The sequence below is a fragment of the Promicromonospora sp. NPDC057488 genome (assembly GCF_042802395.1).
GTDB lineage: Bacteria > Actinomycetota > Actinomycetes > Actinomycetales > Cellulomonadaceae > Promicromonospora.
This window is the reverse complement of sequence record NZ_JBHVEG010000025.1, coordinates 1-55,397: the sequence shown is the minus strand read 5'-3', so window position 1 is coordinate 55,397 and position 55,397 is coordinate 1. Positions and strand designations below refer to the sequence as shown.

The window sequence follows — 55,397 nt, the reverse complement described above, 5'->3', positions numbered from 1 at the left end:
TCACCCGGGTGACCTGAGCGTCTGACACAGGCGGGGCCTCCCGGCGCGGTCCCGGTCCGGGTGCGCCCGCGCCGTCGGTCGCGGGGTAGCGTTGGACCACCCCCAGATCACGACCGAGAGGACGCCTCCCGTGGCAACTGCACCACCCGAAGACCAGCGCAGGCTGCTGGAGGTCCAGGCGCTCGACACCCGCGCGCAGCAGCTCGCCCACCAGCGCAAGAGCCTGCCGGCGCTCACGCAGCTGACCGAGCTCGACGGCCGCATCGCCGACCTGCGCGCCTCGCTCGTCGAGTCGCGCACCCGGGTGGCAGACCTGAAGCGTGAGCTCACCAAGGCCGAGGGCGACGTCGAGCAGGTGCGCAACCGCGCCGCGCGCGACCAGCAGCGGCTCGACACCGGCAGCGTGAGCGCCAAGGACGCCGTCGCCCTGACCGACGAGCTCCGCTCCCTCGCCGCGCGCCAGGCCGCGCTCGAAGAGGTCGAGCTCGACGTCATGGAGCGCCTCGACGCGCACGAGGACGCGCTGGCCAAGGTCGAGTCCGCGAACGACGAGCTCGTCGCGGAGAAGACCAAGGTCGAGGGGGAGCGCGACAAGGGCTGGGCCGACCTCGACGCGCAGGGCGCGGCGCTCGCGGCCAGCCGCGTCACCGCGGTGGAGGGCCTCGACGCGGACCTGGTCGCCCTCTACGAGAAGCTCCGCGCGCAGCTCGGCGGCACGGGCGCCGCGGTGCTGAACGGCAACCGCTGCGACGGCTGCCGCATGGACCTGCCGCCCGTCGACCTGGCGAAGATCCGCAGCGCCGCGCCCGACGCCGTGGTGCGCTGCGAGGAGTGCGGCCGCATCCTGGTGCGCGTCGCCTCCCCGACGGGCGCTGCCGCCGGATGAGCTCCGCGGGAGCATCCCCGCGCCTGGACGAGGCCCTGCCGCTCACCGTCGTCCTCGTGCGGCACGGCGTGACCCCGCTGACCGAGGCCGGCGTCGGCTCCGGGTCGGACGTCCCGGGCCCGGCGCTGAGCCCCCGCGGCCGGATCCAGGCGGCCCAGGCCGCAGACGCCGTGTTCCGCGTCGGGCGCGAGCCCAGGGCGGGCGCGGCGTCGTCGGGCGGGATGCGCGGCGGCGGCCTCTGGCCGGACCTGCCCCGCCCGACGGCGCTCGTCGCGTCCCCGGCGGTGCGCGCCCAGGAGACGGCAGCCGCCGTCGGACGACGCCTCGGGCTGCACGTCAGCACGGACGACCGGTTCGCCGAGTTCCGGTTCGGGCAGTGGGAGGGGCGCACCGTCCCGGAGATCGAGCAGGAGTGGCCCGGTGCGATGACGCTGTGGCGTTCGACCGGCACGTTCGCGCCGCCGGACGGCGAGTCGTACGCGCAGCTCGGCGCCCGCGTGTGGGACGGGCTGGTCGAGCTGCTGGCCGGCGGCGTGGACCGCACCGTCGTCGTGGTGGGGCACGCCGGGCAGATCCGCACCGCCGTCGGGCAGGCGCTGGGGGCGCCCGCCTCGACCTGGTCCCGGCTGCGCATCCCGCCGGCGTCGCTGTCGGTGCTGCGCCTCTGGGCGGACGGCAGCACCGAGGTGACCGCCGTCGGCGTCCCTACCGACGGCTGAGTGGCCGCCGGCTAAGTGACCAACGGCTGAGCTACCGACGGTTGAGTTACCGCCGACTGAGCTACCGCCGGCTGAGCGCGCCCCGCGCGAAGGCCGGCGCGAGCGGCACCAGGGCCAGCACGAGGACGGCGGGCAGGGCGAACCCGAGCCGCAGGTTGTCGGCGCCGACGAAGCCCGTGAGCACCGCGCCGAGCAGCGCGCCCACGTAGTTGAACTGGTTGAAGCGCGCGATGACGGCGTCGGTGCGGGCGCGGTCGGGCTCGGCCGGCGTCGTGCTGTCTGCCCCGGTGCCCTCTGCCCTGGTGCCCTCTGCTGCGGTGCCCTCCGCCGTCGGCCCCGCGGCGATGCGGCCCGCGGCCGAGAAGCTGAGCGGAGCGACCAGGGCGACCGCTGCGCCGAGCACCGTGAACCCGGCCACCGCGACCTGCCAGGTCGGCGCCAGGGCCACCAGCGCGAGGGCCCCGCTGGCGACGACCGCCCCGATCCGGAGCAGCGGCGTCACACCGAAGCGGGTCACGAGCGCCCCGCCGGCCAGCCGCACCACGATCGACGTCACGAGGTAGGGGAAGGTCGCGAGGGCAACGAGGTTGCCGGGTGCGTCGAACGACCGTGCCAGGTAGACGGGTCCCCAGGTCGAGGCCGTGGTGTCGACCATGTAGAACACGACCAGCCCGGCGCCCACGAGCCAGATCGGCTTCCACGGGATCGGCGCGGGAACGGGTGCGGCGTCCGACGGCGCGGCGTGGTTCGGCGTCTCGCTCGCGCCCCCGGGCGTCAGGCCAGGAGCGACGTCCACGCCCGGCACGACGTCGGTCCGGGCCGCGGCTCGCGGGACGAACCGCGCGAACGCGACCGCCAGCGGCACGACGGCGACGAACGCGCCGACCTCGGGGGAGAGGTGCCCCGTGGCCAGGGCGATGGCGGCGGCGATGATGCCGCCGGTGGTCCAGTACCCGTGCGACGACGGGAGGATGGGGCGGCCGTACCGGTGCTCCAGGTCGACGGCCTGCATGTTGGAGGTCGCGTCGACCAGGCCGAGCGCGACGCCGTAGAGCGCGACCCCGCCGACGAAAAAGCCGACCGCGGGGGCCAGCGTGATCGCCGGGACCGCGACGACCATGAGCGCGAGCCCGAGCCGGAGCATCGGCGCGCTGCCGACCCGGTGCGCGGCGCGCTCGGCGACCAGCGACCCGACGCCGGCGAGCAGCACCATCATGAGCAGCAGGAGCGACAGCGCCACCTCGTCCATGCCCCACTGCTCCAGGAACCGTGGCAGCCGGGTGGTGAGGCTGATGAAGACGAAGCCCTGCGCGAAGAACGCCGCGGCCACTGCGATTCGGGCGCCCGTCAGGCTGCTGATCCTCATGACCGCACATCCAACCGGTCGGTTGGCTCTGGCGCCAGGGTTCTGGCCCAGCTCATCCCTTTCGAGGCGCGACTTTTCTTCGCTTTCACCCGCCCGAAAGCGAAGAAACTTAGGCCTCGAAGGAGAGTCCCGAGGGCGAGCGTCGAACAGACGGGCTCGAGGGGAGCCTCGAACAGGCCGGCCGCCCAGCCGCCGCCCTACGCCAGGACGAGCTCCAGCGTCCGTGGCCCGCGGGGCTTCCCGTCGAGCAGGTTCGCCTCGATCAGCGTCTGGTCCTTGCCGGAGCCGATCTCGGTGAGCACCACCGACCCGACCAGCTCCTGGGCGGCCTTGAGCACGTCCTCGCTGGTCCGGGCCTCGGACTCGCGCCGCAGCAGGTGTCCGGCGAGCACACCCCGCGTGTGCTTGGCGTTGTGCGAGACCACGCTCCGCTTCCCGTCCGTCTCGCGCAGCACGCGCACCTCCACCCACTCGGCGGCCGCCGACCCGTCGGCGCCCACTCCGACGGTGCGCGGCTTCCACGCCGCGACATAGGTTGCGGACCGGCAGTCGACGACGACGTCGCCCGCGGCCCGCGCGTCCAGCACCTCGGTCAGGGCGGGCTTCCAGAACGTGGCGAGCCGGCCGGCGTCGGGCAGGCCGACGCCCATGCCGAGCCGGTAGGCGGGGATGCGGTCGCCGGGCGCGACCACGCCCCACAGCCCCGAGAAGGTGAGGACGCTCTCCTGGGCGCGTCGCGCGGCGGCGTCGGGCAGGCCGGCGAGGCCGGCCGCCGCGTACAGGACGCCGGTGTAGACCTGGGCGGCAGGCGCCGCGGGGGCCTCGTGCAGCGCGGTGTTGCGCGCCACCTCCTCGGCGAGCCCGTCGCTGACCCCGAGGGCCGCCGTCGCACCGGGCTGCGCGCTGACCTGCGCCAGCTCGGCCAGTACCTGCCGGCGTCGGGCCGTGAGCTCCGGGTGGGCGAGGGCGGTCAGGTCGAGGGGAGCGGCGCCGTCGGGCGCGGGTGTCTTGCCCTCGGAGGGCGGAAGGAGCAGGAGCACCCGCTCAGCCTAGGTCGCGGACCCAGGTGTGCGCGCATGAGGCCGGTCACGCTGCCCGCGGCCGGTGACCGTGGAACGCGCAGCCGGCGAACGTAGGGTTCGTCGCGTTCTGGCCGCTCAGACGGCGACGAACCCTACGTTCGGCTCGCCGGTCGATGGGGGATGAGGCGGTTAGCGGCCTCAGCGGGAGTGTCGGTCCCTGAACTGTGTTGCACTCGGTAGGCGTTGTCGACACACAGCGACACTGCTCCGGCACGTCAGCGTTCCGGGGCCGCCCCCTAGGGTGGCGCGCATGGCGTAGATCAAGGTGTACGGGAACCGGTCGGTGTGGGGCGGGCGGCGCGCGGAGGTCTCCGACGCGCTCCACCAGGCGCTCGTGCGGACCTGGCAGCTCCCGCCGGAGAAGCGGTTCCACCGCTTCCTCCTGCTGGACGACGGCGACCTGCTCGCCCCGCGCTCCGACGCCTACCTGGTCGTCGAGATCGTCTGCTTCACCGGCCGCAGCCGCGAGGCGAAGCGCGCGCTGATCGCCGCGCTGTACGACGACGTCGCGCCGCAACTCGGTCTGTCCGCGGACGACCTGGAGGTGGTGATCCTGGAGAGCCCGCGCGAGAACTGGGGGATCCGCGGGATGCCGGGGGACGAGCTGGCACTGAGCTATCGCGTGGACGTCTGACGGCTCTGTGCAACCGGCCGCCGTGGCGAGCGGAGTGGAGGGTTGACGGTACTCTTCTACCTGCGGACGAGTCGGTCGGGCGGTCGCGTCGGGCACCCTCGGGTGCCCGCCGAGGAACGTCCGGGCTCCACAGGGCAAGGTGGTGGTTAACAGCCACCCGGGGTGACCCGCGGGACAGTGCCACAGAAAACAGACCGCCCTCGGTCCTCGGACCGGGGGTAAGGGTGAAACGGTGGTGTAAGAGACCACCAGCGCCACCGGTGACGGCGGCGGCTAGGTAAACCCCACCTGGAGCAAGGTCAGACAGACTGTGTTTGAGGGCTGCTCGCCCGATTCTCTTACGAGAAGCACAGTCGGGTAGACCGCTCGAGCCCTGCGGCAACGTAGGGCCTAGATGGATGACCGTCGCCCGCGCGGGGGTAACCGCGCGCGGGAACAGAACCCGGCGTACAGACCGGCTCGTCCGCTTTTAAGGCCCTGACCTGCATCGGAGCATCAGTCGGAGGCTTCCAGGGGCGAGATCACGTTCGCAGTTGCGCCATGGTCGCCTGGCCTGAAGGCCGTGGTGATACCAGTAGGTTTCCAGGGTCTCACTCGCGTCCTTGTGGCCAGTCGTGCCTGAACCGGTCCAGTACCGCGCTCGGGCCGACCGGAATGCTGACGATCGTCTCGGGCGCGCTTCCCGGGGCCAGCATTGTCGCTGGCCCCGCCGGCCTTTCGTCGACGAGGAGTCGCTACCTCGCGTCGGCAAGGGTGATCCGGCGCCGCAGGGCCTGGGCTAGTGGTGCTTCCCACACGTCGGCGCCCTCCGTCGGATCGGGACCGTCGTGCGGAAGCCGGGCCATCGTCTGCTTGGTGACGCGGATAGCCTCCCGGTCGCGCCGGGCGATGCGTCGGGCCAGGCGCTTGGCCTCGGCCCACACGTTCTCGGTCGGGACGACGGATTGCACGAGCCCGCCCTCCAGCGCCTCCTGGGCGTTGATGGCATCGCCGAGCAGCAGCATCGCGCGGGTCCGGCCGGAACCGATCTCGGCGACCAGGCGGTCCAGCACCTCGCTCGGACCCACCGGGATGCTGACGACCGTCTCGGGCGCGCGGAACCGTGCGTCCTCGGCGGCCACGCGCAGGTCGCTCGCGACCGCCAGCCCGAGCCCTGTTCCGGCGACGTTGCCGTGCAGCGCCGCGACTGTCACCGCCGGGCAGGTGCGCCAGGCGCGCAGCACCTCGTCGCTGAGCTCGACGAGGTTCCGGTAGCCGTCGGGGTCGTTGGTGGCGAGCTGGCCGAGCTCGTCCAGGTCGCCGCCTATGCAGAAGTGGCGCCCTTCGGCGCGCAGCACGACGGCGGCGACGTCGTCGGGCAGCGTCGTGAGCACGTCGCCCAGGGCGGTCAGCGTCGCTCGGTCGAGCCGGTTGTCGCCGTTGGGTCGCGTGAGGGTCACCACCAGCACGGCGTCCTCGCGGTTGACCACGACGGGTCCGGTGGCGGACGCGCTCTCACCAGCGGCCACCGCCGCACCAGCACGCGCGGTCGCGGCTGGACGGGGTCGCCGCCGTACCGGTACCGAACGTGTTCCGCGGAAGGCGAGGGTCTCGTCGTAGCCCACTGGCCCGGCGAACTCGAGATCGAACCGCTGCAGCACCTCGGGGAACAGTGTCGTCGCTTCCAGACGGGCCAGCGGCGCGCCTAGGCAGTAGTGCATGCCCACGCCGAAGGCGAGGTTGCGGCGGGGTGGGCGCGAGAGGTTCAGGTCGTGCGGCGAGTCGTAGGCGTCGGGGTCGTGGTTGGCCGCGGCGACCACTGCGTGCACGATCTGCCCGGCTGTCACCGGGATGCCGCCCGGCAGCTCCGTGTCCTGCGCCGCGTACCGGGTCATGAGCTGTACGGGCGATACGAAGCGAACCAGCTCCTCGACGGCGCCGTGCACGGCTTCCGGGTGCTCGAGCATCCACGTGGCCTGGTCGGGCCGGCGCAGGAGCTGCACCACGCCGTCGGACAGCAGGGACGTCGTCGTCTCGAGGCCCGCCTCGATCATGACGTTGAGCTGGGAGCCGGCCACCGCGCGCACCGCGGGGTCGGTCTCTGTGTCGAGCCACATTCCCAGCGGGGAGTCCTCCGGGAGCCGGGGTCTGGGCTGGGCGACGAGCTGTTCCCAGTACGCGTTCCACAGCTTGCCCGCGCGGTCGGCCTGCGCCATCCGCGCCTTGCTCGGCGCGAGGTCGTGCACGTTCGAGAGCTTGCGGCTCATCTCGCACAGCAGCGGGATGTCCTCGCGCGGCAGCCCGAGAACGATGCAGAGCACCGCCATGGGCAGCCGGTCGCCGACCAGGGCCCCGAAGTCCGCCTCGCCGTCGGCGCGCAGCACCGCATCGAACCGGTCGAGGTACTCGTGGACGGTCTGGACGATCTGCGGTGTGAGGTCAGCGACCGACTGCGGCGAGACGAACGAGCCAAGGCTGCGGCGCAGCCCGGCGTGCCCGGGCGGGTTGGTGCCGAGCGCGGAGTCGTGCAGGAACTTCAGGCCCGGGTGCCGCACCCACGTCGGCTGGCGCGCGGTGCGCCAGGCGGCGTCCACGGTGCGCCAGCCGGATCCGCTGAGCACCTCGTGGCTCGCGCCGTGCGAGGTGACCATCCAGGCTCCCCACGGCATGCGTACCGCCGGGCCCATGGCCCGCAGCTCGTCGTAGACGGCGTGGGGGTCGGCGCGCCCTTCGGGCGCGCTCAGGTGCCGGATCAGCTTGGTCACGCGGCGGCGGGACTCGCGGTCCGAACTGGCTGCGACGGCGTCTGTCGTCTTCCGGGATCTACCGCTGTGGTCAGGCACTGGGGGCTCCTTCTTCAGCCAAGACACCATCTCGTCTGCCGACGGACAACGTTAAACATAACGTACATACCGGGCAGAAAGCTGGGCCCTTGCGGGTCGCCGTGTGACCATTGCGTAAAAGAGTGACTATGAGGCAGTCATGTGACGGTGTGGGTAGTCTTGTGCGCCGTTGGCGCAACCTGGCAGCCTCGGCAACCGCCCGCCACGCCGACCCCGGTGTCGAAGACCCCCTGTCGGTTCGTCACGAACGACACCGTCATTGCCGGGTCGGTCGGCGGAGAGGCGCGACGCCTCGGGGAGGCTGCGGTGGACGAGGTCGAGTCCTGGGTGCGCACCGGGACGTCCCGTACGCCGGTGCACCCGGAGACCCGACGGCGAACCCCGCGCGGGCATGGCGCACGAAGACCTGCGTGAACGGCAAGGCGCACCTCGATGCCGTCTGACGCTCCAGGGGCAGGTCAGACGCGGGCAGGCGTGCGGGCCGCCTGGCGCTCGGGAGTGAACGTCACCGGTAGCGTGGACGGGTAGCGCGACCACGGCGATGGCGCCCACTTCACCACCGGGTCGGTGAGCCTCAGGTCGAGCCGCTCCATGAGGCTCTCCACCGCGATCTTGACCACGAGCCGCCCGGGGCGCTTGGCGGGGCACGCGTGCGGCCCGACGCCGAAGGACAGGTGCGACCGGTTGCCCGCCTCGAAGAGGTCGTCGCTGGTGCGTACCCGCGGGTCGTTGTTCGCGGCGGCCACGCCCATCACTATCGCGTCACCGGCGCGGATCTGGGCGGTGCCGAGGGTGCAGTCGGTCACGGCGTACCGGGCGGGCAGGTTCGCCACGGGCGGCTCGCTCCACAGCGTCTCGTCCATCGCGTCGTCCAGGCCGCGGCGCACGCCCGTGACGCGACCCGTGTACCGCGGGTCGGTGAGCATCCGGCGAAGTGTGGCCGCGATCCAGGTCACGAGCATCTCGTTGGCCGCGCAGATCGCGATCACCATGGAGTGCACGATCTCGGTGTCGTCCTCGAAACTCGGGTGCTTGATGAAGCTGGAGGTCAGGTTCGGGCCTGGCTCCGCCCGGGTCGCGATGACGTGGTCCAGCACGATCTGGTCCATCCGGACCAGGGCTGACACGGGATCGCCGCCGTGCCCGAAGATCTCGCTCGCGCAGCGCAACAGGTCGACCCCCTGCCGCTCGTCGAACCCGAACATGGCCGACACCGCCAGGAACGACACCGCCGCCGCATACTCGCCCATCAGGTCCGCACTGCCCTTGGCGGCGAACGAGTCGATGAGCCGGGCGCAGACGACGCGCACGAGCGCTGCCGTCCGGACCTCGTCCATGTCGGCGAACGCCTCGTCCACCGGGAGCCGCAGCCGCCGGTGCTCCGCGCCGTCCGCGAAGTACAGGTTCCGCCGTCCGGTCGGGGACAGGATGGCGTGCAGGGTCGACTGCGGTGGTAGCTGCTCTCTCCAGTGCCGTGGGTTCCGGGCGAAGACGCTCTCGGTGCGCATCACCTCCATGACCTCGGCGTGCCCCAGCACGAGCCAGCCCGGTACGCCTGGCTCCAGGTCCACGGGGGCCACGGGGCCCCACTTCTCCTGCAGTTTGCGCAGCTCCGCAGTCATGTCCTCTGCACCGGTCAGGTCCACCAGCGCGACCCGGCCCCCGCTCGGCTGCGGTTCCAGGTCAGGCATGCCTCTCCACCCGTCGACATCCATCCAAATTATCCATCGAAATATGGGGCGACCTGCGTAGACGCCCGATGAGGCGTTTCTATCACGGGCAGCAGAGAACACGAAACACGCTGCTTTCTTCCCCACGGCGGCCAGGTCCGGGTCCGCTCCGGTAGAACGATCGCTATGAGCTCGGTGGCGAACGTCATGATCTCGGTCGATGTGGACGACACCGAGAACGCGGAGGCGCCGAGCGAGTGACTGCGGACGGAGGCTCCCCTCCGGTCGAGTCCTGCCTATGCCTTGAGTCGATCCGCTTCGGCCAGCAGCAGCTCGCCGAACGGCTGAAAGCCGATACTGCAGGCGTAGACGCCGCTGAAGACACGGTGGATGGTGCCCCACTCCCAGATGGCGGTGGCATCTACGCCCGTGCGAGATGCCAGTCGCTCGGTCCGCGCCCGGAGGTCGTCGCCGAGGTCCGGGTTGCAGCGCACGATGGTGCCGAGATCGCACGCCGGTTCGGCCCGCAGCCCGGCTGGATCGATGAGCTTGTAGCTGCCGTCGCTCGCCTGCAGGGCGTTCAGCTCGTGGATGTCGCCGTGGACCAGAACCGCGGATCGGTCGTCGTGGGCAAGGCGGCGACGGTTCATGCACTCCAGCGCGTACGCCACGGTGGCCGGCGAACACGGACGCCCCGCCTGCTCCCAGAGTCCTGGTAGCCGGTGGGCGTACTGCTCAGCCAGGTTCGCACCGGTCGGAAGATCGATGTCGGGGCCGAGCGGACGCCACAGGCGGACCGCCACATCGCACAGCAAGCTGTGGCGGCTGACCGGGTCGGCCACGATGTCGTACATCGGAGCCCCGAGGCGCTCCAGCAGAAGGGCTTGCCGATCCGTGTCTTCGCCCAACAGCCTGGCGCATCCCTCGCCGTCCGCCAGGCGCAGCAGCGTGGCCTCCGGTCCGATGTCCCGACCCGGCACGCCGATCTTGAGGACCGCCGGAGTCCCGTCGACCTGCGTCGCCTCGACGACCAGGGCGACGTGACCGCCCGCGAGGCTGGACCCGATCGTCAGCGACCACTCCTCGGCCAGCGAGTCGACCATGCCCGGGAGCTCGTCCAGCCAGGACTCGTTCCCGCCGGCCATGACCGTGTTGCGGACCTGCTCGGGAACGTCGAGGATCACACCGCCAGGCTAGACCGTGCCGTCCCCCATGAGCCTCTGCAGGGCGTGTCGGTGGCTACTGGCAAGATGCCAGGCGTGCCAGTTCCTGACCTGATCCCGATCGCCCACGAGCCCGACTACCGGACTGCCACGATCGGCCGGTACGACGACGGGCAGTTCTTCGCGTCCCTCACCTATGCCTTCCGCGACGGGTACAACGCGACCTGGGGCGACTGGCTGGATCACAAGCTCGCCTTCGCTGCGCTGCACCGGTTCGACCACGACGGGCACCATGTCGGGTCCGAGTTCCTCACCGGCGGCACCGTCCGCGAGGAGCGGGACGGCGTCACCGTCGCACCAGGGCTGGAGGAGTGGCTTGCCGAGCGGCTCGACGCCCTTCCAGGGCGCGAGTTCGGCAGCATCGCGATCCGTCCGTTTCAGACCACGTACGACGGGGTCCTGTTCGGTCTGGTCCTCGAGCGGCACGGCGAGGGCGCGGGCGCTGACGACTGGGCCGAGCTCTACCCGGATGGGCTGGGCTTTTATGAGCCCTGGGACGGTATCTACGACACCTGAGCCTGCCAGGAGCGCTGACCCGTCGACGGGATGTCGACACGACGTCGATCAGGTGTCGACGCGGACTCGTGAGGATCGGGGCGTTGAACCCCACCGAACGGAGCACTTCTCGATGTCCTCGAACGAACTCGACGTACACACGCTGCGCGCGCAGCTCGACGGCGGCCTCGTGCTGCCCGGCGATCCTGACTGGGACGGCGCGCGCCAGGCGTGGCAGCTGACCGTCGACCAGCACCCGGAGGCCGTGGTCCTCGCGGCGAGCGCCAACGACGTCGTGACCGCGGTGAACGCCGCTCGTGCGACGGGCCTGCGCGTGGCGGCGCAAGGTACCGGGCACAACGCGAACCCGCTGGGCCCGCTGGCCGGCACCGTCCTGATCAAGACCTCGGCGATGCGGGGTGTCGTGATCGATGCCGAGGCGCGCACGGCCCGCGTCGAGGCGGGTGCGCTCTGGGGTGACGTCACGGCCGCCGCGGCACCGTACGGGCTCGCCGGTCTGGCGGGCACCGCGGCGGACGTCGGCGTGGTGGGCTACACCCTCGGCGGCGGCCTGTCGTGGCTGGGCCGGAAGTACGGTCTGGCCGCGAACCAGGTCGTGGCGGCCGAGGTCGTGACCGCGGACGGCGTGCTGCGGCGCATCGACGCGCAGACCGAGCCGGACCTGTTCTGGGCGATCCGCGGGGGTGGTGGCAGCTTCGCGGTCGTCACGGCGCTCGAGTTCGGCCTCGTCGAGGTCGGCGAGCTGCACGGCGGCACGCTGTTCTGGCCGATCGAGCGCGCCGCCGAGGTGCTGCACGCGTGGCGGGAGTGGACGGCGTCGGTCCCGGACGAGATCACGTCCGTCGGCCGGCTGCTGCGCTTCCCGCCGATGGAGGAGATCCCCGAGCCGGTGCGCGGCCAGTCGTTCGTGGTGGTCGAGCTGGTCTCGCTCCTGGACGGGAGCGAGACCGAGGCCGCGCTCGCGTCGCTGCGCGCCCTGGGACCGGTCATGGACACCGTGCAGCCCTGCACGCCCCAGGCGCTGGCCGAGATCCACATGGACCCGCCGGGCCCCGTGCCCGGGACGGGCGACGGTGTCCTGCTGAACGAGCTGCCGGCCGAGGCGTTGGACGCCTACCTCTCGGTGGCCGGTCCGGAGGCCGACTTCCCGGTGCTCAGCGCCGAGATCCGCCACCTCGGTGGCGGGTTCGCGCCGCGGCCGGCGCAGGGTGGCGCAGTGACCGGGTTCGACGCGGCCTATGCCGTGTTCTCCGTGGCGATCACCCCGGTCGAGGCAGCCGTGAAGGCGACGCACCGCGGCCTGGACGCCCTCGCCGAGGCCATGCGCCCCTGGACCGCCCCGACCGGCTACCTGAACTTCGCCGAGCGCGCCGGCGGAGTGCCCTTCGCCGACCCCGGCACGCTGGACCGGCTCGGCCGGGTCAAGGCGCAGTACGACGCCGCCGACGTCGTCCGCGGCAACCACCCGGTCGCGCCCGCGCGGGCCTGACCACCGCCGTCCTCGTGGCCGCCTCCTCGAGGGAGGACGGCGGCCGCGGGGACCGCCCGCCCACCAGGACCACCCACAGGCGGAGGTCAGCTCGCCGCGTACAGCTCGGCGCGATCACGCCGCACCGGCCACGCGTCGAGCTCGTCGGGCTCTTCCGGCCGCCGTCGGGCGAAAGCCCGCACGACCGCCGCCATCTGGTACGTCGTGCTGTGCGGCAGACCCGCCGGGCCGTTCTCGGTGAGCAGGCCCAGCTCCACGAGCGAGTCCAGGACGCTCCAGACGTCCTCGCACGTCATGCCCAACGCGTCGGCGGCCTCGTGGATGGCGAAGGTCCCGCTCTCCAGCCCCGCGGTCCGCCGCAGCGCTCGCGCCTGCGCGGGCCGCAGGCGCAGGTAGGCCCGCAGGACGGGAGCCTCGGCGAGCAGGCAGTCGTCGTGCACCGTCGCGGCCGGGTTGGCGAGCTCGTGGGCGAGCTGGTCGGCCATCGCGGCGACGCTCCAGCGGGGGTGGGTGTTCAGCCGCCCACCGATGAGGCGCAGCGACAGCGGCCAGCCGCAGGACAGCGCGACCAGGCGTGCGGCGGCGTCCGGGTCACCGGCGAGCCGGTCCCGGCCGGCGACGTGCGTCAGGAGCCGCAACCCGTCGTCGGCGGGCAACGGCCCGGCCTGGACCCACGTCGTGCTCACCGGCTCGGGGTGCCAGCGGCGCGCGACGAACAGCACCGCGCTGCCCGGCGGCAGCACGGCGGTCAGCGTGCCGAGCGTCGTGGTGTCCTCCACACCGTCCAGGACTGCCAGGACCCGCCGGTCCTTGGTCGCGTCCCGGAGCGTGACCGCCCGGGCGGTCGCCGAGCCGGGCACGTCGGCGGGCGGGACGCCGTAGGCGCCGAGCCAGGCCCCGAGGACCTCGGTGAGGCCCCCGGCCGTCCGGCCGAGGTCTCCGTAGAGACAGCCGCCGGGGTAGCGGCCGACGGCGCGGTGGGCCGCCTCGACGACGAGCGCCGACCTGCCCAGCCCGTCGAGCCCGTGGACGCCGACGGTCGTGACCGTCCCGTCGGCGGGTTCTTCGAGCGCGGCGGCGATGCGGGCAAGCTCCGCGTCCCGGCCGGTGAACTGGGGCAGGCGCGCCGGGAGCAGGGTGGGCGCCGGACCGTCCTGCCCTGGACCGTCCTGCCCTGAACCGTCCCGCCCTGTGCGGGAGCCGGAGCGGGGCCGGTCCGGCCGGCCGGCGTCCAGCGCGGGCGGTACATGCTCGGGCGTGGTCAGGAGGCCGGGGTCGGACACGAGGATGCGCTGGTGCGCGGCCCGGAGCGCGGGCCCGGGATCGATGCCGAGCTCGTCGCGGAGCAGGGCCTCACCCGCGTGGTAGACGGCCAGGGCGTCGGCCTGCCTGCCCTGCCGGTACAGCGCACGCATGAGCAGCTCCCGCAGCCGCTCCAGGAACGGGTGCTGCTCCACGAGCAGCGTCAGCTCCGCCGCGACGTCCTCCTGCCCGACGGCGTCGGTCCCGGCGTCGAGCATCGCCGCGAACCGGAGCTCGGTGGCGGCCAGGCGGGCGGCCTGCAGCCGGGCGCGCTGCCGCGCGAGGTACTCACCCGGCGCGCCGTCCAGACCGTCGCCCGTCCAGAGCGCGAGCGCCTGGGTGAGCGACGTCGCCGCCGCACCCGGGCTGCCGGCCGCGGCCTGGTCCCGCCCCCGCGTCACCAGATCCCGGAAGACCACGGCGTCGACGGATCCGGGCGGCGTGTGCACCGCGTATCCCGTGCCGGCCGTCTTGATCACGACGGCTGACCCCGAGAAGACCTGCCGCAGCCGGGAGACATAGGTGCGCAGCGTGCCCCAGGCACCCTTCGGCGGGGCCTCGCCCCACAGGGCGTCGACCAGCTCCTCGCCGGGTACCACGCGGCCTTCGTGCAGCAGGAGCACGGCGAGGACCGCACGTTGCTGCGGGGAGCCCAGCGGGATCTCCGTGCCGTCCCGCCACATACGGACAGGGCCGAGCAGGGCCAGGTGAAGATCGGACATGAGGGTTCGCTTCCCGGGGCGCTCGCGGACGTCGAGACGTGGCCGATCGACGCCCCAGGCTAGCGGAGCGCGGCCGGCAGTCGGAGTGTCTCGGTGTCTCGGTCGTCCCGTGGCGACGGGACGACCCGGGCCGCCAAGGGACTCCGTCCCGCTGTGTGCAGGTATCTGTGTGCAGAGAAACGAGGCGAGCCGGGCGGGCCTGATACACGCGGCCAGGGTGACGTGACCTGTGCGACGGGTTCAGCGCCTCGTCTCGTACCTGTTCAGCACCACTCCGCCGGCAAACGTGCGCGTCTCCACCAGGTTCAGGTTCACCCAGCTGTCCAGCGCGGTGAAGAACGGTATGCCCCCGCCCACCAGCACCGGATGGGTGACGACCGTGTACTCGTCGATCAGCCCGGCCCGCATGGCCGCCGCGGCGAGCTTCGCCCCACCGACCCGCATCGGCCCGCCGTCCTCGGCCTTGAGCCGGGCGATCTCCGCGACCGCGTCGCCGTCGAACAGCCGAGCGTCCCAGTCGACCTCGTCGATCGTCGACGAGAACACGACCTTCGGCGTGTCCCGCCAGTTCCGCGCGAACTCGATCTGCGCCGGCGTCGCGCCCGGCTGCTGGTCGCCCGTCGGCCAGTAGGAGCTCATGATCTCCCACAGCTTGCGCCCGTACAGGAACAGCTCGATGGCCCGCTCCTCGTCGAGCCACCACTCGAACAGCTCGTCGTTCGGCTCGCTCCAGCCGATGTCGTCACCGGGCGCGGCGATGTAGCCGTCCACGCTGAGGTTCATGCCGTAGAGCAGCTTGCGCATGGGTCGATGCCTTCCGTCGGGTCGGTCTCCAGCGCAGACCGGCACGGAGCGGAGAACTCATCGGTGGGTGGCGCGTGCCTGGCCCCTAGGGTGCTCGGATGATCGAGGTACCGGACGCGTTCGTTCGGACCACCATCGAGCGGGAGGGCGAGTCCGGAGCGGCGTGGCTCGCCGAGCTGCCCGGGATCGTGGACGCGCTGACGGCGCGTTGGGAGTGCGCGCCCGACGGCGCCGTCCTGCACGGAGGTGTGGGCGTCATCGTTCCGGTCCGACGGCGGTCCGGCGACGCCGCGATGCTGAAGGTGTCGTTCCCGCACCCCGGCAACGTCCATGAGCCGGACGCGTTCGCGGCGTGGGGCGGGCGCGGTGCCGTTCTGCTGCACGCACGGGACGACGCGCGGTTCGCGATGCTCCTGGAGCGGGCCCAGACCTCGACCCTGGCCGACGCCGACGCCGACTACGGCGACGACCTCGTGGCGGTCGCGGGCCGGCTCAGTCGAAGACTGGCCGTTCCCGCGCCACCCGGCCTGCCCCGGCTGCGCCATCGGGCCGAGGCCTGGGAGCAGGAGCTGCACCGGGACGCCGAGGAGCTGCCGCACCGGCTGCCGGCCTACGTGGTGGACGCCGCCGTGGCGACCGTCCGTGAGGTCGTGAGCGTCCAGCCGGACGTGCTCGTCCACGGGGACCTTCATCCGAGAAACATCCTGCGCGCCGACCGTGAGCCATGGCTGGCGGTCGACCCAAAGGGGTACGCGGGGGATCCCGCCTACGACGCAGGTGCGCTCCTGAAGGCGCGGGCGGTGACGTTCCTTGAAGCCGACGACCTGCGAAAAGCCGTTCGTCGCACCCTCGACGTCTTCGCCGAGGCCGCCGAGCTCGACCGCGAGCGAGTTCAGCGCTGGGCTCAGCTCCACCTGGTGCAGGCAGCGTTCTGGGGCCGCCGCCGCGGGTTCCGGATCGCTCGGAACGGCGCACCGGTGGACCGGCTCACCGAGTACGCGGAACATCTGGCGGGAATGCTGACAGAGCGTGCCTGAGCATCCCGGAGTGCTTGGGCAGCCCGGAGTACTTCTGTCGATTCCCGGGCCGTTCGATGGCACGCTTCACCCCATGAGCGACGAGACGATCGGTTCCGCGAACCCTGGTTCCACGGAGCAGAAGGTCCATGGTTCCGCGGGTTCTCTCGCGCTGGGGCTCGGCCTGGTCCTCGGCGGCGCGGCCGTCCTCTACCTGGTCCTGGGGCTCCGCCTGGTGCCGAACGAGGCGGCCTTGGTGCTCTTCATGTTCATCGGCGGCACCGCGATCGTCGTCGGCGCCGTCCAGCTCGTCATCGGCGTCTACCAGCTCGCCGACAACGTCGACCGCATGGCCAAGGCAGTGCTCAACAGGGAGAGCGACTAGCGCTCGGAGGAGCCTGCGCCCGCCGGCGTCGTCGCAAAAAACAGCGAGATCCGTGTCCGCCTCCGTCAGGATGGCCGGCATGAGCGAGGCGGGCATGAGCGAGGCGGGCATGAGCGAGGCGGGCAGTGACAAGACCGGCACGGATCAGATCGAGGTCGTCGTCGCCCACAGCCAGCGCGCGACGCTGCGCGTCGGCGACGTGTTCCTGAAGGTCGACGGCGACGCGGCGCACGCCGACGTCGAGGTGCGGGCGATGGCCCTGGCGCCGGTCCCGACCCCCGCGATCCTCTGGCGTGAACCCCCTGTGCTCGCGATCGCCGCCGTCCCCGGCACGGCCCTGGGCGTGCTCGGCGCGCCGTCGGAGGCGTCGTCGGCCGCGTGGGCGGCGGCGGGAGCCGCGATCCGGAAGCTGCACGAAGCGCCCCTACCGCCGTGGCCGGGGCGCTCGCTGGACGACTTCGCGGCGGAGCTCGACACGGAGTGCGCATGGCTGCTCGCCAGCGGCGCGCTGCCCGCCGAGGTGGTGCGGCGTAACCGTGAGATCGCCGAGGCCGCCCTGCGGCCGTGGACGCCCGCGTTCATCCACGGCGACCTGCAGATCACCCACGTGTTCGTCGACGGCGACGAGGTCACCGGCGTCATCGACTGGTCCGAGGCGGCCCCCGGTGACGCCATGTTCGACCTCGCGATCCTGACCCTCGGGCACGAGGAGCGGCTCGACGACCTGCTCGCCGGCTACGGTCCCGGCGCGGACCGCGACGTGATCCGCGCGTGGTGGTCGCTGCGCAGCCTGACGGCGTCGCGCTGGCTGATCGAGCACGGCTTCGACCCGGACACGCCGGGGTGCGAGTTCGACGTCCTCCGGTCCCGGATGGCGGACCCCGGGGATAGGTAGCCTGTCGGGGTGCTGATCGAGCGACTGAGCGTCAGGCCCGCCGAGGTCGAGCGGGGCGTCTGGCCGTGGACGGTGCCGGCCGTCGCCGAGATCGCGGCCCGCGGTGTGCGGCTGACCAGCGGCATCGTGGTCCTGATGGGGGCCAACGGGTCCGGCAAGTCCACGGTGCTCGAAGCGATCGCCGAGCAGTACGGGATCGACGTGCGGGGCGGTCACGGCGGCCGCAGGTACGCGAGCCAGCTCGAGCCGAGCCCCCTGGGCGAGGCCCTCGTGCTGGACCGGACGATCTCCGGGGCCCGGATGCTCCGGCAGAAGGCGAAGGGCTTCTACCTGCGCGCCGAGACCGCCGCCGGGATGCTGGAGTTCATGACCGGGGCCGGGGTGAGCGGCTACGGCGACCGGCTCTCGACGGAGGTCAGCCACGGCGAGTCCTACCTCCAGGCGATCTCCGGCAGGTTCGCCGGCCCCGGCCTCTACCTGCTCGACGAGGCCGAGGGGCCGCTGTCGTTCGAGTCGACCCTCCAGCTGCTGTACCGGCTGCAGGACCTCGTGGCCGACCACGATGCGCAGGTCATCTACGCGACGCACTCCCCGCTGGTCGCGGCGATCCCCGGCGCGCAGATCCTGGAGATGACCGACGACGGCATCGCCGAGCGCGCGTGGTCCGAGCTGGAGTCGGTCGCCCTCTGGAAGAGGTTCCTCGGCCGTCCGCACATGTTCTTCGACGCCGAGTGACCGGCCGAAGACAACGACTGGCGGCGCCCCTCACAGCTCCCTGGTGAGGAACACCGAGTCCCCGTGGACGGCGTCCGGCTCGACGCGACCCGACTCGGTGAACCCGACCTTCGCCAGCACGCGGAGCGAGGCGTCGTTCCAGGCCCGGACCGTGGCCCACAGCCGCTCGTAGCCCGAATCCCGCGCCCAGCCGAGCACCGCCCACGCGGCTTCGGTCGCGTACCCCTGACCCCAGGCCCGGCGCAGCAGCTCGAACGCGAGCTCCGGCTCGTCGTCCGGCACCTGGGAGCCGGTGATCAGGCCGCAGTAGCCGATCACGTCGCCCGAGCCCTTCAGCTCCAGCGCCGGCAGCCCGAGGGCCGCGGGCTCGGCGGCGTCCCGGATCCACCCCGCGACGTCCTCGACCGTCGGCCGGCCGTCGACGCCGATCCGGCGGTGCGGGGGTACGCGCGGGTCGCGCTCGGTCCACATCTCGTGCTGGACGGCGGCCTCGGACACGCGCCAGGGCCGCAGCAGCAGGCGATCGGTCTCGAGCAGGAACATGCGGCCGACCCTATCCGGCGCCTTCGGGACGCCGTCCGAGCCGTCCGACGTCCGAGCGACCCGACGTCCGAACCATCTGACGTCCGAACCATCTGACGTCCGAACCATCCGACGTCCGAACCATCTGACGTCGAGCAGTGCATTCAGCCCGATATATCCAGACCGATGTATGTGTTTGCGCCAAACGTCGGTTTGGCAGTTTCGGGTTCTTTGGCCCGGCGTTATGGTCGCCAGCGACGGCGCGTCTGCGCCGCGAGGTCGCGGTCTTCGCGCGGCCGGAGTGCAGGGGGCACACACGTGAGTTTCTTCAGGAGCGGTGTTCGTCGCGGCCGCATCGTGGCGGCCGCGGCCGCCGTCGTCGGGCTGGCCGGGCTGACCGCGCTGACCGGGCCGGCCGGCGTCCCGGGCGCGATCACCGCGCAGGCAGCGGTCTCGACCTACAACCCGTTCGACGTGAACAGCGATTTCACGATCCTCACGACCGGGAACGCTCACCTCGGGAACGCCGAGCTGGAGGGCTCCGTCGCCGCGTTCGGCAGCGTCTCGTCGGACAACCCGAACGGCTACACCCTGCTCCACCAGACGGCGGGCCGCGCCGACTACACCGTGCCCCTGGTCGACGGCGACCCGGTGCGGATCCTCGCCGGCACGTTCACCGGCACCGGCTCCTTCGACATCTCGAACCGCGACGACTCCGGGACCATCGCCACCTCCAGCCCCGAGGCGAACGCGCTCGCGAAGCTCGCGGACACCACGGGGCTCACCGCGCAGGTGCGCGGCGGCGGCGTCGGGAACAACGCGGGCGGCGACTTCCCGCGCGTGACCAACCCGGAGGGCGGGTTCCTCGATCTCAAGGCCGCCCCGTACGCCGGCTTCGACGTCTCCGAGCTGCAGACCGAGCAGCCCGCGGTCGCGGACTACTTCCCCGGCCTGGCGGCCGACGTCGAGCGGACGAACGAGTGCCTCGCCTCGATGTACGGCAACCCGGAGCTGTCCAACGCCGTGACCGTCGAGCAGGAGGGCGGACTCGTCTACGTCTCCGGCTTCTCCACCACGATGCCCAACGTCATCGACTACGCGGACGTCGCGGGCGCCACCATCAAGATGGACCGGGCCGACGGCTACGTGCCGACGGCGCAGGCGCCGCTCGTGATCCGCGTGCCCGAGGGCACCACCACGATCGGGCCGCTCGACTTCGAGGGCTGGTCCGCCGGCAGCGGCGAGCAGCAGGACTACGCGCGCTACATCATGCTCGACCTGTCCGCCGTGACCGGGACCGTCACCGTGGACGGACTGGAGCTCGGCGCCATCTGGGCGCCGAACGCCACCGTCGAGTTCGCCTCCGGGATCACCACCAACGGCCAGTGGTTCGCCGACGGCGTCACCACCACGGGCGGCGGCGAGATCCACCACCACACGTTCGGCGGCCTGCTCCTGTGCGACGACGCCGTGACCGCCGTACCCGAGATCGGGTCGAGCGTCGCGGTCGACGGCACCGACGACAAGGTGCTCCCCGTGACCGGCGGCACCGTGGTCGACACCGTCACCTACAGCGGGCTGACGCCGGGCGCCGAGTACGTGGTGACCGGCACTGTCATGACCGCAGACGGGACCGACACCGGCATCACGGCCAGCGCGACCTTCACGCCGACGGAGTCCTCCGGCGAGCTCGAGCTGCCCTTCGAGGTCACGGCCGAGCAGGCCCGGACCTACGCCGGGCAGTCCCTCGTGGTGTTCGAGGTGCTGACCCGCGGCGGGGTCCAGGTCGCCGCGCACGAGGACCTCGCCGACGAGGCCCAGACCTTCACGGTCGCCGAGGAGGTCACGCCGTCGCCGAGCCCCAGCCCGAGCACCCCGACCCCCGGCCCCTCGCCGTCGGACACGCCGTCGCCGAGCACCCCGGCGCCGTCCGGCACGCCCATGCCCAGCACCCCGGGCACCCCCAGTACCCCCGGCACGCCCGACGGCCCCGGCTCGCTCGCGGTGACCGGCTCGCCCGCCGCCGTCCTGGCGGGAACCGCGACGGCCGCGGTGCTCCTCGGGGCGCTCCTCATCGCCGTCCGGCGCCGCGTGGGCAGGTAAGCCTCAGTAGCCAGTGCCGGTCTTGGCGCGCCGCCGCTCGTTCGGGTGCGCGCCGCCCTTGAGGTCGAGGGTCTTGCACGCCTCGTCGATGTCCTGCGTGAGCCGGTCGACCTGCGCCCGGCTCATGGTCTCCTTGACCAGGGCCCGGAGGATCTTCACGTCCTGCGCGTCCGGCGGCAGCGTGTACGCCGGGACCATCCAGCCGCGCTCGGCCGAGAGCTGCCACGCGATGTCCGACTCGTCGTACCCGACGTGGTCGCCCGCGAGCCGGAAGGCCACCAGCGGGAGCTGCTCGGCGTCGTCGCCGATCACCTCGAACCGACCGGTGTCGCGCAGGTTGGCTGCCAGCACCCGGGCGTTCTGCTGCATCTGCGTCATCACGTAGGTGTAGCCCTCACGGCCGAGCCGCACGAAGTTGTAGTACTGCGCCAGCACCATGGCCGCGCCCGTGGAGAAGTTCAGCGTGAAGGTCGCGTCGGTCTTGCCCAGGTAGTTCTCGTAGAAGACGAGGTCCTGCGCCAGGTCGGAGGTCTCGCGGAAGACCAGCCAGCCGATCCCGGGGTAGACCAGGCCGTACTTGTGGCCCGAGACGTTGATGGACCGCACCTGCTCCAGCCGGAAGTCCCAGCGCGAGTCGGGGTACAGGAACGGCCAGACGAAGCCGCCGCTGGCGCCGTCAACGTGCATCGGGATGTCGAGCCCGCGCTCCCGCCTGACGTCCAGGAGCAGCTGGTTGATGCCCACGATGTCGTCCATGTGCCCGGTGAACGTGGTGCCGAGCACGGCGGCCACGCCGATCGTGTTCTCGTCGAGGAACGGGGCCACGTCGTCGGGCCCGATCGTGTACTTGCCCACGCCCAGGGGGATGATCCGGGGCTCGACGTCGAAGTAGCGGCAGAACTTCTCCCAGACCACGTGCACGTCGCCGCCGAACACGAGGTTGGGGCGGTCCACGGGCTGCCCGGCGGCCTGGCGCCGCTCCTTCCACTTCCACTTCAGCGACAGCGCGCCGAGCATGATCGCCTCGGACGACCCCTGCGTGCGGCAGCCGGTGGTCTCGCCGGGCGCGTGGAAGAGGTCGGCGAGCATCCGCACGCAGCGCTGCTCGATCTCCGCCGAGATGGGGTACTCCGCGTGGTCGATGAAGTTGCGGTGCAGGTTCTCGGCGATGATCCGCTGCGCCTCCGGCTCCATCCAGGTCGTGACGAAGGTGGCCAGGTTGCGCATCGGGTCGCCCTCGAGCGCGAGGTCCTCGCCCAGCATCCGCATGGTGTCCGTGGGACTCATGCCGGTGGCCGGGAACACCGTGGACGGAACCTCCTCGGTCAGGAAGCGGTTGCCGTACAGCGCCGTCGTGCGCTCGTCACGCGTGCCCATGTTTTTGAGTCAAGCACGGCCCCCAGACGTCGTCGACCGGTGGGCGGGCGAACTTCCAGGGCCCGGGAGAGTCAGCGGTCCGGGCGCTCGCCGAGCTGCAGCGCCCCGCCCGCGACGAAGCAGACCGCCCCGATGAACGTGCCCCAGTCGACCAGTCCGGCGGCGACCACGGTCGACGTCGCCGGCCGGGTGAACGCCGCGAGCCCGGCCAGGAAGAAGAACACCGATCCCACCTGGTTGACGGCCACCACCCACCAGCCGAGCTCGCGCGGCCGCACCCCGATGCGGCCGTGGCACACCTCCAGCAGAGCGAGGTGCCCCGACAGGAGGAAGCAGACGCAGCCCGTGATGTCCGGCAGCCAGATCCAGCCGTTCGACTGCCGCGCCGTCAGGTCGGACGCGAACGCGGCGACCAGGCTGACGCCGAAGAACAGGGTGCCCGCGAACAGCACGGCCACGCTGAGCCAGCCGATCTGCCGCGGCAGCCAGGCCCACCACCGCCAGGCCGTGGCGCTCAGGGTGCCGCCCTCGTCGATGGTGGTGGGCACGTTCGACGCCTGCACGACCGACGCGTAGCCGCCGGTGCTGAAGAACAGCCCGCCTACCAGGTAGACCGTGTCGACGCCGCGGACGCCCCCGACGCCGAGCTGGGCGAGCAGCGGGCCCAGGGCGAACATCGCCCCGCCGATCATGAAGGCCACGCCCGCGACCACGTTGACCCGGGCCAGGCGGGCGGCGGTGGTGGGCTCCGCGCCGACGACGCGCGTCAGGGCGCCGCTCGCGTCCCGCACCTCGACCCGGCCCCGGCGGCGTACGGCTCGCGACGCCCAGCGGACCGACGACCCGTCGACGAGGTGCCAGGTCATCCGGGTGACGAACCCGCCAGAACGCTCGACCCGCCCCAGCGCCCACCGCGCCGGACGGGCGATCAGCGGGCCGTGCGGCGCGTCGTCAGCCACCTCTCGAAACTAGCATCAGGTGGTGCACACAGACCTGGACGACGCCGAAGTCGCCACCGCCGCGGCTCTGGCCGGCGCGGACGTGGTGCGCAGGATGTACGGCGGTCCGCTCACCAGGTTCGACAAGGGCGCCGGCGACTTCGCCACCGCGGCCGACGTCGCGGCCGAGCGCGCGATCCTCGACGTCCTCCGGACGGCCCGGCCCGACGACGCGGTGCTCGGCGAGGAGAGCGGGCAGCACGGCGCCGCGGGGTCCGCGCGGCAGTGGCTGGTCGACCCGCTGTGCGGGACGCTGAACTACGCGGCGGGCAGCATGCTGGCCGCCGTCAACGTGGCCTTGCAGGACGGCACGCTGCGGGACGGCACGCTACGGGACGGCGCGCTGCGGGACGGCGCGGCGGCCGTGGCGGACCCGTTCAGCGGCGAGGTGTTCCGCACGGACGGCACGTCCGCCCGGGTGCGCCGGGACGGCGTCGACGCGCGGCTGGAGCCGACGTCCGCCACCCGGCTGGTCGACGTCAACCTGGACCCGCCCTTCCCGGCCGCGCCCGGGTTCCGGGCCGTGGACCTGCTCGCCCACCCCGGGTTCGGGGAGCGGTTCCGGCCGCGCGTCGTGTCCACCACGCTGGCCGTGGCGTGGGTCGCGGCGGGCAGGCGGGCGGCGTACGTCACCGACGGCGACGGGCTCGCGGGCAGCGTCCACTTCGCGGCCGGCATCGCCCTGTGCCGGGCGGCCGGCTGCCTGGTCACCGGGCTCGACGGCGCCCCGCTGGGGCCCAGGAGCCGCGGCCTGGTAGTCGCCGCCGACGCCGGGACCCACGCGCAGCTGATGTCGATGATCCACGGCGGATCACGCCGCTGAGCCACGGACGGGGTCCGACCCATCGGGCGGCGTCAGGAAGAATGCGCCCATGCGACTTCTGCTGCTGCGCCACGGTCAGACCCCTTCGAACGTGAGGGGGCTGCTCGACACGGCGGTCCCCGGCCCTGGGCTGACCCCGCTCGGCGAGAAGCAGGCGGCCGCGGTCCCGGACGCGCTCCGGGACCGCGAGATCGGCGCCATCGCGGTCTCGTCCATGATCCGGACGTCGTTCACGGCCGCGCCGCTCGCGAAGGACCGCGGGATCGAGCCGGTGAAGCTGCCCGGCCTGCGCGAGATCGAGGCCGGCGACCTCGAGATGGCCGACGCGCACGAGGCGCACCTGAGCTACCTCGACACCCTGTTCGCCTGGGCACGCGGCGACGTCGGCCGCGCCATGCCGGGCGGCCCCGACGGGCGGGCCTTCCTGCGGCGGTACGACGACGCGATCGCGCAGCTCGCGGCGCAGGGTGCAGAGAGCGTCGTCGCCGTCTCGCACGGTGCCGCGATCCGCGCGTGGGCGGCCGCCCGCGTGGGCGGCGTGGACGTCGACCACGCCGAGCAGACCCCGCTGGCGAACACCGGCCTCGTCGAGGTCGAGGGCGACCCCGACGGCGGCTGGCGGCTCGTCGCGTGGGACGCCGAACCCGTGGGCGGGGCCGAGCTGGCCCCGCTGGTGGGCGAGGACCCGACGGGCGAGCCCGTCGAGCCCTGAGCTCTGAGCCCTGAGCCCTGAGCCCGGCTCAGCTCGTCCCGAGGGTGTACCGGACGCCGGTGGCGACGGCCTGGAGCTTGTCCGGGTTGGCCACGTTGTGGATCGCCGCGATGCGCCCGTCGTCGTCGAACGCGAAGGTGACCGTGGAGATGACCCGGCCCGCCCCGCTGAACAGGACGCCGGGCCCGCCGTTGATCTCGACGAGCTCCGCGCGCATGTCGGTGGGCTCGATGCCCTGGTAGGTGACGGTCCCCAGCGCGGCGAACCACTTGGCCACCGTGTCGGCGCCCACCACGGGCTTCAGCGCCTGGCGCACCTTGCCGCCGCCGTCGGTCCACAGGGTGACGTCGGGGGCCAGGAGCTCCAGCAGGGCGTTGAGGTCACCGCCGGCCGTGGCCGCGAAGAACCGCTCGGTCACCTCGCGCTGCCGGGTCCGGTCGGCGCCGTACCGCGGGCGCCGGGCCTGCACGTGCTCCCGGGCCCGGTGCGCGGCCTGGCGCACCGCCGGCTCGGACCGCTCCGTCGCCTCGGCGATCTCGGCGTGGCTGAAGCCGAACACGTCCTTCAGGACGAACACCGCGCGTTCGAGCGGGCTCAGCGTCTCGAGCACCACGAGCATCGCCATCGAGACCGACTCGGCGCCGACGGCGGCGTCCGACGCGTCCCCGCCGGTCAGGATGGGCTCCGGAAGCCACGGGCCCACGTAGGTCTCGCGCTTGTGCCGGGCGGAGCGCAGCCGCTCCAGCGCCAGGTTCGAGACGATCCGCGTCAGGTAGGCCTTCGGGTCGGCCACCTGGGAGCGGTCCGCGGCGGACCACCTGATCCACGCGTCCTGGACGGCGTCCTCGGCGTCGGCGGCGCTGCCCAGCAGGCGGTAGGCCACGGAGAACAGCAGCCGGCGGTGCTCGTGGAAGACCTGCTGCCCGGGCCCGGCGGCCCCGGAAGGCTCGGTCGCCCCCGAAGGCTCGGTCGAGGCGTTCATCGCGTCGCCTTCCTGGTGAAGCGCCCGCCGGTGGGCCAGAACGCGCCGGAGGCGGGAACCTTCTTCATGCGGCCGTAGGTCGGCCAGGGAGATGCGGTCACCGTCTCCTTGTACCGCATCGCCGTACGCCCGGTCAGGCTGATTCGCCGCGGGCTGTCGTCGGGGTGGGTGAACTGGACGACGGCGTCCGCCCGGCCCAGGCTGACCGGCGTGTGGTAGTAGCCGAACCGGAACGGCCGGGGCTCCTTGCCCCGCAGCAGCCGGTCGATCGACAGCGCGGCGTGCACGCCGGTCGGCATGCCGCCCTGGCAGGTGCCGTGCATGACGCCGTAGCCCTGGCGGATCGCGGCGGCGTCCCCGACCGCCCAGACGTCCGGGTGCGAGACCGAGCGCAGCGCCGCGTCCGTGACGACGCGGCCCCGGTCGTCGACCTCCAGCCCGGCCGCGGCGGCCAGCGGCGACACCCGCGCCCCGCCCGTCCACAGGACGACGTCGGCGGCGATGCGCTCCCCGCCCGCCAGCTCGACGGCGTCGGGCTGCACCTTCACCACGTCGGCCCCCGAACGGACCGTGACCCGCAGCCGGTCGAGCGCGCCCCGCAGGTAGGTGCCGGCCTTCGCGTTCATCGTGGCGCCGGGCTCGGTCCGCCCCACCAGGACGACGTCGAGGTCCGGCCGCTGCTCGGCGATCTCCGCCGCCGACTCGACCCCCGTGAGCCCGGTGCCCACGACCACGACGGTGCCGCCGCGGAGCTGGCCCAGCCGGTCAGCCAGGAGCTCGGCGTCCTGCGCGCCGCTCAAGCCGTAGGCGTGGTCGTCGGCGCCCGGCACGCGCGTCGTGTCGGCCACGCTGCCCAGCCCGTAGACCAGGGTGTCGTAGGGGAGCACCCGGTCGTCGTCGATCCGCACGGTCCGTGTCTCGGCGTCGACCGCGGTGACCCAGCCGCGGACGAGCTGCGCGCCCGTCCCGTCGAGCATCTCCGGGATGCTCAGCTCGGCGACCTCCTGGCCGGTGGCCGTCATGTGCAGGCGGAGCCGCTCGGTGAACCGGTCGGAGCCGTTGACCAGGGTCACCTGCACGTCCTGGCGGCCCTTGGTCCGGGCCGCGAGCTGGACCGCCGCGGCCATGCCCGCGTACCCGGCCCCGAGGATCACCACGCGGTGGGCGGCGGTGCTGCCGGCCGTGCTGCTCGTGGTGCGGCTGGTCGTGGTGCGGCTGCTGGTGTGCTGTGCGTTCATCGTTCCTGCTCCTTCGCTCGACGTTGCTGCCCCTTAGATGGGCGCGGGTTCCCCGGACGTGACATCGGGTGGGTGTGACGCGGGCCACAGCCGCTCCACAGGCGCTCCGCGGGTGCGACGCGGCGTCGATACAGCGTTTCGTGAATACATGAGCCCGTGTACTGTCGAGTGCATGACCGAGACGATCACCCCGTCGGTGACCCTGACCCACACGGCCGCGCTGGCGCGGCTGGGGCACGCGCTGTCGGACGAGACGCGCACCCGCATCCTGCTCGCGCTGCGCGAGGCGCCGGCCTACCCGTCCGACCTCGCCGACGCGCTGGGCGTCTCCCGCCAGGTGATGTCCAACCAGCTCGCCTGCCTGCGTGGATGCGGACTGGTCGAGTCGGTCAAGGACGGGCGGCGCGCCTGGTACCGCCTGGCCGACACCCGCCTCGCCCCCGCCCTGGGCGACCTGCTCGGCCTGGTGCTCGCCGTCGACCCGGGCTGCTGCGGCCCGGACTGCACGTGCGCATGACCGCGCTCCCGATGCCCCGGCCACAGCCCCAGCCCCAGGCCCGGCCCCTGACCGACGCCCGCCGCGCCGTCCTGACCCGCCGCATCCGCTGGGTCGTGGCCGCCACGATCACCTACAACGTCATCGAGGCGGGCATCGCCCTGACCGCGGGGCGCATCGCCTCGTCCAGCGCGCTGATCGGCTTCGGCCTCGACTCGGTCGTCGAGGTCCTCTCCGCCGCCGCGGTCGCGTGGCAGTTCGCGAGCCGGGACCCGCACGCCCGCGAGAAGGCCGCCATGCGGCTGATCGCGTTCTCGTTCTTCGGCCTGGCCGTGTTCGTCACCGTCGACGCCGCCCGTTCCCTGCTCGGCGCCACCTCGCCCGAGCACTCCACGGTCGGCATCGTCCTGGCCGCCGTCAGCCTCCTGGTCATGCCGGGGCTGTCCTGGTTCGAGCGCCGCACGGGCCGGGAGCTCGGCTCCGCCTCCGCCGTCGCCGACTCCAAGCAGACCCTGATCTGCTCCTACCTGTCGGCTGCCCTGCTCGCCGGGCTCCTGCTCAACAGCCTGCTCGGCTGGTGGTGGGCCGACCCGATCGCCGCCGTCGTCATCGCGGGCTTCGCCGTCCGCGAGGGCTGGGAGGCCTGGCACGGCGACGCCTGCTGCACGCCGGTGGCCCAGCTCGTCGGGGACACCGACGGCGCCCGGGCCGACCGAGCCCAGGCCGACGACGCCCCGGGCGGCTGCACCGACGAGGGCTGCGCCTGCTGCGCCGACTGAGCCCCGGCCGCGTCGTCAGCCGGCGGCGCCCGCGACCCCGACGGCCGCGGGCGTCTCGTCGAGGTCTCCGAGGCCCAGCTCGGGCGGCAGGTCGCCGTCGTGCCGCACCACGAGCGACGTGACCGCTCGGGTGAGACAGACGTAGAGGCGGCGCAGCCCGGTGGCGTGGTTCGGCTCGGCCGCGACGATCGCGGCCGGGTCGTGCAGCACCACGTGGTCGAACTCCAGGCCCTTCGCCAGCGACGCGGGCACCAGGTCCAGGTGGAAGTCGAACTCGGAGCCGTCGTCCGGCGCCCCGTCGGCCGCGTCGGCCCCGTCGCCTTCGGCCCCGGCAGCCGCCGGGCCCGCGGCCGGCTCCGCGTCGTCCTGCTCGCCCACGACCGCGAACGTGAGCCCGACGGCGGCGAGCGTCTCGCGGACCTGGGGCACGGCGGCGTCGGGCACGATCAGGCCGACCGAGCCCTCCAGGTCCGCGATGCCGACGCCCACCAGGACGTCGTCGAGCGGGGTGGCGGTGATAGTGAGGCGGCCGCGGGCGCGGCGCACGGCCCGCGGCGGCTCCAGGCCGGGCGCGATGCTCGGCAGGAGCCGCGCGGCGAGCTCGATGACGTCGGCCGGCACGCGGAACCCGGCGGTGAGCTGTTCGACGTGCCCGTCGGGCTTGGCCAGGTGCGCCAGCACGTCGGCCCAGTCGCGCGCCGCCCAGGGCGTGGTGGCCTGGGCGAGGTCGCCGAGCACGGTCAGCGATCCGGTGGCGGCCCGCCGGCCGAGGGCACGCAGCATCATCGCGGACAGGTCCTGCGCCTCGTCGACCACGATGTGCGCCACGGACTCGGTCCGGTCCAGCAGGTCGGTGATCTCGTCGAGCAGCACCAGGTCCGCCGTGGTCCAGCGGGCGGAGCCCGCCGTGCGCGGCGGTCGCGCCCAGACCAGGAGGGCCTGCTCGTCCTCGGTGAGGACGCCGTCGGCGTGCTCGGCCAGGAACTCCGGGTCGGACAGCAGCCGGTGCAGCAGCCGGCGCGGCTCGACCGCCGGCCAGACCGCGGCCGCGTAGTCGCGCACGGGCTTGGTCCGGGCCAGCACGTCCCACGCCTTGTCGTCGAGGGCGTCGCCCGTCTCCTCGATCTGCACCAGCACCCGGTGGGCCAGGGCGTGCCGGAGCTGGGCCGCGCCCAGCGCGTAGCGCACGTCGCGTGCCCGGACCTGCTCGACGGCCTCGCGCGCCTCGTACGCCGGGACCCGCCAGCGGAACGAGCCGCGGGGCAGCACCAGGGTCTCCTCGGGGGTGCCGACGTGCGACCAGACGGCGCGGCGCAGCACCTCGGCCAGCCGCCCGTCGCCCTTGAGGCTCGCGACGTCGGCTCCCTCGGTGGCGCGGACCGGCGCGTGGTCGCCGACGATCTCCTCGATGGTCGCCTGGCGGGCGTGGATCTCGCCCAGCGCGGGCAGGACGTCGCGGATGTACCGGAGGAAGCTCTTGTTCGGCCCGACGACGAGCACGCCGCGGCGCGTGAGCTGGTCGCGGTGCGCGTACAGGAGGTAGGCCGCGCGGTGCAGGCCCACGGCGGTCTTCCCCGTGCCCGGCGCGCCCTGCACCACAAGCGTGCTCTCGAGCGGCATGCGCACGATGACGTCCTGCTCGGGCTGGATCGTCGCGACGATGTCGCGCATCGGGCCCGAGCGCGGGCGCTCGATCTCGGCCTCGAGGATCTCCGAGTGCGCGTCGGCGGCGGCGTCGCCGGCGACGCCGTCGGGAAGGCCGCCGGTCAGCTCGGGCCGGGTCAGCGACTCGTCCTCGAAGGCCGTGAGGTGGCCGCGGGCGAACCCGTACCGGCGCCGGGCGGAGATGCCCATGGGCTCCTTGACCGTGGCCCGGTAGAAGGGTGTGCTGACGGGGGCGCGCCAGTCCACGACCATGGGCTCGCCGTCCGGGTCGGACACGTGGCGGCGTCCGATGTGGAAGGTCTCGCCGGTGGGGGAGGCCTCGCCGGCGACGAGGTCGATGCGGCCGAAGAAGAGCGGGACCTCCGGGTCGTCGGTGAGCTGCTCCATCCGGCGCGCGAGCGTGGCCTCCAGGATCTCCGCGCTCACCCAGTTGCCCGCGTAGCTGCCGTCGAGCGCGGCGACCCGGTCGCGCATCCGCCCCAGCTGTGACCTGGCCTCGGCCAGGAACTCCCGCTCCGTGGTGAGCTCGGACGCGTCGGCGGGCATGGGAGGACCTCCAGGGTCTCGGGGGTGGTGGCACGTGGATGACGGCACGTGGGCTGCCGGCGCCGGGGTTGCTCGTCGCGGGACGTTCCGCGCGAACGCGCGAGTCTAGTCCCGCGGACCTGGACGGCGCGGCACATTTTCGGGACCAGGGCGGTGGTTCAGGAGCTGGTCCGGAACCATATGTCCCTCGAGTCCGTTTCCACTGTCGCACCAACCTGCCCCACGGTACGGTCGGGTGCACCGCCCGGCCTATCGAGGAGCCTCAGTGTCGTCCGACGAGCTGCCCCAGGAGTTCCAGATCGACGTACCCGACGAGATGGAGACCGGCGTACCGGCCGACTTCGCCTCCGTCTGGCACACGCCGACGTCGTTCATCCTGGACTTCATCGCCGTGAAGCAGCCCCCGAGCCCGGTGGCCGACCCCGAGTCGGGTGAAGTCACCTCGATAACCGTTCCGGGCCGAGTGGTTTCACGCGTGCGCATTCCCCCGCAGCAGGTGTTCGAGCTCGCCAAGGCGCTCACTATGCAGCTCGACGCGTGGGAGAAGGAAAGCGCACCGAACGTTCGCAATCCCGGTGCCGCAGAGGGCCCGGATGGCCCAAATCGGTCGTCGGAGAATTAGATCTGGTGAAATTTTTACTTGGACGTATGTCCAACTCGGTATCTATATGTCCGGTCTGACCGGCAGACTTGTGCTAGTTTGCCCGTAGAAATACCGGGTTATACCATTGGGGTTCTTGAAATGTAACCCTTACTGGCTGTTCCACTTGCGATCTTCACGGATGTAGGCTGCCCGTGATCGCGACGAAGGCGTTGCAATCTCCCAGAGTTGCCCGGGGGGTCGGGCGACCCGTTCCGGCGGCCATGTCGGGGAGCAATGAACAGGGGCGATGCAAGTGAGCAACACCGAATTCGACAACAGGGGGCGCACGGGCGGGATCATGTTCGAAGAACAGGCCCGCACGAGCGTCGTGAGCATGTGGGGAGAGATCGATGTCTCTTTGCGCGGTGAGTCGAGTGCTGCCATAGCCAACGCCCTTGAGCGGGCGAAGGCGGTCGTCATCGACACGTCCAAGGTGACCTTCATGGACTCGACCGGCGTCGCGTTCCTGATGCAGATGTACACCTACGGGACGCAGGACGGGCTGACCGTCTCTCTTCCGGAGCCGCCCGCGGTGGTCCGGAACGTCATCGAGATGCTCGGGGTCGACGCGCTGTTCGCGCAGGCCGCTCGCGGCGGCGCCGCGCGGGAGGCCTGACCGGCCCCCGAGAATGACTGCGCCCGGCCCGGAGGCCGGGCGCGCTGTCGTGGCGTCCTTCGCTCAGCGCCCTGACACAGAGCCCCGGCTCAGCGCCCCGCGGCCAGGGCCGCCGCCCCGACGATGCCGGCCGCGTTGCGCAGCTGCGCCGGGACGATCGGCGCCCGCAGGTGCAGGTGCGGCAGGTACTTCTCGTGATGCTTGCTGACGCCGCCGCCCACGACGATGAGGTCGGGGGAGATCAGGTCCTCGACCACCCCGAAGTAGCGCTGCAGCCGCTCCGCCCAGTCCTCCCAGGACAGGTCCTCGCGCTCGCGCGCCGAGTCGGCCGCGCGCGACTCGGCGTCGTGCCCGTCGATCTCGAGGTGCCCCAGCTCGGTGTTCGGCACGAGCACGCCGTCCACCACGAGGGCCGAGCCGATGCCGGTGCCGAGCGTCGCGACCAGCACCACGCCGTCGGCGTCGCGCGCCGCGCCGTAGCGGACCTCGCCCACGCCTGCCGCGTCGGCGTCGTTCACCGCGACCACGTGCCGCCCGGTCACGCGCCGCACGAGCGCCGGCAGGTCCACGCCTGTCCAGGACTGGTCGAGGTTGGCCATGGACCGCACCACGCCGTGCTGCATCGGGGCGGGGAAGGCGACGCCGATCGGGACGTCGTCGGGCAGGTGGTAGGTGTCGACGAGCTCCGCGAGCACGTCCGCAACGGCCTGCGGGGTGGACGGTTGCGGGGTCGGGATGCGGGTCCGCTTCTCCGCGTAGTCGCCCACCGTGAGGTCGACGGGCGCTCCCTTGATGCCCGAACCACCGATGTCTATGCCGAACGCCAGGTCGCTCATGTCAGGATCGTCTCATGAGCACCGACGAGCAGTACTGGTACAACACCGAGACCAAGGCGGTCGAGGTGGGTCGCCGTTCGGCCTGGTCGCACCTCATGGGCCCGTACGGCACCCGCGCCGAGGCCGAGCGGGCGCTGGAGAGCGCGAAGTCGCGCAACGAGTCCTGGGAGCAGGACGACAAGGACTGGCGCGACAAGTAACGGCTGACGTGTCAGACGTACAGGTCACCCGGGTGACCTGTACGTCTGACACGCGCGGTCACTTCTCGAACGAGTGCGCCTCGTCCGGGAACGAGGCGTCCTTGACCTCGGACACGTAGTCCTCCGCGGCCTGCTGGAGCGCCGCGCCGAGCTCGGCGTAGCGGCGGGCGAACCGCGGCGACCAGTCGGTCATCCCGGCCATGTCCGTCCACACCAGCACCTGGCCGTCGCAGTGCGGTCCGGCGCCGATGCCGATGGTCGGGATGCGCACGATCTCGGTGATCCGCGCGGCGACGTCGGTGGGCACCATCTCCAGGACGACGGCGACGGCGCCCGCCTCCTCGACGGCCTTCGCGTCGTCGGCCAGCCGCTCGACGGCGTCGTCGCCGCGGCCCTGCACGCGGGGCCCGCCCAGCAGGTTCTCCGACTGCGGCGTGTAGCCGAGGTGCGCGACGACGGGGATGCCGGCGTCGGTCAGCGCACGGATCTGTGGGGCCGAGCGGACGCCGCCCTCCAGCTTCACGGCGTCGGCGCCCGTCTCCTTGAAGATCCGCACGGAGGTCTCCAGGGCCTGCTGGGGGCCGGCCTCGTAGGAGCCGAACGGCAGGTCGATCACCACGAACGCGCGCTTGGTCGCGCGGGCCACGGCCCGCGCGGCGGGAATCATGTCGTCGACCGTCACGGGGATCGTCGTGGAGTGCCCGTGCATGACGTTCCCGATGGAATCACCCACGAGCAGGATGTCCATGCCGGCCGCGTCGAAGATCGCGGCGGTCACCGCGTCGTACGCGGTGAGCATCGCGAGCTTCTCACCCTTGGCCTTGGCCTCGGCCAGGTGATGCACGCGGACCCGCTTGGGACCCTGAGTGGGTGAGGTGTGGGCGGACATGGTCCTCCTGTGGTTCGAACGAGCCTCGGTGCCGCTGGAAAGCCTACGACCGGTCGTCCATGCTCGGTACACGCACCTGTAACAGGTTTAGTGCAAGATGGGCCCATGGACAGGCAGCAGGAGTTCGTGCTCCGCACGGTCGAGGAGCGCGACATCCGCTTCATCCGGCTTTGGTTCACCGATGTGCTCGGCGTGCTGAAGTCGGTAGCAGTGGCACCCGCGGAGCTCGAGTCGGCGTTCAGCGAGGGCATCGGCTTCGACGGCAGCGCCATCGAGGGGCTCACCCGGGTGTTCGAGGCGGACATGGTCGCCAAGCCCGACCCGACCACCTTCCAGGTGCTCCCGTGGCGCGGCGAGCGGCACGGTACCGGCCGCATGTTCTGCGACATCCTGACGCCGGACGGGGAGCCGTCCCTGGCGGACTCGCGCAACGTGCTCAAGCGCACCCTCGCCAAGGCGAGCGACCGCGGGTTCACCTTCTACACGCATCCCGAGGTCGAGTTCTACCTGTTCAACCAGCTCACCAAGGCCGACCCCAAGCTCGAGCCGGTCGACCAGGGCGGGTACTTCGACCACCTGGCCCGGGGATCGACGCACGACTTCCGCCGTGCCGCGATCACGATGCTCGAGTCCATGGGCATCTCGGTCGAGTTCTCGCACCACGAGGCCGGCCCCGGCCAGAACGAGATCGACCTGCGGTACGCCGACGCGCTGACCACCGCGGACAACCTCATGACGTTCCGCACCGTGGTCAAGGAGGTGGCGCTCGAGCAGGGTGTGTTCGCCTCCTTCATGCCCAAGCCGCTGGCCGACCAGCCCGGCTCCGGCATGCACACCCACGTGTCGCTGTTCGAGGACGACCGCAACGCGTTCTACGAGCCCGGCGCCCAGTTCGAGCTGTCCAAGACGGCGCGCCAGTTCATCGCGGGCCTCATGGTGCACGCGGGTGAGATCACCGCCGTCACCAACCAGTACGTCAACAGCTACAAGCGGCTCTGGGGCGGGCAGGAGGCCCCGAGCTACGTGAGCTGGGGCCACAACAACCGCTCCGCGCTGGTCCGCGTGCCCATGTACAAGCCGGGCAAGGGCAACTCCGCGCGCATCGAGTACCGCGCGCTGGACTCGGCGGCCAACCCGTACCTGGCGTTCGCCGTGATCCTCGCCGCCGGCCTCAAGGGCATCGAGGAGGGCTACGACCTCCTGGACCACACCGAGGACGACGTCTGGGAGCTCACCCCGGCCGAGCGCCGCGCGCTGGGCATCGCGCCGCTGCCGCGCGACCTCGACGAGGCCATCCAGTTCATGGAGAAGTCCGAGCTCGTGGCCGAGACCCTCGGCGAGCACGTCTTCGACTACTTCCTGCGCAACAAGCGCGAGGAGTGGGAGGCGTACAGCGCCCAGGTCACGCCCTTCGAGCTCAAGCGGTTCCTGCAGCTCTGACCTCGGGAACCAGGGGGTGCTGCACGCCCCGCCCGCGTCGTAGGGTCGGGGGGTGCAGAGCCGCCGACCCGAGACCCTCACGACCCATCTGATCCGGGCCGGGTTCGCCGACCTCACCCGGTCCGCCTCGCTCTGGCGGGACCCCGACCTGGTCGCCGTCCTGGACGTCCGGCCCCCGGGCAGCGGCGGCGCGGACCGCGCCGCCGGGCCCGACCGCGGCGCCGTGGTCCTGGAGCCCGGCGACGTCGCCCTGCTGCGCTCGCTCGCCGGCGTCGCCGACCCCGACCTCGCCCTGCTGCAGCTCGTCCGCCTCGCGGCGGCCGCCCCGGACCGGCTCCGCGGGGTCCTGGCGGCGAACGGCGAGATCCTGGAAGCGGAACGCGGCTCCACGGACGACGCCGATCGGGGCTCCTCGGACGACGACGACGACGGCGACGGCGGCTCCCGGCCCCGCCCGACCGTCCGCGACCGGCTGCTGCGCGTACTCGGCGCGTCGTCGGCGCTGGGCGACGAGCTGGTGCGGCACCCCGCGCTGCTCGACCTGATCCGCGACCGCACCCCGGGCACCGGCGTCCCGGCCGAGGCGGTCCGCGCCGAGCTGCTGCGCGCCGTCGACGCCGACCCGGAGTCCGCCGAGCCGGTCGCGGGGACACATGCGCCCGACGGCCCTGGCGGTTCCGGGCCGGGGAGTTCCGGGCCCAGCAGCTCCGGGCCCAGCAGCTCCGGGCCGGGCGGGACCCTGCCGGGCGGGACCCTGCCGGGCGGGACCGGTTCCGGCGAGAGCGCTTCGCCGTCGTACACGGACCGCCTGCGCCGGGCCTACCGGGCCCGGCTGCTGCGGATCGCTGCGACCGACGTGACCGCGCCCCAGCCGACCGCCGTGCTGCCCGCCGTCGCGGCGGCGCTCGCGGACCTGGCCGCGGCCGCGCTGGAGGGTGCGCTGGCCGTCGCGCGCTCCGAGGAGGAGGACCACGCCGCCGGCGTGCGGCTGGCGGTGCTCGGCATGGGCAAGACCGGCGGCCGCGAGCTGAACTACATCTCGGACGTGGACGTCATCTACGTGGCCGAGCCGGGCGTGCTGCCCGACGGCGCGCCGGCCCGCGACGAGGACGACGCCCTGCGGGTCGCGACCCGGCTGGCGGGACGGCTCGCCCAGGTCTGCTCGGGCGCCTCGGCGGAGCCCGCGCTGTGGCAGGTCGACGCGGCGCTGCGGCCCGAGGGCAAGCAGGGCCCGCTCGTGCGGACGCTGGCCAGCCACGTCGCGTACTACGAGCGGTGGGCCGTGACCTGGGAGTTCCAGGCGCTGCTCAAGGCGCGTCCCGTGGCAGGCGACCTGGCGCTGGGGGAGGCGTACACCGCCGCCGTCGGGCCGCTGGTGTGGCAGGCCGTGGAGCGGCCCAACTTCGTGGAGGACGCGCGCGCCATGCGCAAGCGCGTCGAGGGCAACGTGCCGGTGGCCGAGGCGGACCGGCAGATCAAGCTCGGCAAGGGCGGCCTGCGCGACGTCGAGTTCACGGTGCAGCTGCTGCAGCTCGTGCACGGCCGCGCGGACGAGGACATCCGCTCGCGGACCACGCTCGACGCCCTCGCGGCCCTGTCGAAGGGCGGCTACGTGGGGCGCGAGCACGCGCGCCGGATGGGGGAGTGCTACCGGTTCCTGCGCGCCCTGGAGCACCGGGTCCAGCTCTTCCGGCTGCGTCGTACCCACCTCATGCCGACCGCCGAGGCGGAGCTGCGCCGGCTGGCCCGCGGGCTGGGCTACGGCGGCGCGGACGACCTGGTCAAGACCTGGCGGTCCGTGCGGCGCGAGGTGCGCGACCTGCACGAGGCCGTCTACTACCGGCCGCTGCTGCCGGCCACCGCGCTGCTGTCGACGGGCGAGGCGTCGCTCGCGCCGCGGGCGGCCATGGCCCGGTTCGCGGCGATCGGCTACCGGGACCCGGCGGGCGCGATGCGCCACGTCCAGGCCCTGACCGACGGCGTCTCGCGGCGCGCGGCGATCCAGCGGCAGCTCCTGCCGGTGCTGCTCGGCTGGTTCGCCGAGGGGGCCGACCCGGACGAGGGCCTGCTCGCGTTCCGCAAGCTGTCGGACACGCTGGGCTCCACGCACTGGTACCTGCGGCTGCTGCGCGACTCCGCGGAGGCGGCGTCGCGGCTGGCCCAGGTGCTGTCCTCGTCGCGGTACCTCGCCGACGCGATCGGCAAGTCCCCGGAGTCGGTGCGCTGGCTCGCGCAGTCCGACTCGCTGGCGCCGCGCGGGGTGCGCCGGCTCGCCGCGGAGGCCGACGCGCTGCTCGGCCGCGCCCAGGAGGTCGACAACGCGACGGTCGCGCTGCGCGCCCTGCGGCGCCGCGAGCTGGCCCGCACCGGCGTGGCCGAGGTGCTGGGCGAGCTCGGGCCGGTCGACGCCGCCAAGGCCATCTCGGACGCCGCCGACGTCGTCCTCGCGGGCGGGCTGCGCATCGCCGAGCACGAGGCGCGCGCCGAACGGAAGGTCGCGCGCGGCGACGAGCCCGCGCGGCTGCTCATCGTCGCGATGGGCCGGCTCGGCGGCCAGGAGATGGGCTACGGCTCGGACGCGGACATCATGTTCGTCTACGAGGCGGTGGGCGGCGCCGGCGACAAGGAGGCCAACGACTACGCCCTGACCGTGGCCAAGGGGATGCGGCGCATCCTCACGGCCGTCGGCCCGGAGCCGGGCCTGCCCGTGGACGCCGACCTGCGGCCCGAGGGCCGCAACGGGCCGCTGGTGCGGTCATTCGAGTCGTACGTGGAGTACTACGACCGCTGGTCCTCGCCCTGGGAGGCGCAGGCGCTGCTGCGGGCGCGGGCGCTGTCGGGCACCCTCAGCGTGGTCGCGGCCGGCGGCCCCGGCGAGGGTGCGGTGGCGGCGTCGCTGCCCGACGACGGGAGCACGCCCGCCGACGCCGGCGGCGAGCTCGACCTCGGGCCGGGTGCCGAGGGCGGCCGGTCGCTGGGCGCCAGGTTCACGGAGCTGATCGACCCGCTGCGCTACCCGGAGGGCGGGCCCGACGCGTCGGTGCTGCGGGAGGTACGGCGCATCAAGGCGCGCGTCGAGTCGGAGCGCCTGCCCCGCGGCGCGGACCCGGCGCGGCACCTGAAGCTGGGCCGCGGCGGGGTGTCCGACGTCGAGTGGACGGTGCAGCTGCTGCAGCTCCAGCACGCGTTCGAGGTGCCGGGCCTGCGCACCACCGGCACCGTCTCGGCGCTGGAGGCGGCGCGGGAGGCCGGCCTGCTCTCCGACGACGACGCCGAGGTGCTGCTGGAGGCCTGGGTGCTGGCGTCGCGGCTGCGGTCGGCGATCGTGCTGTGGTCCGGTCGCACGACGGGCGCCGGCGTGGACATGCTGCCGCACGACAGCCACGCCCTGACCGGCATCGCGCGGCTGCTCGGCGACGTCGGCACCGGGCCGGAGCTGGAGGAGCTGTACTTGCGGGTCGCGCGCCGGGCGCGCGCGGTGATGGAGCGGGTGTTCTACGGGGCGGAGTGAGGCGCGGCCCGGCGGATGGCCGCTCGGCCGGATGGCCACTCGAAGATGACCATGCACCTGCTGCCAGGCCCGTGAGGTTCCTGGCAGTAGGTGCATGGTCGGTCACCCGAGCGGGGAGTGACCCGGCGTCGCAGGCTTCGGCGTCGACCACAGCGGTTGCTGCCACGGGAGGGGCTGGAGCGGCAGGAACTGCTGTGCTCAACGCCTGCTGTGGCAGCAGCCGCTGTGGTCAACGACTGTCGGCGGAAAAGGCGGGACTGGCGGCGGGGGTGGTCGCTAGCGTCGGGGCGTGATGCCAACAGTGCCGTTCCGTCCCCTGCCGGTCGAGCTCGACGACGTCCGGTACGCGCTCGGGCCCGACTCCCGACGCCGCCCCGGCGTACCGCCCGGCGAGACCGTCGAGCTGCGCCTGGCCGACAGCGCCGTCTACCCCGGCACGACCCGCACCGTGTGGATCCACGTACCCGCCGCCTACGACACCGCCCGGCCCGCCGGGCTCCTTGTGTTCCAGGACGGCTGGTGGTACCTCGACCCCGACGGCGACGTCCGCGGCGGCATCGTGCTGGACAACCTGGTCCACGACGGACGGCTCCCGGTGATGATCGGCGTCTTCGTCGACCCCGGCGTCTTCGAGGACCGAGCGGATCCCGCCGAGCGCAAGAACCGCAACACCGAGTACGACGCCGCCGACGACCGCTACGTCACGTTCCTGCTGACCGAGGTGGTCCCCGAGGTCCGCCGCCGGTACGCCGTCACCGACGACCCCGACCGATGGGGCGTCGTGGGCGGCAGCAGCGGCGGGAACTGCGCGTTCACCGCGGCGTGGCACCGCCCGGACCGGTTCCGCCGCGTGGTCGGCTTCCTGTCCAGCTTCGCCCAGATGCCCGGCGGGAACCCCTACCCCGCGGCGCTGGCCGGCGAGCCCCGCAAGCCGCTGCGGATCTTCCTCCAGGCCGGGCACCGGGACCTCGGCTGGGACCGGCCCGAACGCAACTGGCTCGCCGAGAACCTCCGGGTCGCCGCGGCGCTCGCGGAGGCCGGCTACGACTTCCGGCTCGTGCTGGGCGACGGCGGCCACAACCCGAACCACGCCGGCGTGCTGCTGCCCGACGCGCTCCGCTGGGCCTGGCGGGACGCGGCGCCGTCCGACCCGGCAACCCGACCGCCGTCCGCCTTGCCAAGCGACCCGCCTTCCGGACCGGCAACCGATCCGACCACGGACCCGACCACCGAAGGAGCGCACCGATGAGACGACCCGAGCACCTGCCCGGCTGCCTCGTGCTCACCGGCACGCCCGGCGCCGGCAAGACGACCGTCTCCCGGCTCGTGGCCGAGCGGCTGCCGCGGGCCGCGCAGGTGGACGGCGACGTGTTCGGCCTGATGCTGGTCAGCGGCCGCGCGAACATGATCGACGAGCAGGGCAGCTGGAACCCCGGGCCCGACGGCCTGGCGCAGCTGCGGCTGCGCGCGACGGCCGCCTGCTCCACCGCGGACGACTTCGCGGACGCCGGGTTCACGCCGGTGGTCGACACCGTCGTCGAGACCCGGGCGGAGCTCGCCTACGTCCACGGGCGGCTGCGGGCACGGCCCCTGATGCTGGTGGTCCTGTGCCCGCCGCTGGCGGTGGCGCGGCACCGGAACGCGACCCGGGCCGCCGAGACGCGCGTGGACTACGACGTCGCGCCCCTGGCCCGGAACCAGGAGCGGGAGCTGGGCGACCTGGGCTGGTGGCTGGACTCCGGCGAGCAGACGCCGGAGCAGACCGCCGACCTGATCGTGGCCGGGGCCGCGCGGCGGGCCGTGGTGACCGGAGCCGCTCTGGCGCGGCCGCGGCCCGGCGCAGATTGGCCAGGCTTCACTGCGGGCCTCGAGCGAGCAGGCCTCGAGCGAGCAGGCCTCGAACGGGCACGCCCCGAATAAACCGTTGCCCCGACCCGTGCCGTGGGGGCAGGGTCGGGGGCAACCCGAGAGATTGGAACACCGATGACAGCTGTCACGCCCCGTGCCCTGACCCACCTGACCACGGACGTGACTGCTTTTGTCGTACCTCAACCTCGGGATCGTCGCTCATGTCGACGCCGGTAAGACCAGCCTGACCGAACGCCTGCTGCACCACGCGGGCGTGATCGACCGCCTCGGCTCCGTCGACGGCGGCGACACCCTGACCGACTCGCTCGCGCTGGAGCGCGAGCGCGGGATCACCATCCGCGCATCCGTGGCGTCCTTCCCTGCGGGGGACGTCTCTGTCAACGTGCTCGACACCCCTGGCCACCCGGACTTCATCGCCGAGGTGGACCGCAGCCTCGCCGTGCTCGACGGCGCGGTGCTCGTGCTGTCCGCCGTCGAGGGTGTGCAGGCGCAGACGCTCGTGCTGATGCGCGCCCTGCAGCGCCTGCGGCTGCCGGTGATCGTGTTCGTGAACAAGATCGACCGGCGCGGCGCCCGTCCCGACGCGGTGGCCGACGCCGTCGCGCGCCGCCTCAGCCCCGATGTCCTGCCGGTGCAGCGGGTGCTCGGCGCGGGTACGCCCGCGGCCCGGGTCGAGCCCCTGCCCGACGACGGCCTGCGGGCCTGGCTCGGCGACGAGTCGCGCCGCGGGGCCGCGCACCCGGTGCTGTTCGGGTCGGCGGTGACCGGCGTCGGCGTGCCGGAGCTGGCGGCCGCGCTCGGCACGTACCTTCCCGTCGTGTCCGACGGCACTCACGCCGCTGCGCCGTCCGGCGTGGTCTTCGCGATCGACCGGGAGGACGGCCGCAAGCGGGCGTTCGTCCGGATGCGGGAGGGCGCCCTGCGGGTGCGCGACCGGATCGACCTGGGCCACGGCCGCTCCGAGCGGGTCACGGGCCTGCGGGTCGCGCACCGGGGGACGCTCGAGGCGCGGTCGACGGCGGGGGCCGGCCAGATCGCCGTCGTGCAGGGGCTGGCGACGGCGCGCGTGGGCGACGTCGTCGGGCCCAGGCTGCCGGGGGACGAGCGAGCGAGCCAGTTCCCGCCGCCGTCGTACGAGACGGTGGTGGACGCCGTGCCCGGCGAGCGCGGGCGGCTGTACGCGGCGCTGTCCGAGCTGGCCGAGCAGGACCCGCTGATCCGGGTGCGGCGGCGCGACGAGGAGATCACCGTCTCGCTGTACGGGGAGGTGCAGCGCGAGGTGCTGGCCGCCATCCTGCAGCGGGAGTACCGCGTCGAGGCGCGGTTCGGCGAGGTGCGGACGGCGCGCACGGAGCGGCTGGTTGGCGCGGGGCACGCGGTGGAGATCAAGAAGCAGAACGGGAACGAGTTCCACGCCACGATCGGGCTGCGGGTCGAGCCCGGGACGCCGGGGAGCGGCGTGACGTTCGAGCTGGAGTGTGAGCGCGGGTCGATGCCGCCGGCGTTCTTCGACGCGACGGAGGACACCGTGCGCCTCGAGCTGGCCCGCGGGCCCCTGCACTGGCCGGTCCCGGACGCCCGCGTCGTGATGACCCACTCGGGCTACTCGCCCCGGCAGAGCCACATGCACCAGAAGTTCAACAAGGCCATGTCGAGCACGGGGGCCGACTTCCGCGGCCTGGCGCCGCGCGTGCTCGCCGCGGCGGTCCGGCGCGCCGGGACGGTCGTGTGCGAGCCGGTGCACCGGTTCGTGATCGAGCTGCCGGAGGACACCGTGGGCCCGGTGGCCTCGCTGGTGGGCCGGCTGGGCGGGATGCCGTTCGAGTCGCGGGCCTCCGGCAGCGGCATTGTGGTGATGCGCGGCGAGATCCCGGCGGCGAGCGTCGCTGCGCTGCAGCGGGACCTGCCAGGCCTGACCCACGGGGAGGGCATGTGCCGCACGGAGCACGACCGCTTCGAGCCGGTGCGGGTGGGGGTGCGGGCGTTGCGCGGCGGCGCTGCCGGCTCCGCGGCCGGCTCCACAAAACGGACATGCAGTTGCTGCCAGGACGGGGGCGGTCCTGGCAGCAACTGCATGGTCGGGGTGGTCAGGAACTGACGCCAGCCGCGTGCAATGCGTGAAGGGCGTGAGTCGCGTGCCGGCCCCAGTGCGTCTCGAACCCGAACCGCCAGTCCCAGAGCACGTCGGCCGGGTCCGCACCGGAGTCCAGCCAGTCCAGCCCCGAACGAAGGTCGCGCCAGATGTCGGCCAGGTCGTCGGCAGCGTGACGTCGGCCTCGCCGACCCCGCTGGGTAATGCCGTCCAGTACGCCGCAGACGAGCCGAGTGCCTGGTCCAGCGCGGCAAACCTGGCGTTCCAGGCCGCGTGACCGATGCTCGGCGAGATCTCCGACGTCGTGACCTCGACGTCGGGCAGGGCGACCGCCGCAGCCACGAGTGCTGCAACCCGCGCCCTGAGCCTGCGCACCAGCGCTCGCTCGTCCGCAGCGTCGAGCGGTTCGGCCTCGACGGCCTCCACCTCAGCGCAATACGCCTCCGCGGCGTTCCGGAACGCGACGAAGGCCGGATCGTTCAAGTGCGAGCCCTCAGTCACGGGGCCACTCCACCGTCTCGAACATCGGCTGGTGCGCATGGGGAGTCTTCCGGTGTGGCACAGCGGGAGGCTACCGGCCGTGCGCCCGGCCTGCTAGCCTCCCTCCCGATGATGACCTTCACGATCACCAGATTGGAGGTCCGGTACACCGCAGGTGAGTGCTGATGCACTCATCGAGGTCGACCGAGAACCTCCGGCTCCTTTCCTGGCAGCGGGTACGTGAGTACGCCGTACCGCCGCCGATGATCGAGACCTCCACGGCCCGCCGTCAGGTGGGCGACTGGGCGGGCGCCTGCGCGGCAGCCCACGTGGACGTCGACGTGGACCTTCGCGAGCTCCGACGTCGTCATGGCGTCGAGCTCGGTGCTGCCGTCCGGGCGGACCTCCGCCATCTCGCCCCTGACCTGCTGCGCTGGCACATGCCGCGGGTGCTGCCCGACGGCCTGCTCCGGCCCGGTACCACCTCCACGCTCGCCCGGTACCCCCTGCCCGACGGCGGCACGGGGCACCTGGTGGTCCGGACCCCGCCCGCGTGGGCGGCAGGGCCACAACGGATGAGCCTGGCATGGTGGGACGCCGCCGACGCGGCAGCACAGCACCCGGATCGGCGGTTCCGGCTCGACCTGCACCGGCACCTCTGGGATGCGCGGCGCGGCGACGAGCTGGCCGGACGAGCCGGGCGCGCCCCGGACGCAGCCGCACCAGTCGGTCCCGGAGCTGCCGCGGTTGTGCCGGCGGACTGGGCGGTGGCCAGATGGGCGGCGGAAGCCGCACTCCTCGTCGAGTCGGACGGCGTCCCCGACGGCGGCGTCGCGGTACATCTGGGCGCCAGGCGCCTGGTCCTGCGCCCGGACCACACCGGAACCCCGCAGCCGCCCACGCCCGAAGGCCTCGCGGACCTGCTCGACGACGGCCGGCTCTCCGGAACCCCGCGACGCCGCCGGGTACCCGGCATCGCGGCGCTCCCGCACGCCGCGACCTGGGTGCCACCCGACGTCCTGCTCCTGCGGGCAGGGCTGATCGCGCCCGGCGACCTGCACCCGCTCGTCGCCCAGGCGCTGGCCCCGGGCAGCACACGCGGCCGACGTCCGGCACCGGTACCGGGCACACGACACGTGGACTGCCGCGGCGAGGCGCACCGGCTGGCCGTGGTCGACGGCGTCCTCACCGCCCTCGACCACCCTCCGGACCAGATCCGGCGCGAGGAGCTGCTGGCACGGCTCGGCGGCACGCCGCTGCCCTGCCTCCACGTCATCGACCAGCTGCACCGCGCGCCGACGGCGCTCGCGGACGTGCGCGCGCGGCTCGACCACGGCGACGTCGACTCCGCCCTGGCCACGGTCGAGCACCTCCTGGGCGCCGAGGCGGTGCTCCGGGCCGGCGACCTTCAGGACGAGCTGGCCGCGGTGGCAGCAGGACGAGCCGCGTACGGCGCGTACCGGGCGGGCCTGTTGCCGCTGCTGCTCGATGTCGACCCTGAGGCCCCGCCCGATCCGTGGGCCCGCTCCGACCGGGGCTTCCGCGCGTCCGTGGTCGCTTCCTCTACACCCCGCCGTCAGCGCGACCGGCGTGCCCGCCGCAGCCTCACGGCGTCCCACTGACCTGCCCGGCACTTACCTGCCCGGCACTGACCTGCCTGGCATCGCCCGGATCCCTACCACCCAAAGGTGACCCATGACTTCTCAGCTCTCCGTAGCCTCCGACCTCCTGTCCCTGCTCACCGGCTCGACGACCGAACCACGTCCCGAACCGCAGCTCACCGCGCTCACGCTGGCGGTGGCTGCCGACGTCCCCGTGCTCCTGTGGGGTGAACCGGGCATCGGCAAGACCTCGGCGATCACCCAGCTCGCCGACTCGCTGGGCCTGCCCCTGACCACCGTCATCGCGAGCGTGCACGAACCGTCCGACTTCAACGGCCTCCCGGTCATCGGTGACGACCCGGCGCGTCTCGGTGTGCCGATGGCCCCGCCGGACTGGGCCGTCCGCCTGGCCGACGCCGGCCGGGGGCTGCTCTTCCTCGACGAGCTGTCCACGGCCCCGCCGGCCGTGCAGGCGGCCCTCCTACGGGTCGTCCTGGAACGCCAGGTCGGCGCGCTCCGGCTGCCCGACGGCGTCCGCATCGTGGCCGCGGCGAACCCACGCGGCTCGGCCGCCGACGGCTGGGAGCTCAGCGCTCCACTGGCCAACCGGTTCGTGCACCTGCCGTGGCGGCACGACCCCGACGTCGTCGTCCGCGGGCTGAGCGGGACCTGGCCGAGCGCCGTCCTGCCACGGCTCGACGCGCAGCGGCTCCCCGACGCCGTGGCGTTCGCCCGGCGAGCCGTGTGCACCTTCCTGGAGGCGCGGCCCGCGCTCATGCACCAGCTGCCGACCAGCGAGACCCGTCGTGGCGGCGCCTGGCCGTCACCACGCAGCTGGGAGACGGCGCTGCGTCTCGTCGCGTTCGCCACGGCAGCCGACGTGGACCGCGATGTCCTCTCGCTGCTGGTCAAGGGCGCCGTGGGCGACGGACCGGGCTTCGAGCTGCTGGCGGCGATCGACCGGCTCGACCTGCCTGATCCGGAGACGCTCCTCGCCGACCCTGCCTCGGCTGTGCTGCCCGAGCGAGGGGACCTGCGTCTGGCGGTCCTGGACGCCGTCGTGCTGGCGGTGAAGAAGCGGCCGGACGAGGGCCGGTGGACCGCTGCGTGGGAGGTGCTCGTCCGGGCCCTGGAGACCGGCGCACCCGACCTGCTCGTCACGCCGGTCATGACGCTGTCGACACTGCGCCGACCGGACTGGGCGGTGCCCGCCGCCATCGAACGGCTCGCGGTTGCTGTGCCGCTGGGCAAGCACGCCGGCCTGCTGCCCGTGAGCGCGTGACGACGGCCATGGACACCGAGAAGCTGTATGCGGCCCGGCTCAGGGCCTGCCACCTGCGGCCCTACCTGGCGACGGCCCTGTTCGCCCTGGAGGTGGTGCCGACCTCGACGGTGCCGACCATGGCCGTCGACCGGTACTGGCGGTGCTACGTCTCGCCGGTTTTCGTCGAGCGGACGCCGCTGGACGAGCTCGCCGGGGTGTGGGTGCACGAGGTCTCCCACCTGCTGCGGGACCATCACGGCCGCGGCAACCGGCTCACTGGGGCTCGCACCGGGGCTAAGGCGCGCGTCCGGCGGTTCCAGATCAACCTGGCCGCCGACTGCGAGATCAACGACGACATCGTCGACGACGACCTGCCGCTGCCTTCGGGTGTCGTCACTCCCGCCCGGCTGCACCTCAAGCCGGGCCTGCTGCTGGAGGAGTACGTCAACGACATCAGTCCTGGTCCCCTGACGGACCCGTACGCCTGGCACGACTGCGGCAGCGGTGCGGACGGACAGGACCGGGCCTGGGACCTGGGGGAAGGGAACTCCCCGGGCCTGTCCGAGTCGGAACGGCAGGCCGTCAGGTTCCGGGTCGCTCGCGGGATCGTCGGGGCACCCGGTGACGCGCCCTCGGGGTGGCAGCGCTGGGCCAACGACGTCGTGCATCCGCCGCAGGCCTGGCGCGACCTGCTGGGCGCCGCCCTTCGCTCGGCGGTCACGAGCAACGGCGTCGGCGACAACTACACCTACGGGCGCCCCGGCCGGAGGAGTGCGTCATTGCCGGGGGTGATCCTGCCGAGCCTGCGCCGCCGGCCGCCGCGGGTCAGCGTGGTCATCGACACGTCCGGTTCGGTGAGCGACGACGAGCTCGGCACCGCACTCCTTGAGGTCTCCGCGATCCTGAAGGCGGTGGGCGGACGACGCGACCTGGTGACGGTGCTGTCGTGCGACGCGGCCGTGCACACGGCGGGACGCGTGTGTCAGGCGGAAGGGATCCCGCTCATCGGGGGTGGGGGCACGGACCTGACGACGGGAATGGCGGCAGCCCTCGGCCGTCACCCGAAGCCTGACGCGCTCGTCGTCCTGACCGACGGCCAGACGGCGTGGCCCTCCGTCAGGCCTTCGTGCCGAACAGTGGTGGGCCTGTTTCCTCGGCCGAGCGAGTGGAACGAGGACCATGACTACCAGCCCCCGTCGCCGCCGTCGTGGGCCCGGGTGGTGCGGCTCGGGTGACTCCCGGGCGGCGCTGGCCATGTCGACCATGCAGTTGCTGCCAGGATCGGCGCGGTTCTGGCAGCAACTGCATGGTCATCGGGTGCGAGGCGACCAGGAACGGTACTCCGGGCCTGGCTGCCCGAAGTCGAGCCCGTTCTCGTCGAGGGCGTTGTGGACGAGCACCCGACCGTTCTCGAAGACGACTCCGACGGCGACCATCCCGTTCGCCAGGTCGGGCTCGGGCCCCCGCCACTCAAGAAGCTGCCCGGCGAGCGCCCGCTGCCCGTGCAGGCGCGAGAGGCCGGCCAGCGTGTCATCGCGCCAGACGAGCTTGCTCCCCGGCCAACGGACCGCGGAGCGGGCATCGATGGTGTTCCAGGTGATCGAGAGCTCGTCGAATTTCTCGTGCTGGACCTCCAGCTGCTCGTCCCCGAAGTCGAACAGCACCGGCGCGTCGGCGAACCATGAGTCGTCCTCGACGTCCCAGAGCACCCAAGCGTGCCTGAGTACTCGGCCTGCCAGTGCGTCCAGGCGATCTCCATGTGTAGTGGCGATCGCATCGAGCCCACGCTGGTAGTTCGTCTTGTAGTGCTCGATGCCGAAGTACCAGTCCGCCCATGCATCGAGGGTCTCGGTGTCTCCGACGATCCGCTGTTCGTCAGCTCGTCCGATATCGTCCATGGGCGCGAGCGTAGGGCGGCAGCGCACCCTCCGACATCTCGTTTTCGACGGGAGATCGTCGAGAACGGGAGACGATCCCCAGCGCGACCTCCGCCTCAGATCCTGGCTGCGTCAGTCGTCTCGTCCGGGAAGACGAGCCTGCCCTCGCTGACCTCCCGCGCGTCCGCCCGTTGGTGACCCACTGCCCTCCACAGCGCGTGGCCTGCGGCATACCGAACATCACCCGGGAAGGTGTCCACGTTCGACGTCTGGATCGACGTCACGACGGCGAAGAACGCGTCACTTCCGGCCGGTAGGGCGGCGAGCGCCTGCTCTGCGCCGTCGACCGCCTCCTCGACCAGTGCGGTATCGGTGTCGAGGGCGTACGCGTGCGTGCCGTACGCGTCGAGACGCCAGGCGAAGGGCGCGGTCCCGGCACTGACGGTGTTCGTCGTGGCACGTTGTGCGGCGACGACGACGTGGGCGTAATGGAACAGCCGGTCGTGCACGCGCCGCAGGCGGTACTCGCCGACGGCGAACGATGGATCGTTCATCGAAGATGACCGATCGCGACGTCAGGAAGGCTCATGCCCGGTGTCAGCTTCCGGTGGGCAAGAACCGAACCCGGTCGACCGGGATCGCGACGGGCTTTCCGATCGTGCCCTCCGGCGGGACGCCGGTCATCTCGACCACCGTGACGGCAGGACCGGACCGGACGACGAGAACGCCGTCCGGATCCAGTCGTTCGGCCACTCCCAGCAGCCACGAACGGTGGTCGCCATCGGCGCTGGGCACCGAGGTCGCCCCGGGCACGACGTCGTCCCACGGACACGCCCGGTCGATGTCCACCTCGATGTCGACAGCGCCGCCGACCACTGGTCGCGGCCCGTCCCACGCGCCGCGCAGCCTTCCGGCCGGGCCATCCACCACCACGTTTGACGCCGCGCCCTCGTCGGCGGCCAAGACGGTGCACCCGCATCCCCAACACCCCTGTCCTGCCGTAGTTCTCGGCGACGTCATGAAGCCGTTGGTTGACCGGATCGACCCCACCGACGGCATCGATCACGAAAGCCTTGGCGTCGGCCAGGGACATGTCGAAGGCGCGGTGCATACCCAGGATCGCGGTGATCATCGAGCCGGTGGCAGCGTGCACCGCGACAGGGGTGGCTGCCTTGACCGCCTTGACGAAGGCCCAGATCTCCGCGTGAACGACCGGCCAGGGCCGCGGCTCCGTCGTCGTCGGCCCGTAGTGGGACCCGATCGTCCAACCGTCCACCGTGTTGACGATCCGCACGGCACCCAGAACCTCGTACGCCATGGACTCGAACGCGAAGTCGTCCTGCGGCTCGTCCTTCGCCGGGGCCCACAGCTCCAGCGCCCGGGCCAGCTCGGCCACAGGGAACGACGGCTCGGCGAAGATGACGTCCCGGCCTTCGCGGACGGAGAAGTCGGCCTCCACGTCCAGCAGGAACTCCGCGCCTGTCATTGCCCCCAGGCGGTGCGCGGCCCGCAGGAGCTCGACACGACCGGGCAGATCCGGTGCGCCCACAGTGCCGAAGCGCAACAGCGCGGTCGGCTCGTCCGAGATCTGCACCGTAGCCACTCCCCAGTCACCGGCAGCAGCAGGAGCTGCTCGTCCCGGATCATCTCAGACGGGAGCGCCCCTGTTGCCCGACCCCTCACGCCGGCCGCGCCACCCCCGCGATCGGCACCGGCCCGGGCGCAACCCCCGTCGTCTCCCGCCGCCGCAGGAAGACCTTGATGATCTCCTCGATCACCAGCAGGCTCAGCGCCAGCGCGATGCAGAGGCCCCACTGCTGCGCGTCGAGCCCCGTCGTCCCGAAGATCTGCTCCAGCAGGTCGATGGTCGTGATCGCGATGATCGCCAGCAGCGCCAGCCCGTACCGTCGCAGCTGGGCGACGCCGGGCAGCGCGTCGCGGTCGAAGATCGTGCCGAGCTGGTCGCGGGAGAGCAGGCCGGCGAGCACGTGGAAGAGCGACAGCGTGGTGAGCAGCATGGTCGCCGCGACGATCGGGCCGCTCAGGCCGAGGCCGAGCTGGTACGCCACGAGCGACCCGGCGGTCATGATCGCGCCCTGCACGCACAGCCGGATCCAGGCCGTCCGGGACAGGACCGGCGCCCCGACCGGGCGCGGGGGCCGGTCCATCAGGCCCTTGGTGGGCTTGTCGAAGCCGAGCGCGATGGCGATCGGGATGTCGACGACCATGTTCAGCCACAGGATCTGCAGCGGGTTCAGCGGCGTGCCCGCCGCGATGTTCAGGATGCCCGCCACCAGGAAGATCGCGATGTACGCGACCAGCGTGGACATCTGGAAGCGCAGGTACTTCACGAGGTTGTCGTAGAGGCTGCGGCCGTACGAGACGGCGTTCACGATGGTCGCGAAGTTGTCGTCAGTCAGGATCATCACCGCGGCCTCCTTGGAGACCTCGGTCCCGGTGATGCCCATCGCGACGCCGATGTCGGCGGCCTTGAGCGCGGGCGCGTCGTTGACGCCGTCGCCGGTCATGGACACCACGTTGCCCGACCGCTTGAGCAGCTGCACCAGCCGGATCTTGTCCTCGGGCGCCACCCGCGCGACCACCCCGATGTCCTGGAGCTGCACCAGCAGCTCCTCGTCGGTCAGGTCCGCGAACTCGGCGCCCGTCAGCGCGCGGCCCTCGATCCCGAGCTCCGCGGCGATCGCCGCCGCCGTGGTGGCGTGGTCGCCCGTGATCATGCGCACCCGGATCCCCGCCGACCGGCACTCCGCGATCGCCTTCCTGGCCTCCGGCCGCGGCGGGTCCACGATGCCCACCATCGCCAGCAGCGTCAGCTCGCTGACCAGGGCGATCAGGTTCCGGCCGTGCGTCCGGGCGACCTCGAAGACCGCCGGGTCGACGTCGCGCCGGGCCACGACCATCACGCGCTCGCCGGAGTTCGCCATGCGGTTGTTCGCCTCGAGCGCCAGGCCGCGGTTCTCGTCGGTGATCGGCACGACGGCGCCGTCGGGGGAGCGGTAGGAGGTGCCGCGCGCGATGAGCACGTCCGGGGCGCCCTTCACGAAGCAGCGCACCACAGGCCGCCCGTCGTCGTCGGTCATCTCGTGGAAGGTGGCCATGAACTTGTACTCGGAGTCGAACGGCACCTCGGCCAGGCGCGGGTAGTCCCGCCGCGTGGCCTCGATGTCGAGCCCGCCCTTGGCGCCCAGCACGATCAGCGCGCCCTCGGTGGGGTCGCCGATCAGATTCTCGCCGTCGAGCACGGCGTCCGCGCACAGCACCATCGGCAGGAGGTACGGGTCGAGGTCGGTGCCCGACCCGCCCACGTGCTTGATCTCGCCGGCGGTGCCGTAGCCCTCGCCCGTGACGGCGAAGACCGGGTGGCCCGGGACGGCCAGCTCGCGGGCGGTCATCTTGTTGAGCGTGAGGGTGCCGGTCTTGTCGGAGCAGATCGCCGACGTCGAGCCGAGCGTCTCCACCGCGGGCAGCCGCTTGACGATCGCGTGGCGGCGCGCGATCTCGCGGGTGCCCATGGACAGCAGGGCGGTGACGACGGCGGGCAGGCCCGTCGGGATCGCCGCGACGGCCAGCGCGACGCCGGTAATGAACAGCGCGTCGAACGACTCACCCCGGATCAGCCCGAGGACGACGACGAAGACCAGCGCGACGGCGGCGATCGACGCAATGATCTTGGACAGGCCGTCCAGCTGCTTCTGCAGCGGCGTCTTGTCCGCCTCGGTGCTCGCCAGCAGGTTCGCGATGTGGCCGATCTCGGTGTTCATGCCGGTCGCGGTCACGACCATCTCGCCGCGCCCGCGCGTGACCGAGGTGTTCATGTAGGCCATGCAGGTCCGGTCGCCGAGGGGGACGTCGTCGCCCGCCACCGGGTCGGTGGACTTCGCGACCGGGAGGCTCTCGCCGGTCAGGGCCGCCTCCTCGATCTCCAGGGTGGCGGCCAGCGTGATCCGGCCGTCGGCGGGCACGCGGTTACCCGCCTCGACCAGGACGACGTCGCCGGGCACCAGCTCGCCGGCGTCGACCTCGACCGCCTGACCGTCGCGCCGGACCCGCGCGACCGTCTTCATCATCTGCGCCAGCGCGGCGACGCTCTCCTCCGCCTTGGCCTCCTGCCGCAGGCCGATGACCGCGTTGAACAGGGTCAGGCCCGCCAGCACGATCGAGGTGCCGACGTCGCCGGTGACCAGCAGGTTCACGACGGCGGCCACCAGCAGCACGATCTGCATGAAGTCGCGGTACTGCCGCCCGAACGCCTGGAGGGCCGACTCCTTCTTGGCCGCGACCAGGCGGTTCGCGCCGTACATGTTCAGCCTGCGGGTCGCCTCGGCGGCGCTGAGCCCCTCCACGACGTCCACATGGAGCCGGTTGGCGACCTCGATCGCGTGGGTGGACGCCGGGTCCACCGAGATCCGGCCGACGGTCCGCGTCATGGTCGCCTCCAGCGCGCTCCATCGGGCGCACCCTGAAGCCAGGCGACGCCTCCTCCGCAAACCACACGATGACGGACGCCGGGGCGCCGGACCTCCCCCGAAACGGGCGACCGTGGGCGTGGACGACGACGCCGGGCTGTGGCCTTGGACGCGCGCTGTCACGAGGCGGGCGCGTGTCGCAGGTTCGTGGTCGGCGAGATGCGCCCTCAAGCATGAGGATGGTGGGCTGAGGCTGCAATTCCTCAACTGGACGTCTGCCAGGCCTTGCTGAACTGGTGTCTCTGAGCCCCACTGCTGAGGCACTCACCGAGGTGGGCAACCGGCACCTGATGGCAAGCAAGGAGCGACAGTGTCAGAACCGAAAGTCGAGTTCGGCTGGCAGCGGCACAGGCGGACGGGCCTCGTGCTCGACGTCGTCCTTCGCCTCGGTTCCAATGCACCAGGAGAGCCGAAGATCCGAGCCGTGCAGTCCGGCCTGCATGCCGTCTGGATCATCCCAGAACGCCAACCAGATGGGCTGTTCGGTCCTACTGCTCTCTCAGCACCCCTGATCCTCGACTCGCGGCCGTCACTGACCCCGGGGGATGAGGCTCCTGCGCGAGTTCATCCGATGCACCTGGAGCCCTGGGACCGTGTCGTGGTCGGTGACGAGCTGGTGCTGGTTACGGAAGGAAGCCTCAGGCCTATGGGAACGGCAACGGTAACGGCCGTGCGGACGGAAGAGCGGTCTGCCGGGCCGTAGATCGTTCGGCAGGCCAGCCGGTGCCCAGCGGCCGATCACCACAGCAGTTCCTGCCAGCACAGGCTCCTCGTGGCAGCAACCGCTGTGCTCAACGCCGTCTGCACGCCGTGTCGGGCGCGTGGATCACGGGGGCGGCTCGGTAGTCATCTGCCCCAGGCCCTTGGCCAGCGCGCCGATGCTTCGCGCCAGATCGGCGAGCGCTTGCGTCGTCGCCTCGTCGCCGCCCGTCAGCCCGGAGAGGCGGCTGTATGCCTGGCCGGCCCACTCCTCCGCTGACCTGAAGCTGCTCATTGCTTCGTCGGTGCTCATAGTTCGACGATGCCACGCCGCCCTGATTCGGCACTCCGGGGCCAGGGTGAACTCCGACGGCCCTTGCGGCGGCGGGCCCTGGACCTGGGCAGTTGCCCGAGAGCTACCCCCCGAGAGCACGAGAAACGGCGGCCGACGCCGCACGACGTCGCGAGACGAAGTGCGGGTCAGCCGCCGTTCCGGGGCATCTCAGCAGGTCACGGGGGACCGACTGTCAGATGTCGTAGTACAGCTCGAACTCGTGCGGGTGCGGCCGCAGGCGGATCGGGTCGATCTCGTTCTCGCGCTTGTACGCGATCCAGGTCTCGATCAGGTCCTCCGTGAACACGTCACCGGCGGTGAGGTACTCGTGGTCGGCCTCGAGCGCGTCGAGCACGCCACCGAGCGACGTCGGGACCTGGGCGATCTGCGCGTGCTCCTCGGGCGGCAGCTCGTAGAGGTCCTTGTCGACCGGGGCCGGCGGCTCGATGCGGTTCTTGATGCCGTCCAGGCCGGCCATCAGCATCGCGGCGAACGCCAGGTACGGGTTCGACGACGGGTCCGGCGCACGGAACTCGATGCGCTTCGCCTTCGGGGAGGTACCCGTGATCGGGATACGGATCGAGGCGGAGCGGTTGCGGGCCGAGTAGACGAGGTTCACGGGAGCCTCGAAGCCCGGCACCAGGCGGTGGTACGAGTTCACCGACGGGTTCGTGAAGGCGAGCAGCGACGGCGCGTGCTTCAGGATGCCGCCGATGTACCAGCGGGCCAGGTCGGACAGGCCGCCGTAGCCCTTCTCGTCGTAGAACAGCGGCTCGCCGTTCTTCCAGAGCGACTGGTGCGAGTGCATGCCCGAGCCGTTGTCGCCGAAGATCGGCTTCGGCATGAACGTGGCCGACTTGCCGGCCTCGAACGCGACGTTCTTGATGACGTACTTGAACTTCATCAGGTCGTCGGCGGCGTGCAGCAGGGAGTTGAACTTGTAGTTGATCTCCTGCTGGCCGGCGGTGCCCACCTCGTGGTGCGCGCGCTCGACGGAGAGGCCGACCTGGCCGAGGGTCTTGACCATGTCGTCGCGGAGGTCCGCGAAACGGTCGCTCGGCGAGGTGGGGAAGTAGCCGCCCTTGTACCGGGTCTTGTACCCGAGGTTGCCACCCTCCTCCTCACGGCCGGTGTTCCAGGCGGCCTCGACGGAGTCGATCGAGTAGAAGCTCTCGTTCGCGGCCGTCTTGAAGCGCACGTCGTCGAACACGTAGAACTCGGCCTCGGCACCGAAGAACACGGTGTCGGCGATGCCGGTCGACTTCAGGTACGCCTCGGCCTTGGCCGCGATGTTGCGCGGGTCGCGGGCGTAGGCGTCACCCGTGAACGGGTCCACGATCGAGAAGTTCACGATCAGCGTCTTGGCCTTGCGGAACGGGTCGATGTACGCCGTCGCGATGTCCGGCACGAGCTTCATGTCGGACTCGTGGATCGCCTGGAACCCGCGGATCGACGAGCCGTCGAACATGAGGCCCTCGCTGAAGGCGTCCTCGTCGAACTGCTCGACCGGGATGTTGAAGTGCTGAGTGACACCCGGCAGGTCGATGAACCGGACGTCGACGAACTCCACCCCCTCGTTGCGGGTGAAGGCGATCGCCTCCTCGGCGTTGTTGAACATCTGCGCTCCTTGCTCGCTCGATAAGTCCAGGGGGAGTCCGTCGCACCGTGCCGAATGAGCTGGGGCTTGCACGCGGATCGCCACGAACCTAAGGGCAGGTGGTTTCTCTCGGGTTACTGATTGTTGCCGGAGTGTTTCTCGCGCCTCTCGACCGTGTAACCGTGGGGCGATGTGCTGGTGGTAGCTCCGGCAGCTTCCCCACAGCGTGCCAGAACTCACATGGCGAGGCCCGGCGGCGTCCGTCCATCGGACGCCCGGGGACCGGTCGGCGGACTGACTGCGGACTGACTGCGGACGGGCGAAGGGGGCGCCACCCGGGGGGGGGGCGCCCCCCTCGAGGTGAGGGGGGGCGGCCGGCGGGCGGCGCCCCGGGAGCGACCCCCCCAGCCCCGTCGGGCGGGCCGGGGGCCGGGGGGGGGCGGGGGGTTTTAAAC

General features: G+C 72.4%; 47 protein-coding genes and 1 other RNA gene. 26 read left to right on the top strand and 22 right to left on the bottom strand.

The features are described from left to right. The first annotated feature begins 130 nt into the window (after positions 1 to 130). Both ACFU5G_RS07825 and ACFU5G_RS07820 read left to right on the top strand, forming a co-directional pair. Entirely contained in the window at positions 131 to 886 is a 756-nt protein-coding gene (locus ACFU5G_RS07825; RefSeq protein WP_377242451.1) for a zinc ribbon domain-containing protein, read from the top strand. Next, on the top strand, positions 883 to 1,605 hold the full coding sequence (locus ACFU5G_RS07820) for a histidine phosphatase family protein (protein WP_377242449.1): 723 nt from the start codon (positions 883 to 885) through the stop codon (positions 1,603 to 1,605). Before ACFU5G_RS07825 ends, ACFU5G_RS07820 begins: the two co-directional genes overlap by 4 nt. 61 nt (positions 1,606 to 1,666) lie before the next feature. Here the strand turns inward: ACFU5G_RS07820 and ACFU5G_RS07815 are convergent, their stop codons facing one another. Both ACFU5G_RS07815 and ACFU5G_RS07810 read right to left on the bottom strand, forming a co-directional pair. Beyond that, entirely contained in the window at positions 1,667 to 2,971 is a 1,305-nt protein-coding gene (locus ACFU5G_RS07815; protein ID WP_377242447.1) for an MFS transporter, read from the bottom strand. Between the two features lie 197 nt (positions 2,972 to 3,168). Further along, positions 3,169 to 4,011 carry a YaaA family protein gene (locus ACFU5G_RS07810; protein WP_377242445.1) on the bottom strand — a complete coding sequence of 281 codons (843 nt, stop codon included), beginning with the start codon at positions 4,009 to 4,011 and terminating at the stop codon, positions 3,169 to 3,171. Between the two features lie 307 nt (positions 4,012 to 4,318). Between ACFU5G_RS07810 and ACFU5G_RS07805 the strand changes: the two genes are divergently transcribed. Both ACFU5G_RS07805 and rnpB read left to right on the top strand, forming a co-directional pair. Then, entirely contained in the window at positions 4,319 to 4,687 is a 369-nt protein-coding gene (locus ACFU5G_RS07805) for a tautomerase family protein (protein WP_377242443.1), read from the top strand. A gap of 67 nt (positions 4,688 to 4,754) precedes the next feature. Then, an RNA gene (gene rnpB, locus ACFU5G_RS07800) (RNase P RNA component class A) lies at positions 4,755 to 5,153 on the top strand. A gap of 268 nt (positions 5,154 to 5,421) precedes the next feature. On the opposite strand, the gene ACFU5G_RS07795 is transcribed toward rnpB, so the two are convergent. From ACFU5G_RS07795 to ACFU5G_RS07785, 3 genes are all read right to left on the bottom strand, one after another. Further along, positions 5,422 to 7,431 carry a cytochrome P450 gene (locus tag ACFU5G_RS07795; protein ID WP_377242441.1) on the bottom strand — a complete coding sequence of 670 codons (2,010 nt, stop codon included), beginning with the start codon at positions 7,429 to 7,431 and terminating at the stop codon, positions 5,422 to 5,424. A gap of 536 nt (positions 7,432 to 7,967) precedes the next feature. After that, on the bottom strand, positions 7,968 to 9,200 hold the full coding sequence (locus ACFU5G_RS07790) for a cytochrome P450 (protein ID WP_377242440.1): 1,233 nt from the start codon (positions 9,198 to 9,200) through the stop codon (positions 7,968 to 7,970). Positions 9,201 to 9,475: 275 nt separating this feature from the next. Continuing rightward, positions 9,476 to 10,363, bottom strand: a complete 888-nt coding sequence (locus ACFU5G_RS07785) for an aminoglycoside phosphotransferase family protein (RefSeq protein WP_377242438.1) — start codon at positions 10,361 to 10,363, stop codon at positions 9,476 to 9,478. A 75-nt stretch (positions 10,364 to 10,438) separates the two neighbouring features. On the opposite strand from ACFU5G_RS07785, the gene ACFU5G_RS07780 reads away from it, so the two are divergent. Further along, positions 10,439 to 10,918, top strand: coding sequence for a hypothetical protein (locus ACFU5G_RS07780; RefSeq protein WP_377242436.1), 480 nt, complete (start codon positions 10,439 to 10,441; stop codon positions 10,916 to 10,918). Between the two features lie 112 nt (positions 10,919 to 11,030). Beyond that, positions 11,031 to 12,407 (top strand): FAD-binding oxidoreductase, encoded by a 1,377-nt coding sequence (locus tag ACFU5G_RS07775; protein ID WP_377242434.1) that lies wholly within the window; start codon positions 11,031 to 11,033, stop codon positions 12,405 to 12,407. Between the two features lie 86 nt (positions 12,408 to 12,493). On the opposite strand, the gene ACFU5G_RS07770 is transcribed toward ACFU5G_RS07775, so the two are convergent. Together ACFU5G_RS07770 and ACFU5G_RS07765 are read right to left on the bottom strand one after the other, a co-directional pair. After that, positions 12,494 to 14,431 (bottom strand): BTAD domain-containing putative transcriptional regulator, encoded by a 1,938-nt coding sequence (locus ACFU5G_RS07770; protein ID WP_377242432.1) that lies wholly within the window; start codon positions 14,429 to 14,431, stop codon positions 12,494 to 12,496. 240 nt (positions 14,432 to 14,671) lie between these two features. Then, positions 14,672 to 15,235, bottom strand: a complete 564-nt coding sequence (locus ACFU5G_RS07765) for a dihydrofolate reductase family protein (RefSeq protein ID WP_377242430.1) — start codon at positions 15,233 to 15,235, stop codon at positions 14,672 to 14,674. A 98-nt stretch (positions 15,236 to 15,333) separates the two neighbouring features. On the opposite strand from ACFU5G_RS07765, the gene ACFU5G_RS07760 reads away from it, so the two are divergent. From ACFU5G_RS07760 to ACFU5G_RS07745, 4 genes are all read left to right on the top strand, one after another. Beyond that, complete coding sequence (locus ACFU5G_RS07760) at positions 15,334 to 16,272, top strand: aminoglycoside phosphotransferase family protein (protein ID WP_377242428.1); 939 nt, start codon at positions 15,334 to 15,336, stop codon at positions 16,270 to 16,272. 73 nt (positions 16,273 to 16,345) lie between these two features. Continuing rightward, positions 16,346 to 16,636: a hypothetical protein gene (locus ACFU5G_RS07755; protein WP_377242426.1), complete on the top strand. Its 291-nt coding sequence runs from the start codon at positions 16,346 to 16,348 to the stop codon at positions 16,634 to 16,636. A 79-nt stretch (positions 16,637 to 16,715) separates the two neighbouring features. After that, a complete protein-coding gene (locus tag ACFU5G_RS07750; protein ID WP_377242424.1) occupies positions 16,716 to 17,531 on the top strand; it encodes a phosphotransferase family protein in 816 nt (271 codons plus the stop codon). A 9-nt stretch (positions 17,532 to 17,540) separates the two neighbouring features. Next, on the top strand, positions 17,541 to 18,266 hold the full coding sequence (locus tag ACFU5G_RS07745; RefSeq protein ID WP_377242421.1) for an AAA family ATPase: 726 nt from the start codon (positions 17,541 to 17,543) through the stop codon (positions 18,264 to 18,266). 30 nt (positions 18,267 to 18,296) lie between these two features. Here ACFU5G_RS07745 and ACFU5G_RS07740 read toward each other — a convergent pair whose 3' ends face one another. Then, positions 18,297 to 18,809 carry a GNAT family N-acetyltransferase gene (locus ACFU5G_RS07740; protein ID WP_377242419.1) on the bottom strand — a complete coding sequence of 171 codons (513 nt, stop codon included), beginning with the start codon at positions 18,807 to 18,809 and terminating at the stop codon, positions 18,297 to 18,299. A 297-nt stretch (positions 18,810 to 19,106) separates the two neighbouring features. Between ACFU5G_RS07740 and ACFU5G_RS07735 the strand changes: the two genes are divergently transcribed. Next, positions 19,107 to 20,891 carry a collagen-binding domain-containing protein gene (locus ACFU5G_RS07735; RefSeq protein WP_377242417.1) on the top strand — a complete coding sequence of 595 codons (1,785 nt, stop codon included), beginning with the start codon at positions 19,107 to 19,109 and terminating at the stop codon, positions 20,889 to 20,891. Between the two features lie 3 nt (positions 20,892 to 20,894). Here ACFU5G_RS07735 and ACFU5G_RS07730 read toward each other — a convergent pair whose 3' ends face one another. Together ACFU5G_RS07730 and ACFU5G_RS07725 are read right to left on the bottom strand one after the other, a co-directional pair. After that, positions 20,895 to 22,268 carry a glutamate decarboxylase gene (locus ACFU5G_RS07730; protein ID WP_377242415.1) on the bottom strand — a complete coding sequence of 458 codons (1,374 nt, stop codon included), beginning with the start codon at positions 22,266 to 22,268 and terminating at the stop codon, positions 20,895 to 20,897. Between the two features lie 71 nt (positions 22,269 to 22,339). Continuing rightward, positions 22,340 to 23,227, bottom strand: a complete 888-nt coding sequence (locus ACFU5G_RS07725) for a hypothetical protein (protein WP_377242412.1) — start codon at positions 23,225 to 23,227, stop codon at positions 22,340 to 22,342. 22 nt (positions 23,228 to 23,249) lie between these two features. On the opposite strand from ACFU5G_RS07725, the gene ACFU5G_RS07720 reads away from it, so the two are divergent. Further along, a complete protein-coding gene (locus ACFU5G_RS07720; RefSeq protein ID WP_377242410.1) occupies positions 23,250 to 24,089 on the top strand; it encodes an inositol monophosphatase family protein in 840 nt (279 codons plus the stop codon). Positions 24,090 to 24,138: 49 nt separating this feature from the next. Further along, entirely contained in the window at positions 24,139 to 24,801 is a 663-nt protein-coding gene (locus ACFU5G_RS07715) for a histidine phosphatase family protein (protein ID WP_377242408.1), read from the top strand. A 28-nt stretch (positions 24,802 to 24,829) separates the two neighbouring features. On the opposite strand, the gene sigJ is transcribed toward ACFU5G_RS07715, so the two are convergent. Together sigJ and ACFU5G_RS07705 are read right to left on the bottom strand one after the other, a co-directional pair. Beyond that, positions 24,830 to 25,783: an RNA polymerase sigma factor SigJ gene (gene sigJ, locus ACFU5G_RS07710; protein WP_377242406.1), complete on the bottom strand. Its 954-nt coding sequence runs from the start codon at positions 25,781 to 25,783 to the stop codon at positions 24,830 to 24,832. Next, positions 25,780 to 27,021, bottom strand: coding sequence for an NAD(P)/FAD-dependent oxidoreductase (locus ACFU5G_RS07705; RefSeq protein WP_377242404.1), 1,242 nt, complete (start codon positions 27,019 to 27,021; stop codon positions 25,780 to 25,782). The genes sigJ and ACFU5G_RS07705 overlap by 4 nt, the downstream gene beginning before the upstream one ends. A gap of 172 nt (positions 27,022 to 27,193) precedes the next feature. Here ACFU5G_RS07705 and ACFU5G_RS07700 point away from each other — a divergent pair, with 172 nt between their 5' ends. After that, complete coding sequence (locus ACFU5G_RS07700) at positions 27,194 to 27,538, top strand: ArsR/SmtB family transcription factor (protein WP_377242402.1); 345 nt, start codon at positions 27,194 to 27,196, stop codon at positions 27,536 to 27,538. Next, positions 27,535 to 28,296 (top strand): cation transporter, encoded by a 762-nt coding sequence (locus tag ACFU5G_RS07695; RefSeq protein WP_377242400.1) that lies wholly within the window; start codon positions 27,535 to 27,537, stop codon positions 28,294 to 28,296. Before ACFU5G_RS07700 ends, ACFU5G_RS07695 begins: the two co-directional genes overlap by 4 nt. A gap of 15 nt (positions 28,297 to 28,311) precedes the next feature. Here the strand turns inward: ACFU5G_RS07695 and ACFU5G_RS07690 are convergent, their stop codons facing one another. Next, positions 28,312 to 30,507, bottom strand: coding sequence for a HelD family protein (locus tag ACFU5G_RS07690; protein WP_377242398.1), 2,196 nt, complete (start codon positions 30,505 to 30,507; stop codon positions 28,312 to 28,314). 265 nt (positions 30,508 to 30,772) lie between these two features. Between ACFU5G_RS07690 and ACFU5G_RS07685 the strand changes: the two genes are divergently transcribed. Together ACFU5G_RS07685 and ACFU5G_RS07680 are read left to right on the top strand one after the other, a co-directional pair. Then, positions 30,773 to 31,129 carry a DUF3467 domain-containing protein gene (locus ACFU5G_RS07685; protein WP_377242396.1) on the top strand — a complete coding sequence of 119 codons (357 nt, stop codon included), beginning with the start codon at positions 30,773 to 30,775 and terminating at the stop codon, positions 31,127 to 31,129. 268 nt (positions 31,130 to 31,397) lie between these two features. After that, positions 31,398 to 31,766, top strand: coding sequence for an STAS domain-containing protein (locus tag ACFU5G_RS07680; protein ID WP_377242394.1), 369 nt, complete (start codon positions 31,398 to 31,400; stop codon positions 31,764 to 31,766). A gap of 89 nt (positions 31,767 to 31,855) precedes the next feature. Here ACFU5G_RS07680 and ppgK read toward each other — a convergent pair whose 3' ends face one another. After that, positions 31,856 to 32,602 (bottom strand): polyphosphate--glucose phosphotransferase, encoded by a 747-nt coding sequence (ppgK, locus tag ACFU5G_RS07675; protein ID WP_377242392.1) that lies wholly within the window; start codon positions 32,600 to 32,602, stop codon positions 31,856 to 31,858. Positions 32,603 to 32,616: 14 nt separating this feature from the next. On the opposite strand from ppgK, the gene ACFU5G_RS07670 reads away from it, so the two are divergent. After that, the gene (locus tag ACFU5G_RS07670; protein WP_377242389.1) at positions 32,617 to 32,802 is read left to right on the top strand and encodes an SPOR domain-containing protein; all 186 of its coding nucleotides are present in this window, start codon (positions 32,617 to 32,619) and stop codon (positions 32,800 to 32,802) included. Positions 32,803 to 32,860: 58 nt separating this feature from the next. Here the strand turns inward: ACFU5G_RS07670 and panB are convergent, their stop codons facing one another. Continuing rightward, positions 32,861 to 33,691 carry a 3-methyl-2-oxobutanoate hydroxymethyltransferase gene (panB, locus tag ACFU5G_RS07665; protein ID WP_020014258.1) on the bottom strand — a complete coding sequence of 277 codons (831 nt, stop codon included), beginning with the start codon at positions 33,689 to 33,691 and terminating at the stop codon, positions 32,861 to 32,863. Between the two features lie 105 nt (positions 33,692 to 33,796). Between panB and ACFU5G_RS07660 the strand changes: the two genes are divergently transcribed. The 5 genes from ACFU5G_RS07660 to ACFU5G_RS07640 all read left to right on the top strand — a co-directional run bounded on the left by ACFU5G_RS07660 (position 33,797) and on the right by ACFU5G_RS07640 (position 42,609). After that, complete coding sequence (locus ACFU5G_RS07660) at positions 33,797 to 35,131, top strand: glutamine synthetase family protein (protein ID WP_020014259.1); 1,335 nt, start codon at positions 33,797 to 33,799, stop codon at positions 35,129 to 35,131. Between the two features lie 52 nt (positions 35,132 to 35,183). Then, positions 35,184 to 38,642: a bifunctional [glutamine synthetase] adenylyltransferase/[glutamine synthetase]-adenylyl-L-tyrosine phosphorylase gene (locus ACFU5G_RS07655; RefSeq protein WP_377242387.1), complete on the top strand. Its 3,459-nt coding sequence runs from the start codon at positions 35,184 to 35,186 to the stop codon at positions 38,640 to 38,642. A gap of 292 nt (positions 38,643 to 38,934) precedes the next feature. Then, positions 38,935 to 39,891 carry an alpha/beta hydrolase gene (locus ACFU5G_RS07650; protein ID WP_377242455.1) on the top strand — a complete coding sequence of 319 codons (957 nt, stop codon included), beginning with the start codon at positions 38,935 to 38,937 and terminating at the stop codon, positions 39,889 to 39,891. Further along, complete coding sequence (locus tag ACFU5G_RS07645) at positions 39,888 to 40,562, top strand: AAA family ATPase (protein ID WP_377242385.1); 675 nt, start codon at positions 39,888 to 39,890, stop codon at positions 40,560 to 40,562. Before ACFU5G_RS07650 ends, ACFU5G_RS07645 begins: the two co-directional genes overlap by 4 nt. A 118-nt stretch (positions 40,563 to 40,680) precedes the next feature. After that, the gene (locus tag ACFU5G_RS07640) at positions 40,681 to 42,609 is read left to right on the top strand and encodes a GTP-binding protein (protein WP_377242383.1); all 1,929 of its coding nucleotides are present in this window, start codon (positions 40,681 to 40,683) and stop codon (positions 42,607 to 42,609) included. Here ACFU5G_RS07640 and ACFU5G_RS07635 read toward each other — a convergent pair. After that, positions 42,599 to 42,763, bottom strand: a complete 165-nt coding sequence (locus ACFU5G_RS07635) for a DUF5063 domain-containing protein (protein WP_377242453.1) — start codon at positions 42,761 to 42,763, stop codon at positions 42,599 to 42,601. The two genes, ACFU5G_RS07640 and ACFU5G_RS07635, sit on opposite strands and share 11 nt — an antisense overlap. Positions 42,764 to 43,268: 505 nt before the next feature. Between ACFU5G_RS07635 and ACFU5G_RS07630 the strand changes: the two genes are divergently transcribed. The 3 genes from ACFU5G_RS07630 (at position 43,269) to ACFU5G_RS07620 (ending at position 47,183) form a co-directional block, all read left to right on the top strand. Next, on the top strand, positions 43,269 to 44,705 hold the full coding sequence (locus ACFU5G_RS07630) for a hypothetical protein (RefSeq protein ID WP_377242381.1): 1,437 nt from the start codon (positions 43,269 to 43,271) through the stop codon (positions 44,703 to 44,705). Between the two features lie 73 nt (positions 44,706 to 44,778). Further along, complete coding sequence (locus tag ACFU5G_RS07625; protein WP_377242379.1) at positions 44,779 to 45,966, top strand: AAA family ATPase; 1,188 nt, start codon at positions 44,779 to 44,781, stop codon at positions 45,964 to 45,966. Then, on the top strand, positions 45,963 to 47,183 hold the full coding sequence (locus ACFU5G_RS07620) for a VWA-like domain-containing protein (RefSeq protein WP_377242377.1): 1,221 nt from the start codon (positions 45,963 to 45,965) through the stop codon (positions 47,181 to 47,183). The genes ACFU5G_RS07625 and ACFU5G_RS07620 overlap by 4 nt, the downstream gene beginning before the upstream one ends. Before the next feature lie 75 nt (positions 47,184 to 47,258). On the opposite strand, the gene ACFU5G_RS07615 is transcribed toward ACFU5G_RS07620, so the two are convergent. From ACFU5G_RS07615 to glnA, 6 genes are all read right to left on the bottom strand, one after another. Beyond that, on the bottom strand, positions 47,259 to 47,846 hold the full coding sequence (locus ACFU5G_RS07615; RefSeq protein WP_377242375.1) for a hypothetical protein: 588 nt from the start codon (positions 47,844 to 47,846) through the stop codon (positions 47,259 to 47,261). Between the two features lie 95 nt (positions 47,847 to 47,941). Continuing rightward, the gene (locus tag ACFU5G_RS07610) at positions 47,942 to 48,379 is read right to left on the bottom strand and encodes a hypothetical protein (protein WP_377242373.1); all 438 of its coding nucleotides are present in this window, start codon (positions 48,377 to 48,379) and stop codon (positions 47,942 to 47,944) included. After that, on the bottom strand, positions 48,376 to 49,419 hold the full coding sequence (locus tag ACFU5G_RS07605) for a hypothetical protein (protein ID WP_377242370.1): 1,044 nt from the start codon (positions 49,417 to 49,419) through the stop codon (positions 48,376 to 48,378). Before ACFU5G_RS07605 ends, ACFU5G_RS07610 begins: the two co-directional genes overlap by 4 nt. A gap of 85 nt (positions 49,420 to 49,504) precedes the next feature. Further along, positions 49,505 to 52,273, bottom strand: coding sequence for a cation-translocating P-type ATPase (locus ACFU5G_RS07600; protein ID WP_377242368.1), 2,769 nt, complete (start codon positions 52,271 to 52,273; stop codon positions 49,505 to 49,507). Positions 52,274 to 53,138: 865 nt separating this feature from the next. Next, complete coding sequence (locus ACFU5G_RS07595) at positions 53,139 to 53,324, bottom strand: hypothetical protein (protein ID WP_377242366.1); 186 nt, start codon at positions 53,322 to 53,324, stop codon at positions 53,139 to 53,141. 214 nt (positions 53,325 to 53,538) lie between these two features. Further along, positions 53,539 to 54,963 (bottom strand): type I glutamate--ammonia ligase, encoded by a 1,425-nt coding sequence (gene glnA / locus ACFU5G_RS07590; protein ID WP_377242364.1) that lies wholly within the window; start codon positions 54,961 to 54,963, stop codon positions 53,539 to 53,541. Positions 54,964 to 55,397: the final 434 nt, after the last annotated feature.

Bases quoted from the DNA above. Each gene is read 5' to 3' on its own strand.
- ACFU5G_RS07820 (WP_377242449.1), top strand. From the start codon at position 883: ATGAGCTCCGCGGGAGCATCCCCGCGCCTGGACGAGGCCCTGCCGCTC.
- ACFU5G_RS07815 (WP_377242447.1), bottom strand. From the start codon at position 2,971: ATGAGGATCAGCAGCCTGACGGGCGCCCGAATCGCAGTGGCCGCGGCG.
- ACFU5G_RS07790 (WP_377242440.1), bottom strand. From the start codon at position 9,200: ATGCCTGACCTGGAACCGCAGCCGAGCGGGGGCCGGGTCGCGCTGGTG.
- ACFU5G_RS07775 (WP_377242434.1), top strand. From the start codon at position 11,031: ATGTCCTCGAACGAACTCGACGTACACACGCTGCGCGCGCAGCTCGAC.
- ACFU5G_RS07770 (WP_377242432.1), bottom strand. From the start codon at position 14,431: ATGTCCGATCTTCACCTGGCCCTGCTCGGCCCTGTCCGTATGTGGCGG.
- ACFU5G_RS07765 (WP_377242430.1), bottom strand. From the start codon at position 15,235: ATGCGCAAGCTGCTCTACGGCATGAACCTCAGCGTGGACGGCTACATC.
- ACFU5G_RS07760 (WP_377242428.1), top strand. From the start codon at position 15,334: ATGATCGAGGTACCGGACGCGTTCGTTCGGACCACCATCGAGCGGGAG.
- ACFU5G_RS07755 (WP_377242426.1), top strand. From the start codon at position 16,346: ATGAGCGACGAGACGATCGGTTCCGCGAACCCTGGTTCCACGGAGCAG.
- ACFU5G_RS07750 (WP_377242424.1), top strand. From the start codon at position 16,716: ATGAGCGAGGCGGGCATGAGCGAGGCGGGCATGAGCGAGGCGGGCAGT.
- ACFU5G_RS07740 (WP_377242419.1), bottom strand. From the start codon at position 18,809: ATGTTCCTGCTCGAGACCGATCGCCTGCTGCTGCGGCCCTGGCGCGTG.
- ACFU5G_RS07730 (WP_377242415.1), bottom strand. From the start codon at position 22,268: ATGGGCACGCGTGACGAGCGCACGACGGCGCTGTACGGCAACCGCTTC.
- ACFU5G_RS07715 (WP_377242408.1), top strand. From the start codon at position 24,139: ATGCGACTTCTGCTGCTGCGCCACGGTCAGACCCCTTCGAACGTGAGG.
- sigJ (WP_377242406.1), bottom strand. From the start codon at position 25,783: ATGAACGCCTCGACCGAGCCTTCGGGGGCGACCGAGCCTTCCGGGGCC.
- ACFU5G_RS07705 (WP_377242404.1), bottom strand. From the start codon at position 27,021: ATGAACGCACAGCACACCAGCAGCCGCACCACGACCAGCCGCACCACG.
- ACFU5G_RS07700 (WP_377242402.1), top strand. From the start codon at position 27,194: ATGACCGAGACGATCACCCCGTCGGTGACCCTGACCCACACGGCCGCG.
- ACFU5G_RS07695 (WP_377242400.1), top strand. From the start codon at position 27,535: ATGACCGCGCTCCCGATGCCCCGGCCACAGCCCCAGCCCCAGGCCCGG.
- ACFU5G_RS07690 (WP_377242398.1), bottom strand. From the start codon at position 30,507: ATGCCCGCCGACGCGTCCGAGCTCACCACGGAGCGGGAGTTCCTGGCC.
- ACFU5G_RS07680 (WP_377242394.1), top strand. From the start codon at position 31,398: ATGCAAGTGAGCAACACCGAATTCGACAACAGGGGGCGCACGGGCGGG.
- ppgK (WP_377242392.1), bottom strand. From the start codon at position 32,602: ATGAGCGACCTGGCGTTCGGCATAGACATCGGTGGTTCGGGCATCAAG.
- ACFU5G_RS07670 (WP_377242389.1), top strand. From the start codon at position 32,617: ATGAGCACCGACGAGCAGTACTGGTACAACACCGAGACCAAGGCGGTC.
- panB (WP_020014258.1), bottom strand. From the start codon at position 33,691: ATGTCCGCCCACACCTCACCCACTCAGGGTCCCAAGCGGGTCCGCGTG.
- ACFU5G_RS07660 (WP_020014259.1), top strand. From the start codon at position 33,797: ATGGACAGGCAGCAGGAGTTCGTGCTCCGCACGGTCGAGGAGCGCGAC.
- ACFU5G_RS07650 (WP_377242455.1), top strand. From the start codon at position 38,935: ATGCCAACAGTGCCGTTCCGTCCCCTGCCGGTCGAGCTCGACGACGTC.
- ACFU5G_RS07645 (WP_377242385.1), top strand. From the start codon at position 39,888: ATGAGACGACCCGAGCACCTGCCCGGCTGCCTCGTGCTCACCGGCACG.
- ACFU5G_RS07630 (WP_377242381.1), top strand. From the start codon at position 43,269: ATGCACTCATCGAGGTCGACCGAGAACCTCCGGCTCCTTTCCTGGCAG.
- ACFU5G_RS07625 (WP_377242379.1), top strand. From the start codon at position 44,779: ATGACTTCTCAGCTCTCCGTAGCCTCCGACCTCCTGTCCCTGCTCACC.
- ACFU5G_RS07615 (WP_377242375.1), bottom strand. From the start codon at position 47,846: ATGGACGATATCGGACGAGCTGACGAACAGCGGATCGTCGGAGACACC.
- ACFU5G_RS07610 (WP_377242373.1), bottom strand. From the start codon at position 48,379: ATGAACGATCCATCGTTCGCCGTCGGCGAGTACCGCCTGCGGCGCGTG.
- ACFU5G_RS07600 (WP_377242368.1), bottom strand. From the start codon at position 52,273: ATGACGCGGACCGTCGGCCGGATCTCGGTGGACCCGGCGTCCACCCAC.
- ACFU5G_RS07595 (WP_377242366.1), bottom strand. From the start codon at position 53,324: ATGAGCACCGACGAAGCAATGAGCAGCTTCAGGTCAGCGGAGGAGTGG.
- glnA (WP_377242364.1), bottom strand. From the start codon at position 54,963: ATGTTCAACAACGCCGAGGAGGCGATCGCCTTCACCCGCAACGAGGGG.